49 protein-coding genes and 2 riboswitches (1 of these 51 cut by a window edge) are annotated in these 57671 nt (G+C 42.7%); of the genes, 30 read left to right on the top strand and 19 right to left on the bottom strand.

Annotation, left to right across the window (positions count from 1 at the left end; genetic code table 11):
* From JMW39_RS03290 to JMW39_RS03280, 3 genes are all read right to left on the bottom strand, one after another.
* Positions 1–286, bottom strand: the start of a protein-coding gene (locus JMW39_RS03290; RefSeq protein WP_201543770.1) for an AAA family ATPase. The gene continues 581 nt to the left of window position 1, outside the view; only the first 286 of its 867 coding nucleotides appear in the window; its start codon is at positions 284–286; its stop codon lies off the left edge, out of view.
* A 200-nt stretch (positions 287–486) separates the two neighbouring features.
* Complete coding sequence (locus JMW39_RS03285; RefSeq protein ID WP_201543769.1) at positions 487–1161, bottom strand: hypothetical protein; 675 nt, start codon at positions 1159–1161, stop codon at positions 487–489.
* A gap of 288 nt (positions 1162–1449) precedes the next feature.
* On the bottom strand, positions 1450–1770 hold the full coding sequence (locus JMW39_RS03280; protein WP_201543768.1) for a YcgL domain-containing protein: 321 nt from the start codon (positions 1768–1770) through the stop codon (positions 1450–1452).
* Between the two features lie 331 nt (positions 1771–2101).
* Positions 2102–2237: riboswitch (glycine riboswitch) on the top strand.
* Between the two features lie 54 nt (positions 2238–2291).
* Positions 2292–2445: riboswitch (glycine riboswitch) on the top strand.
* A 168-nt stretch (positions 2446–2613) separates the two neighbouring features.
* Between JMW39_RS03280 and gcvT the strand changes: the two genes are divergently transcribed.
* The 4 genes from gcvT (at position 2614) to gcvP (ending at position 8247) form a co-directional block, all read left to right on the top strand.
* A complete protein-coding gene (gene gcvT / locus JMW39_RS03275; RefSeq protein WP_201543767.1) occupies positions 2614–3786 on the top strand; it encodes a glycine cleavage system aminomethyltransferase GcvT in 1173 nt (390 codons plus the stop codon).
* Between the two features lie 69 nt (positions 3787–3855).
* Positions 3856–4236 carry a glycine cleavage system protein GcvH gene (gcvH, locus tag JMW39_RS03270; RefSeq protein WP_011280078.1) on the top strand — a complete coding sequence of 127 codons (381 nt, stop codon included), beginning with the start codon at positions 3856–3858 and terminating at the stop codon, positions 4234–4236.
* A 280-nt stretch (positions 4237–4516) separates the two neighbouring features.
* Positions 4517–5275 (top strand): nitroreductase family protein, encoded by a 759-nt coding sequence (locus JMW39_RS03265; protein ID WP_201543766.1) that lies wholly within the window; start codon positions 4517–4519, stop codon positions 5273–5275.
* A gap of 74 nt (positions 5276–5349) precedes the next feature.
* Complete coding sequence (gcvP, locus tag JMW39_RS03260; RefSeq protein WP_201543764.1) at positions 5350–8247, top strand: aminomethyl-transferring glycine dehydrogenase; 2898 nt, start codon at positions 5350–5352, stop codon at positions 8245–8247.
* Positions 8248–8495: 248 nt separating this feature from the next.
* Here the strand turns inward: gcvP and JMW39_RS03255 are convergent, their stop codons facing one another.
* Positions 8496–8861 (bottom strand): hypothetical protein, encoded by a 366-nt coding sequence (locus JMW39_RS03255; protein WP_201543762.1) that lies wholly within the window; start codon positions 8859–8861, stop codon positions 8496–8498.
* Positions 8862–9076: 215 nt separating this feature from the next.
* Here JMW39_RS03255 and JMW39_RS03250 point away from each other — a divergent pair, with 215 nt between their 5' ends.
* Complete coding sequence (locus tag JMW39_RS03250; protein WP_201543760.1) at positions 9077–9799, top strand: esterase/lipase family protein; 723 nt, start codon at positions 9077–9079, stop codon at positions 9797–9799.
* A gap of 17 nt (positions 9800–9816) precedes the next feature.
* Here the strand turns inward: JMW39_RS03250 and JMW39_RS03245 are convergent, their stop codons facing one another.
* The 4 genes from JMW39_RS03245 to JMW39_RS03230 all read right to left on the bottom strand — a co-directional run bounded on the left by JMW39_RS03245 (position 9817) and on the right by JMW39_RS03230 (position 13787).
* On the bottom strand, positions 9817–11148 hold the full coding sequence (locus JMW39_RS03245; protein WP_201543759.1) for a ribonuclease D: 1332 nt from the start codon (positions 11146–11148) through the stop codon (positions 9817–9819).
* A gap of 148 nt (positions 11149–11296) precedes the next feature.
* Entirely contained in the window at positions 11297–11890 is a 594-nt protein-coding gene (gene recR, locus JMW39_RS03240) for a recombination mediator RecR (protein ID WP_201543755.1), read from the bottom strand.
* A 197-nt stretch (positions 11891–12087) separates the two neighbouring features.
* Positions 12088–12417, bottom strand: coding sequence for a YbaB/EbfC family nucleoid-associated protein (locus tag JMW39_RS03235; RefSeq protein ID WP_201543753.1), 330 nt, complete (start codon positions 12415–12417; stop codon positions 12088–12090).
* Positions 12418–12497: 80 nt separating this feature from the next.
* Entirely contained in the window at positions 12498–13787 is a 1290-nt protein-coding gene (locus tag JMW39_RS03230) for an O-succinylhomoserine sulfhydrylase (RefSeq protein WP_201543751.1), read from the bottom strand.
* 454 nt (positions 13788–14241) lie between these two features.
* On the opposite strand from JMW39_RS03230, the gene JMW39_RS03225 reads away from it, so the two are divergent.
* The 3 genes from JMW39_RS03225 to dusA all read left to right on the top strand — a co-directional run bounded on the left by JMW39_RS03225 (position 14242) and on the right by dusA (position 18712).
* Positions 14242–15975, top strand: a complete 1734-nt coding sequence (locus JMW39_RS03225) for a phospholipase D family protein (protein ID WP_201543749.1) — start codon at positions 14242–14244, stop codon at positions 15973–15975.
* Positions 15976–16233: 258 nt separating this feature from the next.
* Positions 16234–17535, top strand: coding sequence for an MFS transporter (locus JMW39_RS03220; protein ID WP_201543747.1), 1302 nt, complete (start codon positions 16234–16236; stop codon positions 17533–17535).
* 205 nt (positions 17536–17740) lie between these two features.
* On the top strand, positions 17741–18712 hold the full coding sequence (gene dusA, locus JMW39_RS03215) for a tRNA dihydrouridine(20/20a) synthase DusA (RefSeq protein WP_201543745.1): 972 nt from the start codon (positions 17741–17743) through the stop codon (positions 18710–18712).
* Positions 18713–18828: 116 nt separating this feature from the next.
* Here dusA and JMW39_RS03210 read toward each other — a convergent pair whose 3' ends face one another.
* The 4 genes from JMW39_RS03210 to JMW39_RS03195 form a co-directional block, all read right to left on the bottom strand.
* On the bottom strand, positions 18829–19602 hold the full coding sequence (locus JMW39_RS03210) for a CPBP family intramembrane glutamic endopeptidase (RefSeq protein ID WP_265088442.1): 774 nt from the start codon (positions 19600–19602) through the stop codon (positions 18829–18831).
* 90 nt (positions 19603–19692) lie between these two features.
* Positions 19693–20595 (bottom strand): alpha/beta fold hydrolase, encoded by a 903-nt coding sequence (locus tag JMW39_RS03205; RefSeq protein ID WP_201543743.1) that lies wholly within the window; start codon positions 20593–20595, stop codon positions 19693–19695.
* Positions 20596–20742: 147 nt separating this feature from the next.
* Positions 20743–21798, bottom strand: a complete 1056-nt coding sequence (sppA, locus tag JMW39_RS03200) for a signal peptide peptidase SppA (protein ID WP_183618759.1) — start codon at positions 21796–21798, stop codon at positions 20743–20745.
* A gap of 287 nt (positions 21799–22085) precedes the next feature.
* The gene (locus tag JMW39_RS03195; protein ID WP_201543741.1) at positions 22086–25211 is read right to left on the bottom strand and encodes a ComEC/Rec2 family competence protein; all 3126 of its coding nucleotides are present in this window, start codon (positions 25209–25211) and stop codon (positions 22086–22088) included.
* A gap of 247 nt (positions 25212–25458) precedes the next feature.
* On the opposite strand from JMW39_RS03195, the gene JMW39_RS03190 reads away from it, so the two are divergent.
* Positions 25459–26034, top strand: a complete 576-nt coding sequence (locus tag JMW39_RS03190) for a DUF2062 domain-containing protein (protein WP_227679215.1) — start codon at positions 25459–25461, stop codon at positions 26032–26034.
* A 98-nt stretch (positions 26035–26132) separates the two neighbouring features.
* Here the strand turns inward: JMW39_RS03190 and JMW39_RS03185 are convergent, their stop codons facing one another.
* The 3 genes from JMW39_RS03185 to JMW39_RS03175 all read right to left on the bottom strand — a co-directional run bounded on the left by JMW39_RS03185 (position 26133) and on the right by JMW39_RS03175 (position 28606).
* Positions 26133–26450, bottom strand: a complete 318-nt coding sequence (locus JMW39_RS03185) for a hypothetical protein (RefSeq protein WP_201543740.1) — start codon at positions 26448–26450, stop codon at positions 26133–26135.
* A gap of 195 nt (positions 26451–26645) precedes the next feature.
* Positions 26646–27326 carry a lipoprotein-releasing ABC transporter ATP-binding protein LolD gene (gene lolD, locus JMW39_RS03180; RefSeq protein WP_183618766.1) on the bottom strand — a complete coding sequence of 227 codons (681 nt, stop codon included), beginning with the start codon at positions 27324–27326 and terminating at the stop codon, positions 26646–26648.
* Positions 27327–27370: 44 nt separating this feature from the next.
* Complete coding sequence (locus tag JMW39_RS03175) at positions 27371–28606, bottom strand: lipoprotein-releasing ABC transporter permease subunit (RefSeq protein ID WP_201543739.1); 1236 nt, start codon at positions 28604–28606, stop codon at positions 27371–27373.
* 461 nt (positions 28607–29067) lie between these two features.
* On the opposite strand from JMW39_RS03175, the gene JMW39_RS03170 reads away from it, so the two are divergent.
* On the top strand, positions 29068–30051 hold the full coding sequence (locus tag JMW39_RS03170) for a hypothetical protein (RefSeq protein WP_201543738.1): 984 nt from the start codon (positions 29068–29070) through the stop codon (positions 30049–30051).
* A gap of 106 nt (positions 30052–30157) precedes the next feature.
* Here the strand turns inward: JMW39_RS03170 and JMW39_RS03165 are convergent, their stop codons facing one another.
* Entirely contained in the window at positions 30158–30547 is a 390-nt protein-coding gene (locus JMW39_RS03165) for an SCP-2 sterol transfer family protein (RefSeq protein ID WP_201543737.1), read from the bottom strand.
* 853 nt (positions 30548–31400) lie between these two features.
* On the opposite strand from JMW39_RS03165, the gene ccoN reads away from it, so the two are divergent.
* The 6 genes from ccoN (at position 31401) to JMW39_RS03135 (ending at position 37576) form a co-directional block, all read left to right on the top strand.
* The gene (ccoN, locus tag JMW39_RS03160; RefSeq protein WP_201543736.1) at positions 31401–32882 is read left to right on the top strand and encodes a cytochrome-c oxidase, cbb3-type subunit I; all 1482 of its coding nucleotides are present in this window, start codon (positions 31401–31403) and stop codon (positions 32880–32882) included.
* 9 nt (positions 32883–32891) lie between these two features.
* Positions 32892–33530: a cytochrome-c oxidase, cbb3-type subunit II gene (gene ccoO, locus JMW39_RS03155; protein ID WP_201543735.1), complete on the top strand. Its 639-nt coding sequence runs from the start codon at positions 32892–32894 to the stop codon at positions 33528–33530.
* Complete coding sequence (locus JMW39_RS03150; protein WP_191690612.1) at positions 33530–33712, top strand: cbb3-type cytochrome oxidase subunit 3; 183 nt, start codon at positions 33530–33532, stop codon at positions 33710–33712. The genes ccoO and JMW39_RS03150 overlap by 1 nt, the downstream gene beginning before the upstream one ends.
* On the top strand, positions 33709–34866 hold the full coding sequence (gene ccoP, locus JMW39_RS03145; RefSeq protein ID WP_201543734.1) for a cytochrome-c oxidase, cbb3-type subunit III: 1158 nt from the start codon (positions 33709–33711) through the stop codon (positions 34864–34866). Before JMW39_RS03150 ends, ccoP begins: the two co-directional genes overlap by 4 nt.
* Before the next feature lie 517 nt (positions 34867–35383).
* Entirely contained in the window at positions 35384–36793 is a 1410-nt protein-coding gene (gene ccoG, locus JMW39_RS03140; protein ID WP_201543731.1) for a cytochrome c oxidase accessory protein CcoG, read from the top strand.
* A 201-nt stretch (positions 36794–36994) separates the two neighbouring features.
* Positions 36995–37576, top strand: a complete 582-nt coding sequence (locus tag JMW39_RS03135) for a FixH family protein (protein ID WP_201543730.1) — start codon at positions 36995–36997, stop codon at positions 37574–37576.
* 147 nt (positions 37577–37723) lie between these two features.
* Here the strand turns inward: JMW39_RS03135 and ttcA are convergent, their stop codons facing one another.
* Positions 37724–38872 (bottom strand): tRNA 2-thiocytidine(32) synthetase TtcA, encoded by a 1149-nt coding sequence (gene ttcA, locus JMW39_RS03130; RefSeq protein ID WP_201543729.1) that lies wholly within the window; start codon positions 38870–38872, stop codon positions 37724–37726.
* 291 nt (positions 38873–39163) lie between these two features.
* Between ttcA and queC the strand changes: the two genes are divergently transcribed.
* From queC to JMW39_RS03085, 9 genes are all read left to right on the top strand, one after another.
* The gene (queC, locus tag JMW39_RS03125) at positions 39164–39880 is read left to right on the top strand and encodes a 7-cyano-7-deazaguanine synthase QueC (protein ID WP_201544277.1); all 717 of its coding nucleotides are present in this window, start codon (positions 39164–39166) and stop codon (positions 39878–39880) included.
* Positions 39881–40254: 374 nt separating this feature from the next.
* A complete protein-coding gene (locus tag JMW39_RS03120; RefSeq protein WP_201543728.1) occupies positions 40255–40584 on the top strand; it encodes a hypothetical protein in 330 nt (109 codons plus the stop codon).
* A 170-nt stretch (positions 40585–40754) separates the two neighbouring features.
* Positions 40755–41252, top strand: coding sequence for a peroxiredoxin (locus tag JMW39_RS03115; RefSeq protein WP_201543727.1), 498 nt, complete (start codon positions 40755–40757; stop codon positions 41250–41252).
* Positions 41253–41324: 72 nt separating this feature from the next.
* Positions 41325–42836 (top strand): dihydrolipoyl dehydrogenase, encoded by a 1512-nt coding sequence (locus tag JMW39_RS03110; protein ID WP_201543726.1) that lies wholly within the window; start codon positions 41325–41327, stop codon positions 42834–42836.
* A gap of 91 nt (positions 42837–42927) precedes the next feature.
* A complete protein-coding gene (locus JMW39_RS03105; RefSeq protein WP_227679210.1) occupies positions 42928–44115 on the top strand; it encodes a mechanosensitive ion channel family protein in 1188 nt (395 codons plus the stop codon).
* A 258-nt stretch (positions 44116–44373) separates the two neighbouring features.
* Positions 44374–44901 carry a peroxiredoxin gene (locus tag JMW39_RS03100; RefSeq protein ID WP_201543724.1) on the top strand — a complete coding sequence of 176 codons (528 nt, stop codon included), beginning with the start codon at positions 44374–44376 and terminating at the stop codon, positions 44899–44901.
* Positions 44902–45368: 467 nt separating this feature from the next.
* Positions 45369–47666, top strand: a complete 2298-nt coding sequence (gene rlmKL, locus JMW39_RS03095; protein ID WP_201543722.1) for a bifunctional 23S rRNA (guanine(2069)-N(7))-methyltransferase RlmK/23S rRNA (guanine(2445)-N(2))-methyltransferase RlmL — start codon at positions 45369–45371, stop codon at positions 47664–47666.
* A 331-nt stretch (positions 47667–47997) separates the two neighbouring features.
* Complete coding sequence (locus JMW39_RS03090) at positions 47998–48573, top strand: TerD family protein (protein ID WP_025650997.1); 576 nt, start codon at positions 47998–48000, stop codon at positions 48571–48573.
* A 262-nt stretch (positions 48574–48835) separates the two neighbouring features.
* Positions 48836–49903, top strand: a complete 1068-nt coding sequence (locus JMW39_RS03085) for a DUF475 domain-containing protein (RefSeq protein ID WP_201543720.1) — start codon at positions 48836–48838, stop codon at positions 49901–49903.
* A 263-nt stretch (positions 49904–50166) separates the two neighbouring features.
* Here JMW39_RS03085 and JMW39_RS03080 read toward each other — a convergent pair whose 3' ends face one another.
* On the bottom strand, positions 50167–50826 hold the full coding sequence (locus JMW39_RS03080; protein WP_201543719.1) for a 7-cyano-7-deazaguanine/7-aminomethyl-7-deazaguanine transporter: 660 nt from the start codon (positions 50824–50826) through the stop codon (positions 50167–50169).
* Positions 50827–51176: 350 nt separating this feature from the next.
* On the opposite strand from JMW39_RS03080, the gene JMW39_RS03075 reads away from it, so the two are divergent.
* From JMW39_RS03075 to JMW39_RS03065, 3 genes are all read left to right on the top strand, one after another.
* Positions 51177–51752, top strand: coding sequence for a TerD family protein (locus JMW39_RS03075; RefSeq protein ID WP_201543718.1), 576 nt, complete (start codon positions 51177–51179; stop codon positions 51750–51752).
* Between the two features lie 195 nt (positions 51753–51947).
* Positions 51948–52700, top strand: coding sequence for a TIGR00266 family protein (locus JMW39_RS03070; protein WP_201543717.1), 753 nt, complete (start codon positions 51948–51950; stop codon positions 52698–52700).
* A gap of 130 nt (positions 52701–52830) precedes the next feature.
* Positions 52831–53439, top strand: a complete 609-nt coding sequence (locus JMW39_RS03065; RefSeq protein WP_201543716.1) for a TerD family protein — start codon at positions 52831–52833, stop codon at positions 53437–53439.
* 107 nt (positions 53440–53546) lie between these two features.
* Here JMW39_RS03065 and JMW39_RS03060 read toward each other — a convergent pair whose 3' ends face one another.
* Positions 53547–54830, bottom strand: coding sequence for a TerD family protein (locus tag JMW39_RS03060; RefSeq protein ID WP_201543715.1), 1284 nt, complete (start codon positions 54828–54830; stop codon positions 53547–53549).
* Positions 54831–55143: 313 nt separating this feature from the next.
* On the opposite strand from JMW39_RS03060, the gene JMW39_RS03055 reads away from it, so the two are divergent.
* Positions 55144–56343, top strand: a complete 1200-nt coding sequence (locus tag JMW39_RS03055; RefSeq protein WP_201543714.1) for an ATP-grasp domain-containing protein — start codon at positions 55144–55146, stop codon at positions 56341–56343.
* Positions 56344–56430: 87 nt separating this feature from the next.
* Complete coding sequence (locus JMW39_RS03050) at positions 56431–57666, top strand: trypsin-like peptidase domain-containing protein (protein ID WP_201543713.1); 1236 nt, start codon at positions 56431–56433, stop codon at positions 57664–57666.
* Positions 57667–57671: the final 5 nt, after the last annotated feature.

Genomic DNA, 57671 nt, shown 5'->3' with positions numbered 1-57671 from the left:
TATCATCGCCCAATTGAGAGTCTCTTAAGCGCGATACCGCATCGTATTCGTACAGGCCTTGCTCAGCCTTGGTGGTTGATTTAATGTGCCACGTAATCAGCGGCATACCCAGACTTTCAGCAACTTCTTCAGCCAGTAAGGTTTTACCGGTACCAGGCTCACCTTTGATAAGTAGCGGCTTTTGTAGCGTCATCGCCGCGTTGACTGCCAGTTGTAAATCATCGGTGGCGATATAGCTTTGCGTGCCAGTAAAGCTTTTCTTGGTTTTATCCGTCGTGTTTGTCATAAATTAAGTCTCAGTTATTGTTATAAATTAAAAGAATTAAGAGGTATTTGATGTGTGATAAACAATGAATTAGACTAGCACAGCTACCTTGATTGCCAAAATACTCATGCGTTCGCAGTTGCTAACAAATAAAAACGGCTTGGCATAAAAAAAGACACGCAGGGTGTCTTCTATCTTAGTCAATCAAATCTAATATTATTCTAAAGCTGGTCAGATTTATCATTCTCAGCTTGTTTCGATAGCTTATCGCCTTTTGCTAAACGGACTTCAGCTTCTGTCTTACTTATTTCAGTCTTAGCCATTTCAGGTTTAGACATCAATGATGAATGATCAGATGGCTTTGCTAAATCATACGACTCGACTAAACCAGCATCGTCTACCAAATAGTTACCTGTAGTTAGCTGCATAGTCGCTTGCGTATCTTCTGCGGTACGGCTGCGTGCTTTATCTAAACTTGACTCGAACGCGCCGCGAATCAGTTGCCAAACAAAGCCAACAAACAAGCCCACGACCAATACAACGAGTATCGGCAACATATTAGCAATCGCGCCAGCCGTATCTTTCATCATAATAGCGTAGACAACACTGATACTGGCCGGTGCAATCACGCTGGGATCACCAAGCGCCGTGCCTGGGGCAAGCAAAACGGCAAATAATATCATCCAGCTCATACCGCCAAGTGGGCGCGGCAAAACGCGAGCAACCAATACCCAGAGTATCAAAACGATAATGACGCCGCCAAGATACGCATACATAGGTAAGTCTGCGGCTGGCACGTCTTTTACCAACTGCCCCCACCAAATCGTAATCTCACCGAGAATATCACTAATGGCTTCCAGCGGTAAGCTGCTTACAATACCTTTTAACCAGTCCATGCGTGTTTAGTTACCTGCGTTGATAAATCGTGCGTCACTTTTTTGTTTTTAAGCCTAGGTCTTTAAGCCAATGTATCTAAGTCTGTCTTGCCATATATTCTATTTTGTCACGTATATGGCCTGCTAGTTTATCACGACTTTCTACCAAAATGCATGCATGCAGATTTTTAGTAGATTTTTTATCGCTGACTTTTAAGCCTATCAATTTTAAAACGCTATAGTTTCAAAACCCCACTTTTTAGCAAACCATTAAAAATAGCTCAGAGCTATTTTTGTGATACCAGCGCACTAATCGTAAATATTATCTTGGGCTTCACGGGCGCGCAGCTCTGCTTGGCGACGCATGACATCTTGTGGCGGCATTTGTACAAAATACCCTTGCGATTGTAATTTCGCCAATACTTCTTCTTTATCAACGCGCGCTAATTTTGGCGTGGTTACCAAATCTAAATGCATGACAAATTTGCTACGCCCTAAGCCTGCCCGGAAGTCTTTTGGTAATACCCCAAGCCAGTCTTTAATCTCGTCGGTATCGTCAGGATAATCAGGACGCGCGATGTAAACATACATATCATCGTGCTTGGGAAACTTATAAATATCGCAATGCATAAAGACACCTATTGCATACTAAAGGTTAAAATCATCTATCAAAATCGCTATTAAATGACTGCTACTAAATAGCTTAAATTAAATGAATGAGAAAGATAGGAATAATGGCTGCTAGCCTAGCATAATTTGTCTGATTTTCAATAGTGGCTTTGCGTAGCAGGTTTTGCAGAGATAGCTAGGGATGGCTTTATGTTGCCGTATAGAGGTATAAGAAATTGGCTTTTTTAGCGGTTTATTTACCTCAATATCTCTAGACAAGCGCATTTTGGTTAAATTACTCACTTTAATGCATGTGGTGGCTTGTAAAAAAACCATTAACCTTTCATAATAAAAGCGTTTTTCAGGAGAGAGTCTTTAGCACGATATCGAGTGCACTCATTTAATGATTTGCATTGATCATTGCGACAAGACCACCGAAGGCGCATCCACCCTGCCAATCGCTCAGGTAAAAGGACTGAAAAACACATGTCACGACTGTTTCGCTGTCTACCGTCAATCGCGTAGCACACCCAAATACAAGGCATAACAAATCTGGAGAGCGGTAAGTGCGGACGACGCCTTACCCACCGAAGGGGAGAAAATGCGACATCATTGCCATTGTTCTGCAAGCAAATGCTTAGACAAAAAATGATGGTTCGTGTTGAAAATCTCAGGTTACAGGACAGATAGGGCTTCTGCTTAAATCGACGTTCAGCGTTGGTTTGGCTTACTGCTTTATCTTTTTTTTCTGTGCTACCCTTGGTTGCAATGCTTGCACCCTGCAATGTTGTTTCTCGCTACTATGATACTGCACATCACTCATTACTCTACCGAGTACGACTGATGTCCACATAAGGATTTGTTATGACCGACACTCAAAACACCAACACCTCAGCCCCTAAACGCACGCCTCTTTACCAGTCTCATGTTGATAGTGAGGGCAAACTGGTAGATTTTTCTGGTTGGGAATTACCAATCCATTATGGTTCACAAATCGAAGAGCACGAAGCGGTGCGTACCGATGCTGGTATGTTTGACGTCTCACATATGGTTGTCGCCGATGTTAAAGGTAGCGATGCCAAAGCATGGCTACAAAAACTGCTTGCCAATGATGTTGATAAATTAAAAACCGTTGGTAAAGCGCTATATTCTCCAATGCTGAATGAAGAAGGCGCCATCATCGATGACTTAATCGTCTACCTGATGAATGAAGACGCCACCGAATACCGTATCGTCTCAAACGCCGCCACTCGCGATAAAGACATGGCACAATTTGAAAAAGTCGCCAAAGGTTTCGATATCACCATCACCGAGCGCCCAGAGCTTGCTATGATTGCCGTTCAAGGCCCAAACGCCGTTGAAAAGCTGGCGCAAACCAAACCAAGTTGGGCCGATACCTTGGCTGGTCTTAAACATTTCGTTGGTGCTGACTTGACAGACATCGAAGGCACCGATTGGTTCGTTGCTCGTACCGGCTACACGGGTGAAGATGGCGTCGAAGTGATTATGCATGGCGATGAGGCACCAGCCTTCTTTGAGCAATTGAAAGCCAATGGCGTTAAACCTGCGGGTCTTGGCGCGCGTGATACCTTGCGTATGGAAGCGGGCATGAACCTCTACGGTCATGATATGAATGAAGAAACCAGTCCTTATGAATGCAACATGGGCTGGACACTGGCGCTAAAAGACGAGCGTGATTTTATCGGTCGTGAAGCCTTAGTTAGTAAACGCCAGCAAGCAAAAGACGACAACACCGCCATGAAGCAAGTAGGTCTACTACTGACAACACGCGGTGTATTGCGTGAAGGCATGACAGTAACCATCAATCAAGGCACGGATAATGAGCAAACTGGCATCATCACCAGTGGCACCTTCTCCCCTAGCCTAAAAAATTCGATTGCCATTGCCCGTGTACCTGCCAGCTTATCAGACGATGACAGCGTGCAAGTCGATTTGCGCGGCAAAGGTAAATTCGTTGATGTACGTGTACTTAAGCTACCGTTTGTCCGTAATGGTAAGCAACAGTTTGACGCGTAGGCATTATAAATTCTATTATTAGCTTCCACTATTTTTGTAAACCATCCTCTATCACTTAGGAGAGAGACCATGAGCAATATCCCAGCAGAACTAAAATACATCGCCAGCCACGAGTGGCTACGCCTAGAAGACGACGGTACTATCACTGTTGGTATCACTGACCATGCTCAAGACCTATTGGGTGACGTGGTATTTGTTGAATTGCCAGACGTGGGTGACATCATCGCGGTTGATGACGAAATCTCAGTCGTAGAATCAGTAAAAGCGGCCTCTGACGTTTACGCGCCTATCTCAGGTGAAGTCGTTGCGATCAACGAAGCACTAGAAGACGATCCGGAAATCATCAACTCTGACCCATACGGTGAAGGTTGGTTCTTTAGAATGAAGCCTGACAACATCGCTGACTACGAAGCGCTGCTGACTGCTGATGAGTACGAAAACGAGTTGTAATATCAGCAGCTTTGCTCATCCCTTTAAAAGCGGTATTTGACTGAAATAAAATATCACTATTTGCAACTTTAAAAAATGTAGCTTGAAAAATATAACTTGTTATGACAGATATTGGCGTCAGCTGATATCTGTACGCATTTATCTAAAATATTTATCGCTCAATTGACTACTGCCGACTGCTGTTCGATTTACTCATATTCATCACTTGTCAGACACTATTGAAAAGAGATACTCAATACTGACCTAAGTTGATCATTCAATTCCCAGTATGGATTCTAATATGACCTCTAGCACTGATAAGCAAGCAAGCTTTGCCACGCCTGATAATACGCCTCAGCTACAAGCGTTTCGCGAAGTGGTTGAGTCACGTCGTTCCGTTCGTCGCTTTACCGACACAAAGATACCTGATGACGTGTTAGCAGATTGTCTGCGTTTGGCCATGCTCGCGCCGAACTCGAGTAATCTACAGCCGTGGGAATTTTATGTGATTGATGATGCGGACAAGCGCAAACGCGCGGTAAAAAACTGCATGAATCAAAACGCGGCAAAAACTTCAGCTCGCTTAATCGCGGTCGTTGCGCGTACGGATATCTGGCAAGATCACGCCAAGCAAATCTTACGTGAATACCCCGATACGCCAGTGCCAAAAAAGGTCAAAGGCTACTATAACAAAGTTGTGACCATGGACTTCTTGCGAGGACCGGTCAACGTAATTTCAGCAGCTAAATGGGGCGCGACGCAGGTTGTCAGACGAGTAAAAGGTCCGATCAAATCACCCTACTATACCTTTGAAGACACCAAAAACTGGGCCACCAACAATACTGCTCTTGCAGCTGAAAACCTAATGCTTGCCCTACGCGCGCACGGTTTTGATAGCTGTCCGATGGGCGGCTTTGATGAGCCTGCTATGAAACGCTTATTAAATTTAAGTAACGATCACCATATCATTATGATGATTGGTGCTGGCGAGCGTGCTGATAATGGTGTCTACAACACCCAGTTCCGCTTTGACCAAGAACAGTTTGTTCATTACGTATAAAAACGTAAGCCGTCATTATTTATTGTCAGTTATTTTAGCCATCTCCTTTATCATCCCTTTTATCAAGGACTGTTATGACTATCTCTCAAAACCCAACGTTTGATACTTTCAAAGGTTTATTCAACGAAGCTGAATTTGTCTATCGTCATTTAGGCTCAAATGATGCCAAACAAGCTGATTTGCTCAGTGCAATTGGTTATAACGATATGGCAAGCTTTATCAATGATACCGTGCCTGAGCCAGTGCGCTTGCATAAAGAGCTAGATTTGCCAGTGGCGATGAGTGAGCATGCTGCACTTGCTAAATTGCGTACCATGGCAGACGACATCACGGTTAATAAAAGCTATATCGGTCAAGGCTATTCGCCAGTACGCATGCCAGCGGTTATTCAGCGTAACGTTCTTGAAAACCCAGGCTGGTACACCGCTTATACGCCTTATCAAGCAGAAATTGCCCAAGGTCGCCTAGAAGCCCTGCTTAATTTCCAACAAGTATGTATTGATTTGACGGGTCTTGAGCTTGCTGGCGCGTCGTTGCTTGATGAAGCAACTGCTGCTGCAGAAGCGATGGCGATGTCAAAGCGTGTGAGCAAAAGCAAATCAACGCAGTTTTTTGTTGATGACCGTATCTACCCGCAAACCTTAGATGTCATCAATACTCGTGCCAAGTATTTTGGTTGGGAAGTAATCGTTGGTGATTTCGAATTGGCTAAATCAGGCGACTATTTCGGTGCTATTTTCCAATACGTCGGTCAAGAAGGCGATGTTAAAGACTTGACCGACGTTATCGCGGCGGTGAAGAAAAATAAAACTTATGTGAGTGTCGTCAGCGACATCATGAGCTTGGTGTTATTAAAATCGCCAGCCGATATGGGCGCAGACGTGGCATTGGGTAGTACCCAGCGTTTTGGTATTCCAATGGGCTTTGGTGGTCCACATGCCGCCTATTTTGCCTTCTCTGATAAAGCCAAACGCTCAGCGCCTGGTCGTATTATTGGCGTCTCAAAAGACTCGCAAGGTAATACTGCGCTACGTATGGCGCTGCAAACTCGCGAGCAGCATATCCGCCGCGAAAAAGCCAACTCAAACATCTGTACTTCGCAAGTATTGCTTGCTAACTTAGCTGGTATGTACGCCGTTTATCATGGTCCAAATGGCGTTAAGCGTATCGCTACACGTATCCATGCGTTTGCCACTGCCTTTGCTAATGTCATTAGAGAAGCAAACGACAGCAATCTAAACGTGGTACATGATCAGTTCTTCGATACCGTCGTGGTTGATTGTGGTTCAGAAAGTCTTGCAACGCAGATTTTTGAAAATGCGGACAATGTCGGCTATAACTTATGGCGTTTGGGCGACAGTAAGCTTGGCGTTGCATTCAGTGAAATCAGTGATGAGCAAGACTTTAACGTTTTAACTCAGCTATTTGTTAGCAAATCACACGGTTTACCTGAAACAGCTAGCGTATCACTCGATAGCGCTCACTTGCGTACCGATGACATCTTGAGCCATCCAGTATTTAACTCGCATCATACCGAACATGAAATGCTGCGCTACTTAAAGTCGCTTGAAGATAAAGATTTGGCGATGAACCGTAGCATGATTTCACTTGGTAGCTGTACCATGAAATTGAACGCTACTAGTGAGATGCTACCGATTACTTGGCCTGAATTTGCCAATGTGCATCCTTTTGCACCACGCGATCAAGTCACGGGCTATATCGCTATGATTGATAGCTTGCAAGAGCAACTCAAAGCCATCACCGGTTTTGATGAAGTGTCTATGCAGCCAAACTCTGGCGCTTCAGGCGAATATGCTGGTTTATTAGCAATCCGTCGTTACCATGAATCATTGGGCGAAACTGACCGTGATGTTTGCTTGATTCCAATGTCGGCGCACGGTACCAACCCTGCTACTGCCATGATGATGGGTATGCAAGTGGTGGTGGTCAAAACTGATGACAACGGTAACGTTGATATCGACGACTTAACCGCTAAATGTGAAGAGCATAGCACCAATCTAGGTGCCTTGATGATTACTTACCCATCAACGCATGGTGTGTTTGAAGAAGGTATCCGTCATATTTGTGATTTGATTCATAAGCATGGCGGTCAAGTTTATATGGACGGTGCTAACATGAACGCGCAGGTCGGTATGATGCAGCCTGCTGATGTTGGCGCAGACGTACTACACATGAACTTGCACAAGACTTTCTGTATCCCACATGGCGGCGGCGGTCCAGGCATGGGCCCTATTGGCATGAAGTCACATTTGGCACCATTTATCGCCAGCCATACTATTAGCCCAGTACATAACGCGCAAAATGATTTTTCAGCTGTATCAGCAGCGCCTTATGGTTCGGCAAGCATCTTACCTATATCATGGATGTATATTGCCATGATGGGTTGTGATGGTTTGCTAAAAGCCACTGAGCTTGCGCTATTAAATGCCAACTATGTTGCCGCGCAGCTTAAAGATCATTACCCTGTTCTTTACACCGGTAAAAACGGCCGCGTCGCTCACGAATGTATCATCGATATTCGCCCGTTAAAAGAAGAAACTGGCATCAGTGAAAGCGATATCGCCAAGCGCTTGATGGACTATGGTTTCCACTCACCAACGATGAGCTTCCCAGTCGCGGGCACTTTGATGATTGAGCCAACTGAGTCTGAGTCGAAAGAAGAGTTAGATCGTTTTATCAGTGCGCTAAAATCCATAAAGGCCGAAGCGATGAAAGCCAAAGCTGGCGACGATGGTTGGACGTTAGAGGACAACCCATTGGTCAACGCACCGCATACTGCGGCGATGATTACCAGCAGCACATGGTCGCATCCTTACAGCCGTGATACTGCTGCATTCCCACTGCCATACATCCGCGCCAATAAGTTCTGGCCGAGTGTGGCACGTGTTGATGACGCCTATGGTGATAAAAACCTCATGTGTTCTTGCCCAAGCATTGAAAACTACATGTAGTTTTCAAACAACTATAAACATTTGATATAAAAACAAACCTCCAAATCAGCAGCTGATTTGGAGGTTTTTATTTTGCATATATAGTCAAAACATCCTAAAAACGCTACGGTATTGCTGATATCAATTTTTTGTAGCCTCTGTCTGCGCAGGCACAGCAAGCAAGGAAAATTGATATCAGCAGTGCGTGATGTATCGATATTACTTTTTACTGACTATAGATTGTCAACGTTTTTCGCTGTTGTTTAGGCTTAACCACCTAACCAACCTTTATCTAACCCACATTCTATCCAGCTCACTTTTACCTGATCTGTAATGTTAGCATTAGGATAAGTAAATGCCCCGCCACCAAGATAAAGCTCATCGCCAATTTTATATGATTTTTCTTCAAACAGTAGAATCTCTTTATCTGCATCCCACGAAAATGAAGTATCCGCTAATACCAATAAATATGTATTGTCTTTCGTCGTTGGCTCTCTACTATCCCTAGTCATAGCAAGGCAATTTTCAAATTTTGTTAAATAGCCAAACCCCATAGCGTTAAATCGACCGTTATATTTAGTTGGTGACCAAGTAGCAATTTGCAATGGCGGCTCAACTACTAACTGTCGGCTCACTATTGGTACCTTTGGGAGAACAGATACAGGCTTTTCTAACTCTTGACTAACGCATCCTGATAGCGATAGAACCGCGAATATTAAGAAAAAATACCCTAGATAATTTGACAACCTTTACCCCTAAAGAGTTAATATAAAACAACCTGTCTGTTAGCTTATTTTAATAAAAAAGCGTCGATAATAAATATTATGATATTACTCATTTGGGCACTGTGATGACACAAAAAGATATTCAACAAAAAGCACCTAAACAAAAAAGCCGCGTTATTCTGATTCATGGTCTGCATCAAACCGCTTGGATTATGCGGCCATTGGCCAAACGCTTGCAAGTAGCAGGATTTGACACCCATCAATATGGCTATCGTAGTATGCGTGATGGCATCAAAACCAATAGCGCCCGCCTAAATGACTGGCTAGAAACGCATCATCATCTTGACCAGCCCATAGATTTAGTCGGTCATAGTTTGGGTGGTTTGATTATTCGTGATTTTGTTAATGAATATCCACAATGGCAAATTGGACGCTGCGTGACACTTGGGACACCGCATTTAGGTAGTGTTTGTGCAGATTATATTTGGCGCTTGACCCCAGCTGTGGTGGGACGCTCATACATCGATGCACTAGATGGCACCGTCGCACCTTTACCGGAGGATCTTACCTTAGGCGTAATTGCCGGAAATCGTCCTTATGGTTTGGGGCAGTTGTTTCTGCAATATCATAATCGCAAACTACGTCAGGCAGACAACATGCCATCAGTAGAACATCTACTACACGATGGCACAGTATATATAGAAGAAACCAAAATAGAGGCAGCCACCGATCACATTATTTTACCAGTCTCTCATACTGGCATGCTGGTCGATAAAACAGTGGCCGCACAAACCAAACATTTTTTACAACATGGACAGTTTGACCATAAAAAACTTAAAGAGTTATAAATGCTACTCTTTATCGCTTATCGAACATTGACGCCCATACCCTGCTGCAACTCGGTTTTATGCGCTTGAATGACCGGAATCAAGGTTTGCATCACCCAGTCGTTGCGCCAGCCTTTTAGCCCCTCTGGTAATTCACTTAGGTCTTTATCAAGAGCAATCACTTCATATAATTGCCCTAGCCATTTTTTACGCATCAATACACTAGCAGGTACGCCGGTTTTTTCTGCTTGGTCGTCTATTGCTTGTTGCACCGCTTTTGACAGCATTTTGTTTTTTGAACGATACGGCGGCAATAGACAGTCTGGGTGCTCAGTAGGATGCAGATTTTTTGCTTCTTTGATTACCTTCAGCAGTTCTTCACCGTATAAACGCAGCATACTGCGATGCATCGTAGTCTTATGCGCAAGCTCGCGCATATTGCTTGGCTTTTCAGTGATAATCTCTCGTACTGCTTGTTTTTTTATCACAAAGGTACGCGGCTGATTGGTCGCACGCGCCAGTTCCTCACGCCACGTCGCAACCGCTTGTAGTATCGCCATTTGCTCCGAAGTATAACGATAATCTGCCATCGTTAGATACATCGCGTCGTCTTCAACATGCTGCGCGTCATACAAATCACTGGCATAAAGTTGGCAGTCCGCCCATACATAATCGTATAAACCTTTCTTTTTTAACTCATACTCAAGGCTCAAATAAAGCGCTGGCAAAAAGCGCACGTCATCAATCGCATACTGCTCTTGCTCATCTGATAGCGGACGTTGCAACCAGTCTGACTGACTATGTTCCTTATCAATATGCATATCTAACTGGTCATCAAGCGCCTGCTGATAGCCCATTTGTAATTGACCGGTTAAATAAGATAGGGCAATTTGCGTATCAAAGATATTGGTCAATGGCGGACAACCAGACAGTAGATAAAAAATCCCTAAATCTTCACCGCAAGCATGCCAAATAGCAACATCCACTTTCATCAGCGCCTGCCACAGCTCAGCCAATTGCAATTGCGGAGCATCCAATAAATAAACATGATTACCGGTGTTGAGCTGCACCAATGCCAAACGTGGATAATAAGTATCACGCTTGATAAATTCAGTATCTAAGGCCACTCGCCCGCAAGTCGCCAAGGCATCGATAACTTCAGCCAAACCATCTTGCTGACGCACCCAAGTGACAGTAGCTTCATCAGCAATGTCCAATAGCGCATCGATATCCGGCTCTGGCGGCAAATCTGCTGGCGCTATCTCATTATTAATTGATAGCTTTGAAGGTTCATCATCAGTAGCAGTAGAACTGTCTGAGTGGTTTGATTGGGTGGCAGCGACTGGAGCTGTTGAAGCATGGTTGGACACGGGCAGATACCTGCATAAATAGGAGAAAATAAAACGCTAAATTGCGTCTTAATAAAAATAAATAAGAAAGCAATTATAACAATTTCATCAAATAAAATGGACAAGACTTGGTTTTTATAGAGAATTTATGGAATTGCTATAAAGAATACTATAAGAAAGAACGATTTTGCATGGCTTGGCCAAGGGTCATACTATCAAGATACTCAAGCTCACCGCCCATGGGCACGCCTTGCGCCAAGCGTGTCACCTTATTGACATGACGACCGACCGCTTCACTGATAAAGTGCGCGGTGGTTTGACCTTCGACGGTAGTACCAGTTGCCAATATCAACTCTTCAACAGGCTCTTGCTTAACCCGCCAGACCAGCTGCTCAATATTTAAATCATCAGCGCTGATTCCGTCAATCGGTGATAAGTGACCGCCTAACACAAAGTAGCGTCCACGATAGCCTGCCGTTTGTTCGATAGCCATCACGTCTGCTGCGGTTTCGACCACGCATAACAAGCCATCATCACGCCTTGGGTCTTGGCATAATGGACAAACTGCCTCATCACTAAAGCTGTGGCAGCGCTGGCATTCGACGATATCACGCATCGCCTCGTCCAAAGCTTGCGCTAGCGCCATACCTTGTGGACGCTTTTTGGTCAGCAGATGTAGCGCCATACGTTGGGCACTTTTTTGCCCCACGCCTGGCAAAATACGCAGCTGTTTGACCAGCTGATCAAATTTGGCTGTCAGCAAAGTAACTTCCTTTATTTAACTTAATTTATAAATCGTAGCTATAAAAATGGGGTCGTATCATGTCGATAACAACCCCGTTTTTGTGCTCAATCCGCAGTTTTTCGCGCTTAAAAGATTAATATTTAACGGCTTTGTTTTTAAAAAATTAGTCTTTAAAAGTTTCGTCTTAAACAGTTTAGCGCTGAAAATCCAGCTACTTAGAACATACCTTGCATACCCGGTGGTAAACCCATACCTGAGGTCGCGCCAGCCATGGTTTCTTCGTATAACTCATCCGCTTGACGTACTGCATCATTGATGGCGGCAGCGATCAAGTCTTCAATCATATCCGGCTCATCTTCCAATAAACTTGGGTCGATGGTTAAACGCTTAACCACATGACGACCCGTCATAGTTACTTTTACTAGACCACTGCCCGCTTCGGCGTGTACTTCTTTATTAGCCAATTCTTTCTTAGCGTTTTCAACGTTTGCTTCAACTTTCTTTTGCATCGTTTGTGCTTGTTGCATCAATGCTTGAATATTCATAATTGCCTCTTTGGTTTTTTAATAATAAATGATTGGTATTTTACTAAAATAAAATGCTAACAGCGATTATACCGTTATCTTTACAAACTGTCTAAACCACGCGCCAAATCTTTGATGATATCTTCCACATCTTCTAATCCTACCGACAAACGGATAAGACTATCGTTGACACCTGCTTCTGCGCGCGCCTCTGGCGTTAGGCGAAAGTGGGTGGTGGTCGCTGGATGGGTAATCGTGGTCTTGGCATCGCCCAAATTATTGGTGATAGACAGCATTTGCGTTGAGTCAATCACATGCCAAGCAGCAGCTTTTGGATCAGAGCCCTTTAAATCAGAGCTAGCCGACGGTTTAACCTCAAAGCCCATGATAGCACCATAACCACCTTTCATATGATGTTGGCGCGTAGCCAATTCGTGAGCGGGATGATCACTTAAACCTGGGAAATGCACGGTACTGACATTGGGATGATTGACTAAGAATTCTGCCACTTGATTGGCATTGTGACAGTGCGCTTGCATACGCAATTTAAGCGTCTCAAGCCCTTTGGTAAAGATCCAAGCGTTAAATGGACTCATGCTTATACCACCTGAGCGCACCACGGTAAATGCCTCTTGCATCAGTTTATCACTGCCGACCAATGCGCCGCCCAATACCCGACCTTGTCCGTCTAAATATTTGGTCGCAGAATGAATGACCACATCAGCGCCTAAGTCGAGGGGACGCTGCAATGCAGGCGTAGCAAAGCAATTATCAACGACCAGTAAAATATCATTGGCTTTACACAGCTCGCTCAGATAACCGATATCGCAGATTTGTGCCAGTGGATTACTGGGGCTTTCGCAATAAATCACCTTGGTATTCGCCTGAACCGCATTTGCCCAAGCCTCATTATCGAAGCAATCGACATAGCTAACTTCAACGCCGAACTTTGCCATATAGTTATTAAACAAGCCAATCGATGAGCCAAATAATTGATTGGCAGCAAGTAAGTGGTCACCTGCTTTTAAGTAGGCTAAGCACATGGTTAAGATTGCACCCATGCCCGACGCCGTTGCCACAGCACGCTCGCCATTTTCGAGTGCTGCTAAACGCCGCTCAAAGGTACGCACACTAGGATTGGTGTGGCGCGAATAAACGTTGCCCGACTTTTCGCCATTAAAGTGGGCAGCGGCATCTGACGCCGACTCATAAACATAAGAGCTGGTGGTAAAAATTGCTTCTGAGTGCTCGCCCTCGTCAGTGCGATGTTGCCCTGCTCGTACCGCAATGGTCTGCATGCCATAATCGAGGTCTAAATTGAGCGCGTCACTGCGCCAGTTTGGATCTATTTTATTCAAATTGCTATCATCATGCGTTTGCGACTGACTCATAAATTTTCCATTGCACGGGTTATTATTAAACATACGGCTTATTTTTGATTATAAATACCATTCATTCGCGTTATCATAGCATGCCAACTTATTCCAAACAGCTGCTTTCAAAGCCATGCTAAATATTATTTTTGCATACTATTTAGTAAGAAGATTCTTAAGCATTTACAACCAAGACTGGTTAAAGCATTTGTAAGAGTGCAATGCAAGCGCAAACGATGACCGGAAGATATTTGTAGCATGGCTAATAAAGCACTGCATCTAACAAAAATAACGTATTTATAATAGGCACAGATGACGACAACTGCTAAGCTTAGCGGCGCTTTGAATATTGCTTTGAGCGATATTATCATAGGCTACATTATCAGTGCTATCATCGCTAAAAATAGCCCAAAAATTCAACCCCATTTAACAAGCGCTGCGTTATATTCAGGCTCACGAAGGTAGCTCATTTATGTCGATATTCAGTATAGAACCAAGCAACTTATCGTTGAGTCTAACGCTTGGGCTCACGTTAGGTCTTAGTGGCTGCCAAACTTTACCAAAACAGCCGCATTTGCCTGAAAGCCAAGCATTATCGGCACGCGTTGACGCTTTATACCAAAAGAATGATAGCCAGCAGGACGCTAATCAACAAACAGATAATCAGCAAACTCCTACTCTAGAAGACAGTAGTAATCAAGACAGTGCTAATAAAAATAGTAGCCAAGATAATAACGCAAATACAAATCCACAAAGCAATAGTACGGATTTGGTGGCAGCGATTAGTGAACAAAACGAGATTCACCCTGATTTATCTGGTTACCACCCGATTGTGACGGGAGCCAATGCCTTTGCGTCACGCAGTATTTTGACCAATATGGCCACCCGTAATATCGATGCGCAATATTATATCTGGCATAATGACCAAGCTGGACAGCTGATGCTAAAAGACTTGTGGGATGCGGCCGAGCGCGGGGTCATCGTGCGCCTGTTACTCGATGATTTTAATAACAGCGCCAAGTTTGATCAACATCTATTACGTTTTGCCAGCCACCCTAATATTGCGGTACGTATTATTAATCCATTGATGTACCGTAAATTTCAAACTTTAAATTTCGTAACTGGTTTACCGCGAATCAATCGCCGCATGCACAATAAAAGCATGATTTTCGATAAGCAAATTACCATTATTGGTGGGCGTAATATTGGTGATGAATACTTAAGTAACGATAAAAACAGCCAATTTGCGGATTTAGATGTTTTACTGATAGGCAAAGTCGTCGCCGATATTGACAACAGCTTTGCCAGCTACTGGTCGGCACCAATCTCATTTGATATTCAAACCTTAGCGACCCTTGATAAAGGCGAAACCACGGACTTTTTAAAAGGTTTGGATCAACTAAGAAGTGATGAGAAAAATTCCAGCAAGAGCAGCTTGGAAGTTTATAAAACCGCTATCGAAGACTCGTCTATTGATACTGATTTAATCAATAAACGTGTGCCCTTTCGCTGGACGAACATGCAGTTTTTGAGTGATGATGTCGGGAAACTGACCAAAACTGTCCCAGCGGATACCAATTTGGTGCATCAGCTGCGCACCCTATTGGGTAGCCCAAGCAAGCGCCTAACTATTATCTCATCTTATTTTGTACCGACCAAAGATGGTGTTAACACCTTGGTAGCGCTGGCAGAATCGGGTATTGAAATCAATATTTTAACCAACTCTTTTGATGCCACCGATGTGACCGCCGTGCATTCTGGCTACAGTCAATGGCGTCCTAATCTGCTACGTGCAGGAGTAAAAATCTACGAGCTAAAATCAACGGCCTCTGAAGAAAAACGCGAAAACAAGCTATGGAAGGCGCGCAGTCAGTCGTCAACCAGCTTGCATGCGAAAGCTTTTGCCGTTGATGACTATCAAGTATTCATCGGCTCATACAATGTCGACCCGCGCTCCGCTAATATCAATACCGAGATGGGTGTGATTATCAATGACGATGAGCTCGCAAAACAATTACATGATGCGCTGAGCGATGATTTATTAACCCAAGCGTACGAAGTAAAGTTATTAGAAAATGGCAATTTACAGTGGCATACGATAGAAGGTGGCAAAAAAGTGGTCTACGATTCAGAGCCGCTTGTTGATATCAGTGACCATGTTTGGCTGACCATCATGTCATGGCTACCGATTGATTGGTTGCTATAAGGGTCGAACACTTTATCGAATAAATTATATTCGATAAATCTTATTTAATTACTTTTGAATAGCTTTTCAACAAACAGAGCAAGCTTGAGCGCGCCATTTTAAATAGATGAATTGTCGCTCAGGTATTTTTTAGCGCAAAACTTTACGTCTTCAGCAAATTATTATCCAGCTATGCTGGTTTCTTGTTTTTTACTATAGTCGGTTATCTAGATAATAACCGTCTTGATAAACTCTTCTTTATGTGGTGCTTGATTTATTATGCCTTCTCGTTCTCAATATGCACTAATGTCTTCCAAAGATAGAAATGCCGTACTATTTATCTGCTTTAGCAGCGCAGTCGCGTTTTTTGATTTTTTGATTTATTTATATCTCGCAGATATCATTGCAGCCGCCTTTTTCCCTGCTAATACCAGCGCGGCGATGGCGAAAATACAAGGGCTGGGGCTGTTTGCCATTGGTTATTTGGCCCGTCCATTTGGTGGCGTTATCTTCGGGCGCTATGGGGACAGCAAAGGTCGTAAACCGATACTATTAATCAGTATCTTGGTGACCGCAGCTAGCTTACTGGCGATGGCCTGTTTGCCTGCTTATGCTCAATGGGGCTTGTTTGCGCCAGCGTTATTTATTATCTTACGCCTGATACAAGGGATGGCTTTTGGGCTTTTTGTGCCACTGGCTTGGGTTTTTGTCTCAGAACACGTGCCGCGTCAATATTTATCAATTGCCTGTAGCTATGTGACCGCCAGCTTTTTTGTCGGTGTCCTATTCTCTAACGCCTTTTTTCTTTGGCTGACCAACTCCATGACCACAGAACAATTGGCTGACTATGGCTGGCGAGTACCATTTTTTGCCGCAGCGATACTCAGCGTTTTGCCACTATTGGCATGGCGCTGGATAGACGAATCGCCTTTTTTCATTGCCATGAAAGCCTCAAAACCAAGTGATTATATTGCTAAGCCCTTTACCTTACTCTTTAAGCATTGTAAGCATTCTATTTTTATCGGCTTGCTTCTTACCCTTATTATATCGAGTGTCACAACCGTTATCGTCCTGTTATTACCTGATTTAATTGAGTTGCGCTTTACTTTAGACAATGATTTATTTCGATTTTCACACAGTCTAGGCATTGTATTTATGATTTTTGGCTGTGTATTTTATGGTCTTATCTCCAATCATCAAAACTTCGGGAAAGTGTTGGCAATTGGCTCTACTTTATTGATTGCGCAGATGTTTGCCTTCTTTTATCATCTGCAAGCAAGTGGCGATTATATTCTTATCATGTATGCGCTGTTAGGGTTTTGCTCTGGTATTGTTGGCATGGTACCGGCAATCTTGGTGCAATTATTTCCAACCAATGTGCGACTTACCGGCATGGCGCTTTGTTATAATGTCGCCTATGGTATAGTCGGAGTCTTAGTACCTTTTGGGCTTGGTTATGCGACTTTATATATCAGTTTTTCGCCCGCCCTGTATATCGCCTTTATCGGCTTTATTGGTATCATCATGGGCATTTATTTTTATAATTTGCCCGAATTCAAAAAAATTGATGAGGTAATTTAGAGAATAGCTGTTTAATGTGACCACTATTCAATTTATCTCTATTTCGCTATTGCATTGATTTTTTTACTATTTAATCTATATAGATAAAGTGATAAAAAAAAGGCGTCATGGACATATAAACCATGGCGCTTTATCTATTATCACTTTAACTGTACTTAAAAATGCACTGAAAATTATGCATGTTTAATAACGAGGCTTAACTCTAATGGTTGATATGACCAACAAACGACTCTCTGTTGCGCCCATGATCGATTGGACGACGACAGATTATCGCTACTTTGCACGGCTGTTTAATCCGTACGTTTATCTTTATACCGAGATGATTAGCACCGGTGCGCTGATACATGGCAATCGCGCGCGGCATCTGCGCTTTGATGCGCTTGAACATCCGCTGGTGCTACAACTGGGCGGCGCAGATATTAGCGAGATGACCCAATGCGCTGAATTTGCGCAGCAGCATGGTTATGATGAGGTCAATATCAACGTTGGTTGTCCCTCTGATCGCGTCCAACATAATAAGATTGGCGCTTGCCTCATGGCGGAGCCACACACGGTTGCCGATTTAGTCAAACATATGCAAGCGGCGGTCGATATTCCGGTGACCGTCAAGCATCGTATTGGAATTGATGATTTTGACAGTTACGAGTTTATGGTAGATTTCGTAGAAAAAGTAGCAGCAGCAGGTTGTACGCGCTTTATTGTTCATGCGCGTACGGCATGGCTACAGGGCTTGAGCCCGAAGCAAAATCGTGAAATACCCCCATTACGCTATGACGATGTGTATCGTTTAAAACAAGACTTCCCGGCGCTTGATATCGAAATTAATGGCGGTATCGAGACGGTTGCTGATATTAAAGCGCATTTGCAGCATATCGATGGGGTGATGATTGGACGGGCGTTTTATCATAACCCGTACTTATTGGCAGAAGCCAATAGTTTATGGGGTGCGCCGAGTCCTAAGCGCTCAGATATTTTAGCGAAGCTATATCCTTATTTAGAAGAACAAGTCGCTAAAGGTGAAGCGCTACCAACGATGACGCGGCATTATTTAGGGTTGTTCCAAGGTTTGATAGGCGCACGAAAGTGGCGACAGGCATTGAGCGGAAAACCGCAATTGACGATTGACGATATTAAACAAGCCGCTGCTGAAGTCTTAGCCTTAAATCCAGAGGCATGAAAATAAGTAACTACCCTTCTCGCATAAAGTAGCGGCTAATTGATGCAAACACTCACTAATTAGCCGTTAGCCGTTAGCCGTTAGCCGTTAGCCGTTAGCCGTTTATAGTTAAGCATTTATGCAACTTGTGCTAAATACTGCCACATGGCTGCCCCATTATTAATGATATGTAGCAACATCGGCAGCACTAGCGATCCCGACTTAATACGCGCGTAGCAAAATATTAATGCCAGCACCACAATGGTACTAATCTCATAAAGTCCATATTGCAAATGAATCACTGCAAATATCACGCTTGTCACTAAGCTAGCGATGACTGCCCCGCGATGCTCCGCATAGATTGCGTCCGAGAATTGCTCTGCGATAGCCGACCACAACAATCCACGAAATATAAGCTCTTCATAAATTGGCGCGACAATCACCATTGCAAATATCAATAGCCATACTGAGCTCACAGACTGATATAAAGGGTCGACAAAAACCAGTGGCGATTCATTAAGTAAATAAGTCAATGCCTGACTGCCAATCATAAATATAAGCAACAGTCCTAGCATGCCAACACCGACTGTCCATGAAAATGACTTTAATGCCAGATACTGCCGTACATTCCCGCCTCTCACACGAATCAACAAGACACTGATTGCTACCAATAATACACAACCAATAATGATAGAAAGACTGACCACCGTGCCATCGTTACTACCAAAAAAGAAAATATCGCCCATGGTTGCATTTTTAGCGGCGGGCAATACTAGTTTGCCGGCGATATATACACCGATTAATTGACTGATAAAAAATGTCACTACCATGCCTATGACCAACAGCAGCGCACCCAAGCGTGAAAATAGCGCTGTAGGCTTAGCTGCTGTAGTCATAAAAGATGGGGTCATAGCAGGTGCAGGGTTCGCGTCTTTTAGCATAAAGTATCACTCAAAAGGGTGTACGAGCTGTCCATATTACATTTATTATCAGCTCTAGCACTAATAAGCATCAGTTTGCTTTGGCAACTGCTGTTTGATAAGCTCAAGCGCTTGCAGCGCCACAGACTCTGGGTGCTCAAGTGGGAACATATGACCACCTGCATGGGTTTCGTAATCGATATTAAGGCGTGATTTGATTTGCTGCGGAAATCGGCGTTTAAGAAATATACTGTCTTCACCAATGATGAGTGTCACTGGCGGCTTAGGCGCACGGTTTGGGGTTAGCCAATACCATGACGGGTTGGTACGAAAAACCTCAACTTCGCTGGCTTTAGGAATGGCCAGTGTTACCTTTCCATCAGCACGCTCATGTAAACCATGCTCGATATAGCCATCAAAACTACGCTCATCGAAGTCTTTAAAAAACCCTTTATGACGCAGCTTATCATAGGCATCTTCGCGGCTATCCCAAACATCACGGCGATGCTTAGACACGCCCGCTGGCGACAGTTTATCCATCAAACGATTATTCATTAGCGGTAATCTATCTGCGGTTTTAGCCAAATGCCATAGCAAGCTGACTTTGCCATAAATCCAAGGTGGATCCATCAGCACCGCTTGCGCAAAGATTTCTGGCGCACGGTATAACGCCTGCATAGTACACATCGCACCAAGCGAATGACCGACACCCACCACCTGACTAACGCCATGCTGCTCACAGGTACGTTCCACACTATCAATAATCTGCTGCGTCAGGCTCTTCCAATGATCATCTACTGGATAATCGGGCGTATTACCCAACATTGGAATATATTCAATGGTAAAAAATTCAGTAAGCGCTGCAAAAAACGGCGCATAAACAGCACTTGGCATACCATTGGCATGAGCAAAATGAATGACCGGTTTTTGGGTTATTTTAGATTTGGGTAATGACGCAAAGGTCTGTAAATTAATGGCACTCATGACAGGCTCTCAGTAATTTAAATAGTGATTTAAACAGTTGTTTGGAATAGTTATTATAAGAATCTAAATTTATATACAATTAAGGCTGAGTATAATCCTATACTCAGCCTTAACAATCATACACATTAAATCTAAAATATAAAGGGCTTAGCGCATCTGCGCATTACCCTCTTCTTGTGGTAACACATCAAGCTTGATGCTTGAACCAAGGCCTGCACCTAACTTAACGGCGAAGCGATCCATAAATAAACTAAATGGATCAGTTGGCGTGTAATTGACCACATTTTTAAGCTTAAGCTGCTTCTCTAAACTTGAGATACTGCCCTTTTTGTCTGCTAAACCAAGCTCAATAGACTGCTCGCCGGTCCAAAACAGCCCTGAAAACAGTTTGTTTTCCTCAGGGTTTTTCAGACGATCACCGCGACCTTGTTTGACCGCATTGATAAAGTGCTTATGAGTATTATTCAACACTTTTTCGACGTGCTGCTCTTCATAAGCAGTAAGCGGACGTGACAAGCTTAAGATATCTTTATACTCGCCTGCGGTAATAGTACGGTCTTCAACACCGAATTTATCCATTAAGCCTTCGATATTATAGCTTGGCATAATCACACCAATCGAACCAACCAAGCTTGATGGATTGACATAAATCTCATCCGCTGCCGAGGCAATATAATAAGCGCCAGAAGCACCCATATCACCAATCACCGCGTAGAGTTTTTTATCAGGATATTCTTTACGTAAATCCATCATCGTCTGCCAAATTTCATCAGACTGTACCGGCGAGCCACCAGGTGAATTAATATCGAGCGCCACCGCTTTGGCATTGCTGTTTTTAAAGGCACGCGTCAAGGCTTCATTGACATCATAAGCATTGGCGGCATCACCACTACTAATCGTCCCCTGGATTTCAACCACTGCCAAATGCGGCTTGCTGGTATCTACGCCATCGAGACTGGTTGGTGTTTTAGTGCTGCAACCGCGACCAAGGGTTAAAAATATCAATAAGATATAACCAAAGGTCAATAGCTTAAAGAAAATACTCCAGCGACGGGCGCGGCGCTGCTCAACCACACTGGCCAATAACGTATTTTCAATCAGTCGCCACTCTTGTCCGCTTGGCTGATTTGACTGCTGCAGGGGCGTTGGCTGATTTGCCGAGTTGTCAGGACGTTTGTTAGGGTCTGGTGGCCAGTTGGGCATATAACTTCCTAAGTCAGAAACAATATAAAACGATAAAAGAGAGGGTCTTAAAACTCAATCGAGCAAAAACTTAATACAACCGCAATAAGCATATTTACTTATAGAAGTGTGTTTTGTAGTGCTTTCATACAAGTTAAATAAGCTACTAAGTATGGTGCCATTTCCCTCATGGTTCAATAGCAGAACTGTGAAATAGCTTGATATTATAAGGGCGACACCTTTATAAGAGCGACACCTTATAAGCAAGGCATTTTATAAGAATAACACTATTAAGGTAAAGCCTAAGGTTAATCCTTACTATCAGTATTAAAAGATAAAGTGGCATCTAGTGGCTTATTATCGTAAGTGATTATCTCATGGATTTGTTGCTCACTTATTACATCTGCAGATATATGCGAAGTGCTGCGTCCAAGCCATGTCGTGCTATTTATGGCATCATCTAAGGTATTGTTTAATGCGTTGTTTAAAGTGTCATTTTTAGCATTCGGTTCAATCGCACATAATAACGACCACATTTGCCAAACGCGCGGATGCGTATCGGCATTCAGAATCAAGCGTGATTGAGGATTTTTAGTTTGAGAAGGTGGCGCTTCTATATCGGACTGAAGCGTTTGTATATTAGCAGGTAATGATTTTAGTGGCTCAGCCGCATTATAATTTATCACTTGAATAGGCAATCCACTATCAATAGCAAGTGTACAATCCCACACACTGGCATCGTTTATTTTGCTCCAACCTGTTATGGCTTGCAAAGTTAAATCACCATTTGTAAGTTGCCAGATCTTACCTTGCTCACAACCTTGGGCGCTGATGGTTACATGAGTTTTAGCTTGACTGGTGGTTTGATAAGCGCGCTGAAGCTCAGGCCAGCGCTCACTACGCCCTGCTTGCCAATATTGAGCCGTTGGGAAACGTTGACTTAGTTGCGCTACTGTCATTGGTAGTAATTCAGCATTGCTCGGATTAGAGTTATCTGTCTTAGAAGTAGCGGTCTTAAATGTCTTGCTGTTGTTAGTCGAACCTGTCGATGATGTTGACAATTTAGCACTCAATGCAGCGCTACTACTTTGCACCACGATACCTTCTAAGCGCTTAATGGATAAGCTGTGTAGTTGCTGCTCTAGCGTCGCGGAAAGCTTATCAGCCGTTAGCGTACTTGGCATCGTACGGATACCATTAGGTCTATGATCGGCTAGAAACAACCAACTGACATTTTTCTTATTTACCCTTTTAGCGGATGCGTCTTTATTATTATCTTTATACGAATTTTCATTGGTTAGCACAGGATATTGCAGCAAAACCGCACTCATATATTGGTCACCCGTCGGTAAAATATAGAGAGTTGGTATCATAGTTAACGACTGCTGATTGGCATATACCGTCATAACCAGCAGTGTTAGCGGCGGTAGCGCGAGCCAACGACTGATAAGCCCGCGAGGCAATAACCACGGCAACATAGCCAATGAAACCATCAATAAAATAGCCGTATTGACTGGCGTATAGAGCCATGCGCCTGAGAATATAGGTAATGCTGTCAGCCACGTGATTAGCTCGTGTAAATAAGCAACGATGGCAATCACTAGCGTCCAAATAGCATCTGCTAACGTGGGCAAGATAAGATAGCAAAGCCCCGCTAGTAGATTCAGCGGTACAATCACCCAGCCAAATAAACCAATGGCAAATAGGTTGACGACAAGCCCTAACAGTGAAGCCTTGCCAAACAATAACAAGGTAATGGGCAACAGCGCGATAAATAGCCAAAACTGTAACTTAAACAGTCTTTTAAAGCCAAGCGCCATGCTTTTAAGCATATGCTTGCTTGTATTATCATCATAACTAAAAACCGTTAGCTGGGTGAATTCTGCTTGACTCGACTGTACTGAGCTATCCTCATATTTTAACAATAGCGCCACCGCTATAAAAGACAGCCAATAACCTGCCTGCCACAAGACGTACGGGTCAAGCCATGCCATCAATACTGCCAGCGCCAACAATATACGCATGGTACTAATCGGTAGTAGTGTCAGACGTATCAACCCTATCGCTAATAACATCCATGCCGTACGCGCAGCAGGCACATCAAACCCTGTAAATAAGGCATAAATAAAAGCCGCGCTAATCATGACCCACCAGCGCACTTGCCAGCGCGGAATATAACGATATAGAGATGAAAAAAAACGATTCAGCAATGAGACCGCCAATCCCGCTAACACAATCGCTAAAAATAAAACATGCGTCCCTGAGATAGCCAATAAATGAGAAATACCGGCCAGCTGATATAAATCTTTGGTATCGCGATTGATTAAACTGCGATCACCGGTCAGTAAACTCAAAGTCACTGCTTTTGCTTGCTGCTCTTCTGTGGTTTGTGCGGTCCAATCTTGATAAAAGTGTTGGCGCAGCTGCCAACGTCCTTGGTCGATAACGGTACGAAAACGTTGTAGATAAGAATCGTCAGCTTTAGATGATGTCGCTGAATAATTAAAGGGAATAGTTGCAGTACTGGTCGCTAATATATTAGCGACCCCATCGATATGCCGCCCTCGTAACCACCGATAACTATCAAATCCCGTTGGATTATTTATTGCTTGCTCAGAGTTAGCAAGTGGTGCTAGCGTCAAGGTCATCAATAACTGATCACTGGGCTGCAGATGATTTAAGTCTATAGTCTGCGATTGCTTCTCATTACTTTTTTTAGAAGGTTTTTTAGGCTTTGGCTTTTTTGGGTAGGCGTTTAGCAATACACGGTATTCAGTTTTATCAAATCCTGCAAAAGTTTCAGCACTATCTCCGCTCAAATCATCTTTATTTTCTCTATTATTGCTTAGGCTATTATCCAGAGCTTCTCTATAATTGGCAGCGTATTGTGCCGTCAACTTGTCCAAATCCTGCGCTGTCAATTCAGACAATAACGGTGATATTTGACTGATGGTGGCGACCTGTCGATAGCCACTATCGCTTGTAATATCATAGACACTATCGCTTATTCCTTCGATACTAACTAGCGCTTGTACACGCAAAGGTTGCTTTATGGCGCTATTTTGCGCCTCCTGATGGCTCATTAAAGCGAGCAGCCCACTACCTATAATCAGCACCAACGATAATCCTGCCAATAAGAAATAGCGGATACATTTAGACAGTAGTGACAAGTTATAAGATGAGGTTGTTGTAGAATTTAGAGAAGCATTTTGAGCAAGAGGTATTTTGACGTTAAAGGAATGAGGAAATGAAAAACGACGTTGACTGACGACTAATAAGACAATAGTAAGTATCGTTAATAATAGCGGCAATATCGTAGCAGCGCTGAGGTCTGCTAATAACGGACTAACAGGCAGTGTCATACTATCAGCAACGGCCAAAACGCCCATCATAACGATGATTATTAAGCTACCAAGTAACCAGTACACCAGCATTCCTTGCTTGATACTCTGTTTAGATGACGACTGACTTTAGTCTTAATAGTAGACACTAGCGTCAGGCGATGGCATTTATTCTACTATTACCCTATACTGAGCAGAAATATTGCGACGATGATTATCCAACATTATCCTCCTGCTTTTCTGATAACATTCTTATCTGTATTTTTTATTAATAATATCACTGCATAACAGCCTAGCAATATATTTGAGCGGGCTGCAGATAACGAGTAAAGGCAATTCTGTGCCAAATAAACGTCTAAAAGACCTACTTCCCACTCCTGAAAAAATCTTAGCCAGCCGCACATTAAAATGGTTTGCGCCGCAACTTGCCGACCCGCGTTTATGGCATTTTAATCGCCACAGTTTAAATAAAGCGGTTTATATAGGCGTGCTTAGCGCATTTTTTCCGCTACCAGGACAGATGTTACTGGCATTAATCGGTGCGCTCATTTTCCGTGCCAATGTACCGATGGCGCTCGGTTTAACGTGGATTACCAATCCAGTAACCAGCTTGCCAGTCTTTTATGCTGGCTATTATATTGGTGCCAAAATCCTTGATGTACCAATGATTAGCTTGCGACTTATCGGCAGGATGATTGCGGATTTTAGCCTATGGGCATTATCAGATGGTGCCAACCCCTTTATTACTTATAAAGGTACGGTATCAATCGCTGCATTTTGTTTAGGGTTGACAATTTTAGCTATTATCAGCAGCATCGTATGCGGCTTAGCATTTAAAGCAATTTGGCGCTATAAAACCGTCACCAGTTGGCAAAAACGTCAGAAAAAGCCTTCTGATAAATTAACCAAGCGTTAGTAGATTTCTATTATTAATAACTATTCGTTAAAAAGCAGTCTTATTATAAAAACAGTCTTATTGAAAAAAAACAGAAAGCGCCTATTTTTTACGCAACGTTATAGCTCATCTTCTTGCTCTTTATGCTTTTCAATAGCATTGAGAACATTATCAGTAAGATTAGTATCCATCACAAAAATATCAATCACTTTTTCATCTTTCAGCAGCGTATAGCGCTTGCCGGTTGCACTGTCCTGCGCTTTTAAATCGTAATCCGCACCCGCTAAAGTAATCGAGTCAAAAACGGGCGTGAGCAACTCTATTTGTGCCTGTTTATCAATGGTGTCAAACAGCGTCGCATCCATATAAGGCTTTAATGGCTCGTTGCCTTCTTCGATACTGCCAAACGCTTCAATTGGGTCGTCATCTTTATCCATCTTATCAATCCTTATTTATGGCTTTATTCATTAGTTAAGGCTGCTAGATGCAGCCTCTCTTTTTTCGCATTTTTTATGAGCAGCTTTTATAAAAAGTCCAACCGTATCATGCTACCGCTAAGTAACGGTAATCATGCAACTTTTAGAAGAAACGGTTAAAAATATTATTAAAAACGAAATATTAAAGATAAAGGTTTAATAATCTTCCCAATGACCATTACGCAAGAGTAGCTGACGATCAGCAAGCGCCGCTAAGCTACGGTCATGCGTCACCATTAATAGCGCTGTTTGCATGGTACTTTGTAGCTCTGATAACAGGCCAAACACGCTTTGGGCATTGTCATAATCCAAGTTACCCGTTGGCTCATCTGCCAAGATAAGCGAAGGCTTGGTCACCAGCGCACGGGCAATCGCCACACGCTGACGCTCACCACCTGATAGCTCACCCGGCCTGTGTGCCAAGCGATGCTCTAGACCAACACTGTTTAAAATATCGATAGCTTGTTGGCGCGCTTCTGTGGTCGACATTTTTGGACGCATCAATAGCGGCATAGCGACGTTTTCAACCGCAGTAAATTCCGCCAATAGATGGTGAAACTGATAAATAAATCCTAAGTGCTTATTGCGCATCGCGCCGCGCTCAGTTTCATTCATCGTATTTAGCAGCTGTCCGTGTAGCCACACCTCACCGCTGGTTGGCGTATCAAGTCCGCCGAGCAAATGCAATAAGGTGCTTTTTCCTGAACCACTGGTACCAACAATCGCAATGCGCTCACCGGCATTGACGGTCAAATCTAAACCTGTCAATACTTGGGTACTCACCGCCCCTTCATCGTAAATCTTATTAATATTGGTCGCTTTTAAAATCGCAGACATAGCGCTTCCTTTATTGTATTTATCATGGCATTAACGCCTGTAGATTACTCGTAACGTAGCGTTTGAGCGGGCTGAATTTTAGCCGCTCGGCGTGCTGGATAAATGGTCGCCAAAAAGCTCAATACAAATGACGCACTGGTAATCAGCACCACATCGGTCAAACGCAACTGTGATGGCAGATAGTTGACAAAGTAAGCATCAAATAAATTTAAACCAAAGCTATTATTGATAAAGCCCAAAATGTCACTGACGGTCAGGGCAAATATCACGCCCAGTATCGTACCCGCAATCGTACCGATAAAACCAATAACCACACCCTGTACCATAAAGACATGAGTAATCAAACGCGGTGAGGCGCCAAAGGTTTTTAAAATGGCGATATCGGCTTTTTTGTCGGTCACTAGCATGACCAGACTTGAGACAATATTAAAAGCCGCAACTAAAATAATTAAGAATAAAAGCAAGCCGACCATGGCTTTTTCCATTTGAATAGCACCAAACAGATTGCCGTGCGTTTGGGTCCAATCGCTAGGATATAATTGCTCAGGAGCAATGGCAGCAGCTCTTTGGGCGGCCATCGGTGCGTTAAAGATATCATCAAGCTTCATGCGGATACCCTGCGCGCCCTCTGGCAGACGCAGTAATTTTGCCGCATCACCCATCGGAATAAACGCCATTAGGCTATCTACTTCTGGACTGATGGTAAAGATACCTGTCAAGGTAAAACGCTTAAAGCGCGGTATCACGCCCGCTGGTGATGGCGAGGCTTCTGGTAGCACCAACGTCACTTTATCGCCTAAGCGCAGCCCCAAAGACTGTACCATCTCTTCGCCAAGCACAATACTGAATTCGCCGTTTTGCAGCGTATCAATACTGCCTTCTACCATATGCTCGTTGATGATAGAGACGTTCTTTTCGTATTCAGGATCAACACCGGTGACCATAATCCCAGCTACTTGACCGTTGGAGGTCAGCATACCTTGCAGCTGGATAAAAGGCGCAACGGCGGCGACTTCTGGGTCTTCTTTGATCTTATCTGCCACCTGCTTCCAATCACCGATAATCTCAGTCGAAGTGACAGTCGCTTGCGGCACCATACCCAAAATACGAGTCTTTAACTCACGATCAAAACCATTCATGACCGATAGCACCGTAATCAATACCGCCACGCCAAGCGTCAGACCAATCATTGAGATCAGCGATATAAAGGAGATAAAGCCATTACTACGCTCTGCTCGGGTGTACCGTAAGCCGATAAATAACGCTAAAGGACGAAACATATTCAAACTCTTTATCTTATCCACGTGCGACTTTATTTATGTTATAAAATCAGATGCAACAACCGCCTCGTAGCATTACGCTTAACAAAGCACTTGCCGCAAAAACATATCAATCGAACACAAAAACAGGGGTTATGACCAGCAAAATGCTGCTGTCAAAAGGGAGCTAGTTTGACACAATTTGACTTATATGTGCCAGTCATTAGCGCAAACTGCCGGTATTTTTTAACAAAAACTTAACTTTTAGCATTATTTTTCATGAGGGGCTTGCTATTAGTTGCGTCTATACCTATATATTGTATGCTAAGGACAATTGTCATTAACCCCTCATTGTTGTTTGTTGCCTCTTTACTGACGACATTGCTGGTTATCATAAACCAATCCGCTCATATATTGGATAATGGTCAGCAATCACAGTTTTAGACCCAAACCTCATGGCTGACTTAAGTTTGAGTATATTCATGACCATTAATTATCAATATAAAAACATCCAATCCCCTATCAAAATCACCCTAACTGACGAGCAGTCTGCCGGCCACGCCGATCATTGGCGCATTTTGACCGATGACATGAGTCAAGACGTGCCAGAATGGCTACAAAAGATGATTGAAAAAGCGGCCATGCCAAAAGGTCTCAATAGTAATGTCAGTTCTGCAAAAGACAGTTGCTTACTCTTATCTGAAGACCAGCCTTGTCATATCAATCAGGTGCTGGCGATGAAAGATGGCAAGCCTGAATGTTTTATCAATGCTTACCCTTGTGTCGATAGCCCGTATGGATTGACGTGCAAAATCGAGCGTATGATTGTCAATGACAATACCCATGATGCGGTCTTGCGCTTACGCACCGCTGATGGCAGTATCATCTATGCTTTCGACCAGCTTTATACCGCTAACCGTCATTTATATCAGCAGGATATGGCGTATTATGTGAATTTTAGTGCTTGGGCGCATGAGATTAAGCTGAGCGAACAAGACGAGGTGATTATGGTCGAAGACCAAGAGGCCATTCGCTATCATCGTGCTTTTAACGACATTGTCGCAGCCAATGATGGAAAAATGCCTGATGATTTACAAGAGCAAATCAAAGCATGGCAACCAGAGACCAAAGAGCAAATGGCACCCGTCGAGATTAATCTCGGTCATATGTGTGCTTACCTGTTTGGTGACACCTTAGGACAAGAAGATGAAGCTTGGTGCCAAGGTCAGGTGCTTGGTAAGCAAGAAACGGTATTTAATAGTCAAGCCATTATCTTATTTGATGTAGTGGTACTGCGCGAGCAAGATGCTGACCCGTTTGTGATTCGTATTGGCGCACCTAAAACCTCAACGACTGCTGCTATTCAAGTGCATGACTATGTACAAGCCAATATCTGGCTACAAGCGGCGATTTATAAAGAAAATCAAAAATCGCAAGCCAGCGCGCAACACTCAAAAGCCAGTTAATTCAGAAATTACTTTACTGTTAAATTCTTCGCCAAAAAAGCCCTTAATATGTATTAAGGGCTTTTTTGTGTTCAATGTTATTTATATAAAAATGAAAAGCAGACCATTAAGCCATCGTGGTCATTGATTTAATATTACTGTAAAGCTCTTTTTGCTCAGCACTTGGGCGCGCCGTTTGTACGGCCATTAATTGTGACATATCGCCTTCGACACGAATCTTACCACCCATAAATGCACCCATGATTTCATTGGTATCAAAATCGGTGATGATTGATTGCAAGATGCTGCGATCAAGCAACAAGGTGGTCGTCGCTGCGTCATTTAGCCCACGATGTAACAAACCATCTGCGAAACTCGCTTCAATATCTTGTTCTGTGTCAGATACCTTTAGGTTAACGATCATATTAGCCAATGCTGGTGGTAAATTTAATTCACCGGCTTCGTTGCCCATTTGTTCAACTTGCTCAAACCACTCATCTGTCAAAAAAACTGCCATATTATTATCCCTAATACTTATTATGGTAGGCTGTTGCTGTGTAGCGCTCTAGCCTAACCGCTATTTAAATGGTTAAAAGTGTCACTAACATTAATGCCAAAAGCACTTTATGACTCATCATGCTAAGTGTCATTATAAGATGCGACTTGATAATAAGTAAAACCTATTTGTAGCACTAAGGCTGCAATTGTTACAAAACCTTCGTAACAATTTGTTTTTTGAGCTTGCTAGCAGTATATTTTTTCAACCCTAGAATAGTATGAAGATTGGGTATAAAATAGAGGAACAACGCAGCAATAATAAGTTGTTTGCTAAAATTTTTACCAAAGAGTTTGTATTTTGGCGCATAGTTCTGATGATATTTGATTAGGTTTGCGTTACAATACCCTTAAACAGAGTCGGGAGTTTTAACTAAACATTACGTAAACATGTGTTTTTGTCAGCCGCCGCTAGCATACATCAATGGTGTATAAGCTTTTTATCATCCGTTGAATATTAGTATTTATCTTCGTTCATACTACTATTAGTAGTAATAATTAAGATACATACTCAGCCTCAATAGATGCTTGATGCTCAAGGAAGGCGCATTTTCTTATTAAATCTGACCGTTTATTAACAATCCTACTATCGACTAGCTGTGAGCGCAGTGCGTTTTTATCGCCGTCCTCTACTCATCAGCGACAGCTGATTACTAGCGAAAGCTTAGCTTGATAGTTAATAATGTAAGAATGATAAGAGTAGTCAAAAAACAGCATGTACCGCAATCATTATCTACTTATAGATTTCTATAGGACAGATGCCGCGGAGAGTTAGTTAATTCTGTTGATAATTCGGGCTGTAAAGGAATCATCCAATGAGTTTACAAAACACAGCAGTCGCCCCAGTTGACCGTGAATATGAAATCACTGTCGTAAGATTCTTTACGATAATGGCCGTGATATGGGGCATCGTCGGCATGAGTATTGGTGTGTTCATTGCTTCACAGTTAGCATGGCCAGCACTAAACTTTGACATTCCATGGCTGACTTTCAGTCGTCTAAGACCGCTACATACCAACGCGGTTATTTTCGCGTTTGGCGGTTGTGCCTTGTTCGCGACGTCATACTATATTGTTCAACGTACGTGTAAAACGAGGCTATTTGCCCCTTATTTAGCTTGGTTTACCTTTTGGGGTTGGCAAGCGGTTATTGTATCAGCAGTCATTACCCTTCCTTTAGGTCTGACTTCGACTAAGGAATATGCTGAGCTTGAGTGGCCAATCGATATCTTGATTGCTTTGGTGTGGATCTCTTACGCCATCGTGTTCTTTGGTACGCTCATCAAACGTAAAACCTCACATATTTATGTGGCTAACTGGTTCTTTGCTGCTTTTATTATTACGATTGCACTGCTGCATATCGTAAACAGTATGGCCATCCCTGTTAGTGCATTTAAATCTTACTCATTATTTGGCGGTGCAACCGATGCGATGGTGCAGTGGTGGTACGGGCATAATGCGGTAGGTTTCTACTTGACGGCAGCTTTCCTTGGAATGATGTATTACTTCGTTCCGGTACAGATTGGTCGTCCTATTTATTCTTACCGTTTGTCTATCGTTCACTTTTGGGCATTGATTGCTTCATATATGTGGGCTGGTGGTCACCATTTGCATTATTCAGCGCTTCCAGATTGGACGCAGTCACTTGCAATGGTGTTCTCAATCATCCTATTTGCTCCATCTTGGGGTGGTATGATTAACGGCGTCCTAACGCTATCAGGCAGTTGGGATAAGCTACGTACCGATCCAATCATTCGCTTTATGATTGTGGCATTGTCGTTCTATGCGATGTCGACGTTTGAAGGTCCGATGATGTCTATTAAGACAGTCAACGCCTTATCTCATAACACGGACTGGACAGTAGGTCACGTACACTCAGGTGCGCTTGGTTGGGTCGGTATGATTACCATTGGTTCGCTATATGTACTGTTACCACGTATTTATAACAAACCAAAAATGTATTCTATCAGCTTAATCACCACGCATTTCTGGTTAGCAACAGCGGGTACTATCTTCTATATCGTCTCTATGTGGATTTCAGGTATTGGCCAAGGCATGATGTGGCTTGCAACCAATCCAGACGGTACATTGGTATACAGCTTCGTTGATACGGTTGAGTTCTCACATTTCCCATATATTGGTCGTGCTTTTGGTGGCCTATTGTATGTATCGGGTATGTTTGTCATGGCATATAACGTTTATAAAACACTTAAGATGCCAGAAGGTAAGCCTGTCAGTATCGCAGATCCTACTGATCATGAACCTAGTGTTGATAAACCTTCGGCAGCTAACGTATAAGGAGCGATCATGTCTGGTACACCGCATGAAATTATTGAAAAAAATACAGGCTTGTTGGTTATCTTTATCGTTATCGCGATCAGCTTTGCAACACTTGTTGAAATCGTACCGCTGATTTATGATAACAAGGGTCCTGAAGAAGGTGGGGTGAACGCTCCCCTACCTGCTATGGAGCCATGGACGGCGCTTGAGTTTGAAGGTCGTGATATTTATATCCGTGAAGGTTGCCACGTTTGTCATACGCAAATGATTCGTCCGCTACGTGCTGAAGTTGAACGTTATGGACCATACTCACGCGCCGCTGAATCAACGTGGGATCACCCATTCTTATGGGGCTCAAAACGTACGGGTCCTGACCTTGCACGTGTCGGTGGACGCTATTCTGAAGATTGGCAAAAACAGCATCTGATTGCGCCACGTTCTTTAGTACCTGAGTCAGTAATGCCTGGCTTCCCTTGGCTTGCAACCAATGAAGTTAATGGTACTAACGTTCAAACCAAAATGCGTCTATTCCGCGATCGCTTCGGTGTGCCTTATACTGAAGAAGATATCGAAGGAGCGCCAGATGCTGTACTTGGTGCCACTGAGCTTGATGCTTTGGTTGCCTACTTACAGCAATTAGGTACCGCGATGGAAGGACAGCGCTAATGGGTATTGGTGAATTACAAACAATTGCGACCGTTTCTGCCTTTATTGCCTTCGTAGGCGTTGCATGGTGGGCGTATTCGCCAAAAAACAAAAAACGCTTCGAAGAAGATGCACAACTTGCGCTTGATGACGAAGATATCGAATCTTTGTCTGAAGAGCAGCGCAATAAGGATAAACGATGACATTTTTTTGGAGTTCTTGGATCACCATACTAAGTATTATGTGTTGGGCGGGTATCCTCGGTGTTTTGCTAATGGTTTTAAAGTACAAGCCAGAAGTAGAAGAAGACGGTACCACAGGCCACACCTACGATGGTATTCAGGAATACGATAAACCACTACCTAAATGGTGGTTAGTGATATTTTTTGGCTCAATCATTTGGGGTGTCGCCTATTGGGTGTTATTCCCTGCCATCTTTCCATCAAAGTGGGAAGGTATTACAACCGTAGAAGTAGATGGTAAAACTGTGCCATGGACTTCTCATAATGAGTTGAACAGCGAACTTGAAAGTAATAACAAAGTATTTACCGATAACTTTGAGCAAAACATTTTGGCCAAAGCCGATGCGAGCGGTGCAACTAAAACCTTAGCAACGCTTTCTGAGATGCAAGCAACGATGCGTCGCAGTGAAACACCGCCTGCCAATTTGCAAACTGAGATTGATGAGAAAATCGCTGAACTTGCGCCATACGTAGAAAAGCTTTCAGAAAACCCGAATGCGTTAAAAGTTGGTAGTCGTCTGTTCTTACAGAACTGTGCGGTCTGTCATGGCTCTAATGCTAAAGGTGCACTAGGCTATCCAAACTTAACGGATAATGATTGGTTATATGGTGGCGAAGCGTCAAACATCTTAACCACACTACATAATGGTCGTATCGGTGGTATGGCTGCATGGCGTGATCAAATCGGTGAAGATGGTATTCGTGCCGTGGCTGAATATGTGCTATCAATCTCTGGTAACCAACCAGGTTATGAGCTTGATAAAGCAAAAGTGACTCAAGGTAAGGCCATCTTTAATGAGCCTACTAACTGTGTGCTTTGTCATGGTCCAGATGCTAAAGGCATGACCTCTACTGGCGCGCCAAACTTAACAGATAATATCTGGTTATATGGCGGCGATCGCGAAACTATCCGCGAAACCTTGCGTTATGGTCGTGCAGGCGTAATGCCTGAATGGGAAACCAAACTGGGCAATGAGCGTATTATGCTACTTGCTGCCTATGTTTATTCACTATCAGACAAAACGGCTCAACCTGCTAAAGCGCAACCTGTTTCTGCTACTGCTCCTAAAGCAGCAACGGTAGCAGCCGCATCAGAAACTAGCGCCACTAACTAATAACTTTTAGTCAGTCGCTATATCGTAAAAGTAAGTTTAAAAAAGGGAGGGCTGTTATTGCAGTCCTCCCTTTTTAGTTATTTATAGGTTTTGCTTCTCATTTTAGGTTCTGATTTCTATTTAGAGCTTCTGCTTATTATTAACTAATGGGATTAACGTATTTATAATTTCATTAATTAATAATAAATTTTTAGGATTGATTATTCGTGACTACTGTTACCCACTTGTCTATCAATAGTTATGATATAAATGTTGCTTTTTAACATTCTCACCCCATTTATAGTAGGGAGAATGCTAAAATAGCAATCTATTAGAAACACTATTGAATCATCCATTTAAGCATATTTAACTCAATTATTTACAATCGCTCATTTGGTAGCTAAGCCCGCAGATTTTGGCTTTTATTATATTTCGCTACTTACTGACATTGATAACATCGCACACTCATATACCTAACGATTAATGGTATTTGTTCATCATGCCAGCAGACTGATTCTTTTTTTAAAGAGGCACGTTTATGTCAGCACAACCATCCAATAAAATCCCTGTCGTTGAGGTCGATCTTAACGCCAATAAAAAACGTATCCACCCTAGATTTGTTACCGGATTTTACCAAAATATCCGTGTTATTAGTATGTATGCATTTTTGGCGTTATTTTTGATTTTACCGTGGTTACGCTATAACGGTCGGCAAGCAATCTGGTTTGATGTGCCGTCACAGCACTATTATATTTTTGGCATGACCTTTTTAACGCAAGATTTTTACTTTATTGCCGCCTTTGCGCTTATTGCCGCCTTTACACTGTTTATGGTGACTGTCTACGCCGGACGAGTATGGTGCGGCTATGCTTGCCCGCAGACTATTTGGACGCATATGTTCCAATATGTCGAAAAACTGGTCATTGGCGATCGTAATAAGCGTATCAAGTTCGATAAAGAGCCGATGAGCGCACAGAAAGCGTTTAAGCGTTTTTTGGTATATTTTATTTGGTTTGTGTTCTCGATGATTACCGCCACGACTTTCGTCAGTTATGTGTCCGGTACAGAGGCGTTGTATCAAAATTGGCAGATGATAGGGTTTATCCCTTTCCCTGATTGGTCAACGTGGATTTGGGTATCAATATTTATTTTTGCTTTCTCTACCTACGTCAATGCAGGCTATATGCGTGAGCAGATGTGTGTTCAAATCTGTCCTTATGGTCGTTTTCAAAGTGTGATGTTTGATAAAGATACGTTAATCGTTTCTTACGATTATGAGCGCGGTGAGCCTCGCGGCGCCCGTAAAAAAGGCACCAACCCTGAGAATTTAGGCGACTGTATCGAATGTCAGATGTGTGTACAGGTCTGCCCGACGGGTATCGATATTCGTGATGGCTTGCAAGTCGCTTGTATCCAGTGTGCCGCCTGTGTCGATGCCTGTAATGACGTCATGGATAAAGTCGGCTACCCACGTGGCTTGATTCGTTATACCACCGAGCGTCAATTGGTAGAAAAAGAACCAAGTCGCCTATTCCGCCCCCGCTTTTTTGCTTACTTAACCTTACTGACCGTACTTTGTGGCGGTGTTATTTATGCCTTGAATGATCGTGTACCGCTAGAGATTGACATTCGCCGTGACCGTAACCAGTTGTCTTCATTGAATCAGCAAGGCATGATTGAGAACAGCTATATCGTTAAGCTAACCAATAAAACGCAAGACGCTCATACTTATAAGATAAGTCTTGAGCCGCAAGACGGTCTAAGCTTAGAGCTACGTTTTAACGACGTACCGTTAGAAGCTGGCGAAAGCTTTGATATGCCGGTCAGTATTTATGGTGACCCTGATGTGATTGAATTTGGTCAGACACCGGTTACCTTAACGGTGAAGAGTGAAGATGGTAAATACAATGTCAGCAAACAAAACATCTTTACCACGCAAGGGCAATAAGCCTTTGTGTGCTTGGTGAATATATTTTACAACTCTCATGCGTTAATTATTGATTATTAGTTAAAGCTATTTATCATTGATTAACGGGTGAATCATTTGGCAATAAACTGGCCGCATTTAGCTGTCAGCTTATCCGTTGATACGACTTATAGTTAGCCTTAACAGTTATCTATAAGCGAATATCTGATTAATAGGTATGTTATGTCTAGTCCAGCACCAAACTTTAAGCATCAAGACAGCCAACCATGGTACAAAAACTATATGGTGGTTATCTTTGTCATTGGCATGCCAGCTTTTGTGGTAATCGCTTGCATCTGGTTTGTTTATTATTCTTATCAAATCCGTGATAGTGTTGTACGTGATGACTGGTATATGGATGGCAAAACTCTCTATCACGACGTCTCACGTGACAAGCTCACTTACGATTTAGATTTACACGGTAAGATGCAGTTTACTGATAATGGTGATATCGTGTTTTATTTAAACTATCCAGAGCAAAGCTTGCGGTCTGGTAAGTTATTGAACGGCGAGCCGGTAACTTATCCTGATACCTTAGAGTTATCTATCTCACACGCCACTGATATCAAAAAAGACCGTGACGTGGTCCTAAAGCATGAAGAAGGCAATAAATATAGCGCCCAAGTAGATATCGATCCTGTTAAAGCGAAGTACTATTTGCAAGTTAGTAACGACGGCAAGGATGATTGGCGCATGCAAGATGTAGCAAAATTGCCTCGTTCAGAGGTGACTTTCAATCCATTACAAGTTTTTGCAGAAAGCTAATACTATTTAAATAGCTACTGTTAAGATTAAAAAAACCAGCCCTTAGTTATTACGGGCTGGTTTTTTATAGGGCTAACTTTTATGGATTTAACTTTATAAAATTAACTTAAGATTATCTAAGCAACATAACTTTAGACGATCAACTCATTAAATAACGGGGTTAATGGTTGGAATTTTCTGCGTCTTAGAACTATTTTTCGTTATCTCACCTGCTGCTTCTGCATGCTGGTTATGATCCTTATTACTGGCAAATTTAGGATTAAATATTTGAGTTTTTGGTGCTAAAGGTAAGCCAATTTCAGCCAGACTATCGGTCTGCCCAGCTTGGATATTATCCCCTTCAAACAAACGCTCGTTATCATCACGATCCAGACTTAATGTCTCAAAATCAAATAACTCACGATCGGCTAATTGCGACGGTGCCACGTTTTGCATCGCTTTAAAGATAGACGCTAAACGCTGCGGATGGGCATCATCCCATTCGCGTAACATGTCATTGATAATCGCCCGTTGTAGATTGGTTTGGCTACCACACAGATTACATGGAATAATTGGAAATTCTTTTAAACGCGCGTATTCAATAATGTCCTTTTCTTCAACGTACGCCAGCGGACGAATAAGCAAGTTTTGCTTATCATCGCTTAGCAGTTTTGGTGGCATCGATTTAAGCGCGCCGCCGTGGAATAAGTTTAAAAAGAAAGTCGCGAGCATATCATCGCGGTGATGACCAAGGGCAATTTTGGTCGCGCCAATTTGTTTGGCAAAACCGTATAGCGAGCCGCGACGCAAACGTGAACAGGCCGAGCAATAAGTTTTACCTTCTGGCACCACGCTTTTGACGATACTATAAGTGTCTTTTTCTAAAATATAATGGGCGATACCTTGTTCGTTCAGATAAGCTGGCAAAACATCTTCAGGATAACCGGGCTGCTTTTGGTCGAGGTTCACGGCGACGATATCAAAGCTAATCGGGGCAATGCGCTTAAGTAGCAATAAAATATCGAGCAACGTATAGCTGTCTTTGCCGCCTGACACACAAACCATGATGACGTCGCCATCTTCAATCATATTAAAATCGCGAATCGCCCATGATACTTGCCGACGAAGCTTTTTTTGTAGTTTGCGAAATTGTGCCGTTTCAGTCGGTAGCAGTTGCGTAGATGGCGATTGCTCTGCCACATCATCATCATTCGTAGCCTCGTCAGCGATATCAGCATAGCCATCCCAACCAGTATCCATAGAGGCAGCATCAAACTGAGGGGTGATTTTTGGCGTAAACAAGGTCGCTACGGTCATAAGTTACTCAATATCTTTACAAGGTTAATTTTGCTACAAAGTCGTTAGCAATATTTTTTGGCAGGCGCGCTTTAAAAGCAGCGATTATAACAAATTTTGCTAACGGATTGAAAACTAGCACAAAATTATTGGCACTTTAATCCTACTTTAATAACACCCTCAAGCTTATGTAATGATGCTATTTTTGCTAAAATAAGCATTTTTCATAGACTAATAATAGATACGAATATGACTCTCGTTACTGCGCAGACCTCCGCTACCAATCCAAAAAACGACGCTAACTCAACCGCTTTGCATAAAAGCCAAAATGCCGTCGTGCTTCTGTCGGGCGGCCTTGATTCCGTGACTTGTTTATATTGGGCAAAGGCACGCTATGCGTCTGTGACAGCAGTTAGTTTTAACTATGGTCAACGTCATAATAGTGAGCTTGTCGCTGCCAAAGCCATCGCTGAAAGCGCAGGAGTCAATCATCGTATTATTGATATCGATATCGCGCAGCTTGGCGGCTCATCACTCACTGATCACAGCATGATTATCCCTGACGGCGATACTGATAAATTCCCGAGTAAAAATCGTAATGAAGTTGATAACGATTCCATCCCAAATACATATGTGCCTGCGCGTAATACCATATTTTTATCTTATGCCTTAGCAGTCGCTGAAGTGACCGATGCCAACCATATCGTCATTGGCGTAAGTTCAGTCGATTATTCAGGCTACCCTGATTGCCGTCCAGAATATATCGCCGCTTTCGAATACATGGCAAATCTTGCCACCAAAGCTGGCGTTACCGGTCATCATTTATCGATTCAAACACCGCTGCAGCATTTAACCAAAGCAAAAACCATCGAGCTCGGTTTATCGCTAGGGGTCGATTATGGGCAGACGATTTCTTGTTATCAGGCAGATGCCAATGGTCTTGCTTGCGGTGTCTGCGACAGCTGTGTGCTACGTCGCCAAGGATTTGCTCAAGCTGGGGTTATTGACCCTACCCATTATCAGCCTTAATAGTATTAATAAATACTGTAAAAACAGGCTTATAGCTATCTTAAAGTAAGAGTATAATTGCCTTTATGCAGAAGCTCATTAAACATTTGCGCAACATTTGCTTGCATTAACACAGCACGCTGCCGTTGTATTTTAAGCGATTTCCTTGCTATGGTATGGGCGACTATATCAGTGACGACTGTTAGCTGCTCATGGTTAGGTAAATATAATGAGTAATATATACATAGAAAATTTCCTATATATTTATCTATAGACGTTATAACATGAGTGACAAAATCATTAAAAACACTATTAATTAAAAAAGTGACAAAATAAAACGACCAAGATTTTTATAAAAAAATCTGAGAAATCGACGCGACCCGTAGAGGATGTTTATGAAGTTTTTGCCCGTATTACCCCTAGCCCTAGCTGCTCTGTTTGCATTGCCACAAGCAAATGCTGCCGATATCAAACAGGCTAATATCAATACCTGTGTCAATGGCGCGGTCAAATATAAAGTCGCTGACAAAAATACGGCGACCAAACTATGCAAATGCACCATCGGTGTCCGCAGCAATATGACCATCGGTCAGATGTGGGAAATCGAAAGCTACGCACAAGATAAAAAAGACCCATCAAGCTTACCTTACGTGAAAAAAATGCAAAAAGACCTGCAACAATGCACGGTTGGCTTGGATTTAAAGCAGCCACAAAAACCCGCATAAGCTACTTAAAAAATACTTGCTACAAAATACAAAAGACTGGTCATTGCCAGTCTTTTTTGTTGCGAATGAATAAGTGAAGTGTAAAACTGGCTAGTTATTGCGATGAATCTGCCTATAATAAGACCACTGAGCATAATATACGCATAAGCGAAACTAATAAGGATTTTATAATGGCTAAGCCGACCACTGAAACTATTACCCTACCCGATTTTCCAGTCACCATCGTACGCGAGCTTGACGGTAACTTTATTCATGACGATATCAGCCTAAAAGAGCTGGTCGCTCATACCGATAAAGGGCTTATCTTATATTTTTATCCAAAAGACAATACGCCAGGCTGTACCACGCAAGCGACAGATTTTACCGCGCGGCTTAATGAGTTTGATGAATTGGGCTACGATATCATCGGTGTCTCGCGCGATAGCGTTGAATCTCACGAAAAATTCATCGCCAAGCACAATCTGCATATTCCGCTTATTAGTGATAATGACGAGAAACTGTGCCAATACTTCGATGTCATTAAAGAAAAAAACATGTATGGCAAAATCAGCTTAGGTCTTGTACGTTCTACCTTTGTCTTTGATAAAAATGGCACCCTTACCCATGCGCAGCGCAATCTGAGAGCAGCAGGCTATACTGAGCGTTTACTTACGACGCTAGCAACCTAGTTTTATTAATGATTTTTTGATAATTTTTAAAACCTATCCTCTATGATAAAATCCTCCTTATTTGAGAATAATATGAATAAACAGCCTGATAGCGCTGCTGATAATAGCAACAATAAAAAAGTGACACGCAAGGTATCGGTTGCAGTCATTGGCGCCGGTACTGCCGGTCAAAACGCCTTTCGCCAAGCCAGAAAACTAAAAGACGACGTCTTGATTATTAATGATGGGTTTTGGACGACTACCTGTATCGCTGTTGGTTGTATGCCAAGCAAATTACTGATTGCCGCCGCTGACCGCGCCCACGATGCCAATCATTCTGGCGAGTTTGGTGTGCATGCCAGCGTGCAAATAGATGGTAAACAAGTCATGGAGCGCGTACGCGCAGAGCGTGATCATTTTGCCAGCTATGTTGAGGAGCAAGTAGAAAGTTGGCCTGCAGAGACAAAAATAGCGGGTCGCGCGTATATCAATAAACAAGGCTTGATTGAGGTCAATGATGAGCTGATCGAAGCGGATAAAATCATTGTTGCCACTGGCAGCTCAACCTTTATCCCAGATGGCTGGAATGATAAGCTTGGTGATACCTTACTTACCTCCGATAGCGTCTTTGAGCTACCCGATTTACCAAAGTCATTGGCTGTGGTTGGTGCAGGCGCCATCGGCTTAGAGCTTGCGCAAGCCTTTACTCGTTTAGGCGTCGACGTTACTTTATTTAATCGTGTCAAACGCGTGGCGGGTCTAAAGGACGATGACATTAGCAATAAAGCCATTGATTGCTTAGGCCGTGAGCTGACCATGCATTTGGGTAGTAACATTACCGACGTTGGCACTCAAGAAAATTCGGCTAATGAAGACTCAAATGAAGGCTCAGTTGCCTTTATTGATTACGAAGATAGCGCAGGTCAGAAGCAGCAATGGCAAGGTCAGTACGTTTTGGTCGCCACCGGTCGGCGCAATAATATCGATACACTTGGCATTGAAAACCTAGGCGTTGAGCTTGATGATAAAAATCGCCCAAAACAGCTTGATAAAAAAACCGGTAAAATCGGTGATTTAGAAGTCTATATCGTTGGTGATGCCAATGCCAATCTCCCTTTATTACATGTTGCCAGTGATGAAGGTTTTAGCGCGGGTAGCATGGTTTGTGAAAACAACCAAGATGCTCATATCCGTCCACCTGCTACGCCATTTTCTATCGTATTTTGCTCACCGCAAATCGTTAACGTCGGCATGTCGCTACCTGATATCCAAGCAGACTCAGAACTTGAACATGTCATCGGAAGTGTGAGCTTTGACAATCAAGGACGCAGCCGCGTGATGGGTGTCAACTGCGGTTTATTGCATATTTACGGTTGCAAAAAGACAGATAGAATCTTGGGCGCAAGCATGGTCGCTCCTGATGCTGAATATATTGGGCATATATTGGCCATGGCGATTACCAATGATATGAGTATCAAAGACATGCTTGATACGCCTTTTTATCATCCGACGATATTAGAAGGCTTGCGTACCGCATTACGTGACGTGCAGCGACTGATGAAGATACCTTATCAATCGCATGATACCCAAGAGGGTAATTTTTAAACGTCTGTTTGGCTCGGTGCTTTAAGTTAATTTACAAGCAGATTTTTTATTACCCATCTTATTTAGCCCTAAACTTCGCATGGATAAAACAATGGCAATCGCTAGTATTACTGACTTCTTTCAAGAGATTGTTCGCGACCTACATACTAGCCTATACCTTGCTATTGGCGGCACTATAGATGAAGACTCCTTAGACTGGTCAGCTAAATCGGTAGAATTGGTGAGTACGGGTATCAAAATTCTCATACTGCTGGCGGTATTGGGATTTTTTTATTGGCTTGCGATTTATATTGTCAAAAAAAGCAAAACCAGAATCCGCCTAAATGAACGCCGGTCTAAAATTGTTCGCTCAGTGCTGCGCTATATTTGGATTGTGACCAGCTTGATAGCTATCATGAGCCAGCTAAACTTTGAGCCGGAGACGGTCAAAGCTACTGCCAAAGCCAGCACTTGGGCGGGTATTTATTATGTGCTGTGGACGTCATCAGGGCAAATTATTCATAAAGTCCTGCAACATTATGGTCTGAACGCTTCTATTGAGCAGCTGCTTAAAAATATTTTATCTGTGCTGTTATTGGTCTTAGGACTTGCCAGCGTCATGGCACAATTTGGCTTTGATATCGTGTCATTGGTAGCAGGTTTGGGTATCGCTGGTTTGGCGGTCGGCTTTGCTGCCCAATCGACGCTTGCCAACTTTATCGCTGGCATTACTATCTTGCTTGAGCAATCGTTTCAAGTGGGCGACTGGGTCAATATCAATGATAATGAAGGGCGCGTCGTGGTTATCGCTTTACGCACCACCCATGTCTTAACCCGTGACAATATCACCGTTATTATTCCTAATTCAAACGTTGCTTCTTCTGTGGTCACCAATTTAACCTCAAAAAACTTTATACGCTTTGATATCCGCATGCGTATTGCTTTTGAAGATGATATCGAGAAAGCGCGCGAAGTAATTTTGCAGGTATTGGCTGATAGCGAAGTGGTGCTAAAGCGCCCTGAAACGTCAGCGACCATCGATGAAATTGGCGAATATGGTGTATTTTTTATCGTGCGTTTTTGGGTCAAGCCTGCGGCGGTGGCGCGTATGCCAAAAATTAAAGAAGGCTTACGAGAGCATATAAAAAGTGCCTTTGATGCGGCAAACATCTCCACGCCCTACCCGCATATGCGCTTGCTGATGCCAAAAGATGTCGATTATCCTATCGCCACCAAACCCTTTGCCACCACTACGCAATTAGTTACAGAAGCAGTATCGTTAAAAAAGGATGATAAATAACGTCTTATTAAAGCGTGCTCCTAATCTAGAAAAGTAAGTTTAAAAACCTTAAACCACAAAGACTACTTCAAACATAGCTCTCTAGGATATGGCAAGAACAACTAGCGTAGCTTGTAAGGTCTAAAAAAAGCTCATATATTTTGATAGCTTATATCGTGAATATACTCTTAAAGATTTGCTTATGGATTGCTATAACCATTATCATATAAATGCAGCATTTTTAAAACAAAAAGATAATAGCCTAAATCGGAGTAAATAATGATTACCCATGTACCTGATATGACTTTCAAAACTCGTGTTCGCGATGACTCTATCGGAGGAGACAATCCATTCACATGGTATGACCTAACCACAGATGAGTTATTTGCCAATAAAAAAGTGGTTGTGTTCTCACTACCAGGTGCCTTTACGCCAACGTGTTCAACCAGCCATCTACCTCGCTATGAAGAGCTTTACCATGAATTTAAAGCGTTAGGCGTAGATGAAATCGTTTGCATTTCTGTCAACGATGCCTTCGTCATGTACCAATGGGGTCTAAAGCAAAACCGTGAAAACGTTTTCTTGCTTCCTGATGGCAATGGTGAGTTCACTCGTAAAATGGGCATGCTGGTTGATAAGAGTAATCTTGGCTTTGGTATGCGCTCATGGCGTTATTCGATGCTTGTAGATAATAAAGCCATCAAAAAAGTGTTTAAGGAAGCTGGTTTTGACGACAACTGCCCAACAGACCCGTTTGAAGTATCAGATGCAGACACCATGTTAGCGTATTTGAAAAGTAATGCTTAACCACGATGCTTAAGTACAATGCTTAAGCACATTGACGCTTGATTGGTATTTTCAGGCGTTGATAGATACTCAAATACTGATGCTTGAATACTGATGCTTGAATACTGTCGAACGGCGTAGTCCTTGAATATAAGGGCTGCGCCGTTTTTTTATGGTTTTTTTACAAGAATCTCTATCACTGAGCGATTTATTTTCCTCGCTGACTGCAATTTATCTCATATTTATTACCATTTTTAAAATCAGGACACGCTCTAGATCAAAAACCAATAATGAGCCATTTTTTTAATCTCACGCTAGATAGCCATGCTTTTAATAATGCCTTAAAGGCAAAATTTTAAACCCTGTCTTTTAATCAAAGCCACTTAAACCATCCATAGCGTAATTATGGTAAAATTAGCGGTTAAACATCTTATTTTATGATGTACTTTATTTATCAATATTTATCAATTTAGCCCACAGGTATCCGTATGACCGAAACAACCATGCCCAACTCCTTACCAGCCACTTCAGCAGAGTTGTCGCTTGACCTTATTATTACCTGTGCCGATGGGCTTGAGGCACCGCTACAAACTGAGCTGACCAGTTTCGGTATTGTGAGTGATATCAAGAGTACCGGTCGTTTGGCAGTCACCGGTACATTACGCGACCTATATACCATTTGCTTATGGTCGCGGGTTGCGTCACGGGTATTGATGCTGATTAAGCGCAAAAATATCAATGCCGAATACGATGTGGCAGAGCAGCTTTATGGTTTGGCAAAATCGGTCGATTGGACGCAGCAATTTAGCTTAGAGCAAACGTTCGCGATTCGTTTATCGGTTGATAAACGTGTGGCTGTCAGTCAGCAGTTTGCCATGCTGCGTATCAAAGATGCGATTGCCGATACCTTTAACGAAGTCTATGACAGCCGTCCTAACGTCGATAGTAAGAACCCAGATTTTTCTGTGTTTGCCACGGTCAATGACAAGCAAGCTGAGCTGTATTTAGATTTATCAGGCACCAGTTTGCATCGCCGTGGCTACCGCGTGGCCATGACTGAAGCGCCATTAAAAGAGAATTTAGCAGCGGCGTTGCTCTATAGCGCAGGTTGGCATAAGAAAAATGAACAAGGTGATGCGCCTTTCTATAATGCCTTAATTGACCCGATGTGTGGCTCAGGCACCTTTATAATTGAAGCATTGCTGATGCATTGCGATTATGCCGTCGGTATCGATAAAGCCGCCAATCAATTTGGTTTTTACGAGTGGCAACATCATGACGATGTGTTATGGAAACAAATGATTGATGATGCGCAAATGCGTTTTCGTGAAGCATTAGAAATCATTAACGAACAACCAGATACTTTGCCACTGATTTTAGGCTTCGATGCCGACAGCGGTGCGATTTTGGCGACAGAAAAGAACTTAATTGCCGCAGGTTTGCAGGATTTATTACCATTACTTGACCTTGAAACCCGCGCCCTTGACCGACTCAGCAGCATCTTAAAGCCATTGGCTGATGATGGTCGTTTAAGCAATCCTTTAATCATCACCAACCCACCTTATGGTGAGCGTTTGGGTGATGAAGAAATGATTAAACCGTTATACCAAGCGATTGGGCTTATTCTACAAGACAGTTTTGCGGGTAGTGATATCAACTCAATGCTCGGAATCTTGGCGGCCAATGTCGAACAAGTGGACATCTTACCGATTAAAGAGCCAAAAACCTTACGTTGTCATAATGGTGCTATCACGGTTTATTTCCGCTATGGCACCTTGATTGCTGGGCAAACGGGTAATTTGGTCAGTCGCTTTGAGAAACGTGAGATTGAAGTGGAAGAAGGACAAGACTTCATCAACCGTTTGCAAAAGAATCTTGTCAAACTGAAAAAACTGGCTAAAAAAGACACTGTTAGTAATTTACGCGTTTATAATGCGGATTTGCCCGATTTTAAAGTAGCGGTCGATTTATATGGCGATTATGTGCACGTGCAAGAATACGCACCACCAAAAACCATTCCACCTGAAACGGCGAAAAAACGCTTTAATTTGGCGTTAATGGGTATCCGTGAAGTGTTTGGGATTAACCGTGAACAAATCTTTATTAAAACCCGCGCCCGTCAATCTGGTAATGATCAATATAGCAAGCAAGGCAATACGGAAAAGCGTGGCAAGTTCTATGTCGCTCGTGAAGATGGCGCGTATTTCTATGTCAACTTTACCGATTATCTCGATACTGGTTTGTTTATTGATCACCGTAATATGCGCGCCCGTATCAAAGACAACAGTCGTAATAAATCCGTACTGAACTTATTTGCTTATACCTGTACGGCAAGTGTCCATGCGGCTTTGGCTGGCGCGAAAAAAGTCACCAGCGTTGATTTATCACAGAATTATCTCGATTGGGGCAAGCAGAACTTTGCTTTAAATGGCTTAAATGTCAGTGGCAATAAATATCAATTCGTCGCGGCTGATATTTTTGAGTGGATTAAAGACAATACTGAGCAATTTGATATTATCTTTATCGATCCACCAACCTTTTCGAACTCGAAAAAGTTCCAAGGTACCTTTGATGTCCAGCGTGATCACTCTGCCATTATTAATCGTGCAATGAATCGCTTGACCGCTGATGGTATTTTGTATTTCTCCAACAACTTTACCCGTTTTGAGCTCGATGAGCAGTTGACTGAGCGCTATGACGTTGTTGATATCACCCAAAAAACCATTGGTTTTGATTTTGATGTTAAAAAGCCAATTCATCAGAGCTTTGAGATTCGCCATCGTTAAGGCTTATAGTTTAGGTTTATAGATACTTATAAAGGTTAATCAGCGCATTTAGGCATTGTTTTGTAATGTGAACATCGTATTCGCATTTAAAAACAGTCTTTTATAGTCAGTCTTATCTTATATATAGCCGTACACATAACAATGACCCAATCAGCTTTGATTGGGTCATTTTTTGTTGCTATGATAGAGCGTCACTAAATACTAACTAGGTAATAGCTAAGCAACCGTGAAGCGTAGATTTACGAGCGCTTTAATCCCAATATTGCGATTTTTTTTATTTATATAACTTAACTATCAAACCCTTAGTCACTCTAATAACAAGGATAACCCCATGGCTTTATCACTTAATAAAGGCGGTAACTTATCGCTTACCAAAACCGACCCAAATTTGACCAAGCTACTTATCGGTCTTGGTTGGGATGAGCGCGCAACGTCTGGCGCTGAATTTGATTTGGATGCCAGTGTATTTTTACTCAGCACGGCGGGTAAAGTACGCGGCGATCATGACTTTATCTTTTACAACCAGCTAAAATCTGACAATGGCGCGGTTGAGCATACCGGCGACAACCGTACTGGTGAAGGCGATGGTGACGATGAAGTCGTTAAAGTAAACCTGACCCAAGTACCTGCTGATGTCGATAAAATCGTCGTCACGGTGACCATTCATGATGCAGCTGCTCGTAGCCAAAACTTTGGTCAAGTCGCCAACGCTTTTATCCGTGTTGTAAATGAAGAAACTGGCACGGAAGTGGTACGTTTTGACTTAGCAGAAGATTACTCTGTTGAAACCGCGATGGTATTTGGCGAAGTCTATCGTCATAACGGTGAATGGAAATTCCGCGCCGTTGGTCAAGGCTATTCAGGTGGCTTGCAAGCCATGTGTCAGCAGTATGGCGTCGATATCTAAATTGATATTTGACCCGTGTTAACAGCTTTAACTAGACAATAAACACGTCCAAAACTTAAAGTTATGCTATATCATTATGCGCTGTGATTAGAACTGTAAAATGTGGTTGCAAAATAGTCACAATTTTCAGTCGTTAAATGATTGGTAATGCTTTATGTTTCGTTTAAAATTATGCAAAAAAGCGGTTAGCGATAACCGCTTTTTTGTGGTTAGTGTCTATAATAGACCGACCTTAGCTTTATGCAACCAGACAGGATGTGTCATGAGACATTTTTATTTAGACTTTATCTTCACGGCCATTGCCCTAGCGGTCGCGGCATGGTGGGGATATTCACATGGCGGTATGGGCGGTATGATAACCACCTTATCTATTACCGCTATTTTGGCCGTCATGGAGATTTCATTATCGTTTGATAATGCGGTGGTCAACGCTTCAGTCCTTAAAGGCTGGGACGAATTTTGGAAAAAGATATTTTTAACCGTTGGTATTTTAGTCGCAGTCTTTGGTATGCGCTTGGTATTCCCTATCGTTATCGTTGCGGTCACTGCTGACTTGGGTATTATGCAAGTGGTCGACCTAGCGCTAAACGATCCTAAAGAATATTCAGCCAGATTATTGGCGCATCATGCTGAAATCTCAGCATTTGGTGGTATCTTCTTATTGCTGGTGTTCTTGAACTTTATCTTTGACGATAAAGAAGTACATTGGTTTGATTGGCTTGAGAGCCGTTTGGCAAAACTGGGTAAAGTCGATGCCATGAGCGTGTTTGTAGCGCTTATCGTGTTGATGATTGCGGTATCATTTGCCAATCCTGAACAGTCAAATGCTGTCTTAGTCGCCGGTATTTGGGGTATTTTGGTATACCTTGGCGTACAAGTGGTTTCGGGTATGCTTGAAGGCGACCTTGAAGCAGATTTAGAAAATGAAGAAAATAGCTCGGGCGCTGCAGCGACCAGCGCAATTATGAAGGGCGGTATTATCGGCTTCTTATACCTAGAAGTCCTTGATGCTTCATTCAGTTTCGATGGTGTGATTGGCGCATTTGCGATTACCAATGACGTTATCGTGATTATGCTTGGTCTTGCAATCGGTGCGATGTTTGTGCGTTCGATGACTATCTTCTTGGTCGATAAAGGCACGCTTGATGAGTTTGTTTACCTTGAACACGGCGCGCATTATGCTATTGGCGCTTTAGCTATCATCATGTTGTTATCGGTGAAATTCCATGTACCAGAGATTATCACTGGTCTGATTGGTATTGCGTTTATTGGTTGGGCGTTTATCGCTTCACTCAATTATCGTAAGCGCGAAGCGAAGTCGATTACTTAGTCTTAATTTTAGTTTAATTTTTACCACTAACTTCAAATTAAGTAAAAAGAACTTTGATAAAAGATATTAGCAATGACAGGTTATATCAAGCAATTGGTATAACCTGTTTTTGTATCTGTATTTGCATACTCTGAATAATTGAATGTTTTTGAATAATTAGCTAAATCTTCGGCGTTAATTTGAGTTTATATACACATTTGATGCATGAAAAACACCTTACCAATATATACCATCTTCAATACCCTCAACCTAGCTGTTTATTTTTACTTCCCTGCCAGCACTTTCTGCAATTTCGCCAATATCACACCATATAAAGGTAAAAAGATAAGCACGCCCATCACTATCTTAAACAAGTAGTCCATCGCGCCAATCTCAACCCAGTGCGAGGCCATAAAAGGGTCTGGGCTTTTATAAAAAGCGATGGCAAAAAAGCAAAAGCTATCGACCAGATTACCAATAAACGTCGATACTAAGGGCGCAATCCACCAAGTTTTAAGTTGGCGCAATTTATTAAAGATTTGGATATCTAAAAGCTGGCCAACGACATAAGCGCTGAAGCTTGCAAGAACAATGCGAAAGACAAATAAATTAAAATCTAGCAGATGCTCATGACCGACAAACTGTCCATCAGCAAATACGACCGAAAAATAGTACGAAATTGCTAGTGCAGGAAGCATCGCAAAAAAGATAATACGTCTAGCCAACTGCTGACCAAAAATTCGCACAGTCAAATCAGTAATCAGAAAAATAAACGGAAAGGTGACGGCGCCCCATGTGGTAATAAAACCAAATAGCCCGACAGGTATTTGCACTAAGTAATTACTGATAGCGATGATAAAGATATGCAGACTCGCAAGCCAGAATAAAGCACGGCTGTAGCGAATAGATTGAATCGGGGTGGTTAAAAGTGTACTACTGCTCATAAAGAGTCCTTTTTTTAAGTCAGGGTAGAGGGAACCTGGGCGCGCTATTATAAATCATAATAAGATAAATAGCCAAAATAGGTCTGATATCGCCATAAATCCCTTTTTTTATAAATAAAAATATAACTGTCAGATAGGCACACAAAATACGCCTTGCTTAGTAAGCAAACGCTTAGTATAGTAAAACGTAATGATAGGCAGGACATGGCGTACAGGTCGATTTATTTACCTTCTACGCTCAGATACTTTCGCTAAGTCAGTTACTTTCGCTAAAAGAGTAATCACTGCCCTATTTTTAGTTTATTTTATAAAACCAAATCCACTTAACTATTAATCCAAAGGATATTTATATGGCTATTAGCTTAACAAAAGGCGGCAACGTAAACTTATCAAAAGAAGCGCCAGGTTTAACCAATATTACTGTCGGTCTAGGCTGGGATCCACGTGCTACTGACGGTCAAGAGTTTGACTTAGATGCGATTGGCTTTTTGGTCAATGAAGCAGGCAAAGTCCGCAACGACCAAGACTTTATCTTCTTTAATAACTTAAAGTCAGACAACGGTGCGGTTGAGCACACAGGCGATAACCGTACTGGTGAAGGCGACGGCGATGATGAAAAAATTAAAATCAACTTAGCTAGTATCCCAGCTGACGTCAGCAAAGTTGCTATCTGTGCCATTATCTATGAAGGCCAAGCCCGTAACCAAAACTTTGGCCAAGTTGGCGACGCTTACATCCGTGTGGTAAATGATAATGGCGAAGCTGAAATCGCACGTTATGACTTATCAGAAGACGGTAGTACTGAAACCGCAATGATTTTTGGTGAATTATATCGCCATGCTGGTGACTGGAAATTCCGTGCAGTTGGTCAAGGCTTTAGCGGCGGTCTAGGTCCATTAGCTTCATCTTTTGGTGTTAATGTTTAAGATTACAAGCTGAATTTGTAGAATCAAAAAAAGCCATCAAGTGTGTCCAATTATCACATTTGATGGCTTTAAAAGTAATTGGCTAGCAAAAGTTTGCTTTTAGATAGAATTCTTTATACAGGCGTTTAAAAACAAAGAAATAACTTTAAAAAAATTAAATCACTATTTTAATATTGATACAAGGATTTGCACCCCATGGCCGCAACGTTTAGCTTAATTGGCACTATTGAACCTTTTTTGCATTGTAACTTAAAAAAAGGCGACTCTATTTATTGTGAAGCCAATGCTATGGTGATGATGGAGTCGAACCTTGAGCTGAAAGGTAAGCTACAAGGCGGACTCATGCAGTCACTGATGCGCCGTTTTGCTAATGATGAATCACTATTCCAACAGCAGATTGAAGCCGTCAATGGTGAAGGTGATTGTTTGCTGGCACCAACGCTAGATGGTGATATGCAAATATTGGATGTCGGCGCGCAGCAATATACGCTTAGTGACGGTGCATTTGTAGCGGCGCAAACAGGTGTCGAAGTCAAAGCTAAAATTCAGCGTAACTTAGGTGGCGCTGTCTTTGGAGATACTGGCGGCTTTATGGTGATGCAAACCCAAGGTAATGGTCAGGTAGTGGTATCAGGCTTTGGCTCGCTATTTGAGATTGATGTCGAACCTGGCAAAGATGTCATCATTGATAACGGTCATGTGGTCTGCTGGGACTCACGTTTAGAATACAAGCTATCGGTCGCCACCAGTAAGAAAAAAGGTTTTATAGGTAATATCATCAATTCGGTCACTAGCGGCGAAGGGATGGTTTTAAATTTCTCAGGAACTGGCAAAGTCATTATCTGCTCGCGCAATCGTGATAGCTATCAAGGCTGGCTACAAAGCATTTTAGGTACTAGCTCAGGTGGTCGTGGTGGCAGCAGTGGTTTTTTAGATAATATCTTATAATTTAAGTTTTATTTTATAATTAAAGTTTATAGCCGAGATTGATAGCTATAAAACAGCGTAGAGATTAATAACTAAAAAACAGTACTAAAAGATTAATTACTCCACTCACAATTATTATAAGGATTTTCCCATGGCAGTTAGTCTACAAAAGGGTCAAAAAATCTCCCTCAGCAAAGAAGCTGGCGGTGAGCTTACTCAAGTAAAACTGGGTTTAGGTTGGGACGTATTTCAAGGAGCGCAAGAGAAAAAAGGCGGCTTCCTAGGCAAGTTATTTGGCGGCGGTAGCGGCGGCGACTCTATCGATTTAGACGCTTCATGCATTATGTTTGATGCCAATAAACAAGCGGTCGATGCGATTTGGTTCAACCAGCTACAATCAAAAGATGGCAGCATCCTGCATACTGGCGATAATCGCACTGGTGATGGCGACGGTGATGATGAAGTCATCAACGTTGATTTATCGAAAGTTCCAGCTAATGTAGTTTCACTGGTCTTTACGGTCAATAGCTTCACTGGTCAGACGTTTGAAACGGTAGAAAACGCCTTTTGCCGTATCGTCAATGCCAATAACAATACTGAAGTGGCGCGCTATAACTTATCGTCGCAAGGTACTCATACGGCAATGATTATGGCAAAAGTGTATCGTCATAATAATGAGTGGAAAATGCATGCGATTGGTGAAACGGCTTCTGGTCGTACTTTCCATGATTTGATGCCGGCTATCACACCGCATGCTTAATTCATTCCAGCATAACTTGTAAGACTGTTAGCAATCTATAAGCAATCAGCCCGTCTATTTATAATAGACGGGCTGATTTTTTGTATTAAATAATACTATTAAAGCGCTTACTTGCTACCACGCTTCCAGCTAAAGCCCCAATTAAAGGCTTTATCCATCTCTTGATGGCCTTTAAAATACTCATTAATACGTTCAACATTGATACTGCCATTTTGATTGACCAAACGTGCGATGGCGCACATTGGTAAATTACCAGCACCTTCTGTCAAACGGGTTTCAATCGGCGGCTGTTCGGGTGCATGAATGGTCACCACGCCATCGGTTTGTGCCCAGTTTGGTGCGCCTTCATAAATGAAAGCAAAGATAAAGACTTCTTCAATCTGCGACCACTGTTGCCCATTGATATCGAGCCACTCACCGCCGCTGACTTGTCCGGTTCTATCATCGGCACGCAACAAGACATAAGGCGCTGATTGTAAGTTACCAAAGCGATTCCCTAAAGCTTGAATCAGCGTTTTTTCACCGTTTTTCAGATGAATCATCGCTCCAACATCAAGGTCAATACCAGCGGCTTTATGCTGCTTAAATAGGTCGCCGAGCAAGCCTTTTTTAGGCGCTTGCATACTGCTATCTGGGCGTTGATTCCAATTAAGATTGACAGAAATTTTACCAAAATCATCACGTTTTTTTAGATTGATGCTAGATTGGTTTTTGGTTAAGGTAATTTTGCTTAGGTTAATTGACGGATTTGGAGAAGCTGTAGGAATTGGCGGTGGCGTAGTTGTTTGAGGCACACTACCAGCTTTTTGCGTATTGATAGGTCTTTGCGTATTAATAGATTGAGACTGGCTTGGTGCTTGATTTTGTGACTGGCTTTGAGCTGGCGCTTCATCGGCAATCTCAACACCGAAATGCTCAGACAAAGGTTTTAAACCACCCTCAAAACCTTGGGCGATAAAACGGAACTTCCAGCTACCTTGGCGGCGGTAGCATTCCGCTAAGATAATCGCTTTTTCACTACGTCCAGCAGCGCTTAGTTGGCAAGTCATCAGCACTTGGCTGCCTTGTAAGACTTGAATATCCACATCACCAACTTGAGCAAGCGTTTGCGCACTAGAAAACGCGAGGGCTATCTTCTCAATACTTGCTGGCTGCGTAGGTAAATTAATATCAAAAAATCCATCGCTATCATGACCACGGAAGCTTACGCTACCATCATCGCTACGCGTCTGACCATAAAATATCATGTCACCATCGCCGCGTACTTTGCCATCAGTGGTCAAACGATAAGCGGCACAATCGATAGCACTTTGGCTTAAAATACGGATGCTGATATTATCCGTTGGTAGCGGCGCATTGGCGCCAGCAATCAGTTTTTGAGGTTGACTCATCATTTATCCTTTAGGTTATTTATTATTTGTTGATATGGGTGCTGTTGGCTATCGCTATATAGTAGCATGGATAACGGCTGATTTTTAAAGCGCACGCCTGTTCAACAAAGCGTTAACAACCCTGCAAAAATATTTTTACAAATACTTAATGCTATTTTGTCAGCCGCATTTATAACGCTTAGCATTTGTATATAATAGACCCTGCTATAACCAACGCTGTTGACCAACTCCGTATTGCGCCTTTGGTTATCGCCTTATTAAATGCCAGTCCCAGTTATTCCCTTCTAAAATTTATGATAACGCTGAGAGAATTATGAAAACCCCTGCTAACGAAAGCCTTCATACAACGTCGACTGCCGCGCCATCTGCCGTTTGGTTAGCTGAAGGTCAGTCAAGCCAGCGTGATATGTTAGCCAGCCTGCAAGCATTAAAAACCCAATCTGATAAACCATTTAACATTATCGCGTCACACCGTCATAATAGACCTGAGATTTTTGAGTTTGCCGATAGTGTTTACCGTGAGCCATCTACAAGCGCCACAGACAGCGATGAGCAAGCAATGCCCGAATCTGTTGAGCCATTGATGCCGCGTTGGGAGTTTGTCTTAGAGCAAGCTCAGAAAAACAACGTGAAAGTATTACTCACTGGACGCAATGGTATTGATTATGAAACTCATCGCGAAAAATTTGCGTCAGCAGGTATTCGTTTATTAACTGGCGCGACAAGTGTGGCGGCGTTAGAAGCAATAGATGATAAATTTGCCTTTATGCAGCAATGCTACGGGCATAATATTCCCGTTGCCGATGCATGGCGCTTTGATACTCTCGCAGAGCTTGAGGCATTACTTGCTACGCACGGTCATCAGCCTTTATGCGTCAAACCGGTTACGGGTATTTTTGCGCAAGGATTTTGGCGTTTAGGCAAAGTTAAAGAAGCGGATAAAGAGGCTGGTAAAAATGCGGGCAAAGAAGCAAGCGAGCCTTACGATAGCTTTGAGCATTTATACTTTACCGAAGAGAAAAAAATCAATACCATGCAGTTTATCAATGCCTATGCAAACAGCCTAATGGTGCATGAGCGCCCTATTCCTATGTTACTGATGCCTTATTTATCAGGGCAAGAATATTCTATCGATGTCGTTTGCGAATATGGCGAAGTATTGGCGGCCGTCACCCGTTATAAAACGGGGAAAATTCAGCATATCAGCTACGAGCAATCGGTCATGGATGTGGTTATTCCTTTGATTAAAGCCTTTGGCTGCGATGGTATCGTTAGCGTACAAACCAAAGCCGACGATGACGGTCAGCATCGAGTGCTTGAAATTAACAGCCGCCCCTCTGGTGGCATTGATTACACCACCCATAGCGGGGTCGATTTAACCCAAGTTGGATTCGGCTATTGGCTGGGCTTAACTGATAAGCCAAAACTGGCTGATATCTCTCAGCAAATCATTCCCTGCCAAGTCCGCTCAATCATGGTCAGCGTAAAGATTGAAGAAGATGCTAGCGAGTAAGTAAAAACAATGAAATAAAAAATCGGCGGTAATAAATTGACGGTAATAAATTGATAGCAACCGAATATATTCAATAAGAGGCAAACGATGACAGCACAAACCACGTTAGTGTTAGGGGCAAATACGGTTATCGCGCAACCCAATTGTTCGGTCGCTTTTGCGACGACAAATCAGCTAAAGTTTGGCGAGCAGCTTGGGCTATTATGGCTGCCTTTGAATGAGCATCGTAAAGCTGCCTGTAGTCCGGCTTATCTGCATGAACCAAAAGAGTGGGCGCAGCTCAATAGTAAGGATAATCCAAACGCATGGCAACTGGATTTGCCTGCATTGTTTGATAAACAAGGCGCAAGCTTTTTACAACTGATTGCTTACGTTTATCATGAGCCAAGCCTAAACTTACCCGCTATCGAATTAAGCAAGGTAAATTTAACACTAAACAATGGCGATATTCGTTATGAATTTATCGCAAGTGAGCGCCATGTTAAAGCAGCGATCATATTAGAGATATACCGGCGTAATGGACAGTTTAAATGCCGCGCCCTTGGTGAAATCTCTACCCAAGGTTTGGCAAGCCTTGAGCATCGAGTGCAAGTCAGCCTTGATATTCGTCCACCAGATACGCATGCGCTGATTCAAGAAAACCAACGCCAACAAAATATATCAGGAACTAATAACGAATCGCGCCCACCACGCCAAGTTCAGTCTGGTGAAACTTGGACAGGGACGGCCTTTGCTATTGATCCTTATCATCTACTGACTTGCTATCATGTCATTGAGTCGGCGGCGATGATTGGAATTCGCCAACAAGGACAGCCTGATCGTGAAGCACAAGTAGTATTAAGCGATATCGGCAGTGACTCAGCCATTATTAGAGTAAGCGAGCCGCTGCCCAGTTATTTACCCTTAGCACAGCGTTGTACTGATAATTTGGGTGAAACTATTACGACTTTAGGGTTTCCATTATCAGGATTGAGCAGCCAATTACAAGTGACTCAAGGCTGTATCTCAGGACTGACAGGACTTAGCGATGATATTCGTTATATGCAATTTACCGCACCGATTCAGCCCGGCTCTAGTGGCAGCCCTTTATTACTGCCGACTGGCGAAGTTATCGGCATGGTAACGTCTAGCCTCGTGCATGAACATGCACAAAATATGAACTATGCGGTGAAATTTCAGTTATTATCCGCCCTACTCGCGAGCGCTGGAATCAGCTTGGCTGATTTGTCCGATACTTCACACGCTAACACTGGCGCTCTAACGACACCACAGCTCAGTAAAAAAAGTCGCGGTGCTTTGTGGTTGGTAGGATGTCAAGGTTAAGCAAT

The sequence above is a fragment of the Psychrobacter immobilis genome (assembly GCF_904846175.1).
Lineage (GTDB): Bacteria > Pseudomonadota > Gammaproteobacteria > Pseudomonadales > Moraxellaceae > Psychrobacter > Psychrobacter immobilis_E.
This window is presented reverse-complemented; position numbering and strand designations above follow the sequence as displayed.

Coding starts and splice junctions, on each gene's coding strand:
- JMW39_RS03285 (WP_201543769.1), bottom strand. CDS start 1,161: ATGGACTGGTTAAAAGGTATTGTAAGCAGCTTACCGCTGGAAGCCATT.
- JMW39_RS03280 (WP_201543768.1), bottom strand. CDS start 1,770: ATGCATTGCGATATTTATAAGTTTCCCAAGCACGATGATATGTATGTT.
- gcvT (WP_201543767.1), top strand. CDS start 2,614: ATGACCGACACTCAAAACACCAACACCTCAGCCCCTAAACGCACGCCT.
- gcvH (WP_011280078.1), top strand. CDS start 3,856: ATGAGCAATATCCCAGCAGAACTAAAATACATCGCCAGCCACGAGTGG.
- JMW39_RS03265 (WP_201543766.1), top strand. CDS start 4,517: ATGACCTCTAGCACTGATAAGCAAGCAAGCTTTGCCACGCCTGATAAT.
- gcvP (WP_201543764.1), top strand. CDS start 5,350: ATGACTATCTCTCAAAACCCAACGTTTGATACTTTCAAAGGTTTATTC.
- JMW39_RS03250 (WP_201543760.1), top strand. CDS start 9,077: ATGACACAAAAAGATATTCAACAAAAAGCACCTAAACAAAAAAGCCGC.
- JMW39_RS03235 (WP_201543753.1), bottom strand. CDS start 12,417: ATGAATATTCAAGCATTGATGCAACAAGCACAAACGATGCAAAAGAAA.
- JMW39_RS03230 (WP_201543751.1), bottom strand. CDS start 13,787: ATGAGTCAGTCGCAAACGCATGATGATAGCAATTTGAATAAAATAGAT.
- JMW39_RS03225 (WP_201543749.1), top strand. CDS start 14,242: ATGTCGATATTCAGTATAGAACCAAGCAACTTATCGTTGAGTCTAACG.
- JMW39_RS03220 (WP_201543747.1), top strand. CDS start 16,234: ATGCCTTCTCGTTCTCAATATGCACTAATGTCTTCCAAAGATAGAAAT.
- dusA (WP_201543745.1), top strand. CDS start 17,741: ATGGTTGATATGACCAACAAACGACTCTCTGTTGCGCCCATGATCGAT.
- JMW39_RS03210 (WP_265088442.1), bottom strand. CDS start 19,602: ATGACCCCATCTTTTATGACTACAGCAGCTAAGCCTACAGCGCTATTT.
- JMW39_RS03205 (WP_201543743.1), bottom strand. CDS start 20,595: ATGAGTGCCATTAATTTACAGACCTTTGCGTCATTACCCAAATCTAAA.
- sppA (WP_183618759.1), bottom strand. CDS start 21,798: ATGCCCAACTGGCCACCAGACCCTAACAAACGTCCTGACAACTCGGCA.
- JMW39_RS03195 (WP_201543741.1), bottom strand. CDS start 25,211: ATGCTGGTGTACTGGTTACTTGGTAGCTTAATAATCATCGTTATGATG.
- JMW39_RS03185 (WP_201543740.1), bottom strand. CDS start 26,450: ATGGATAAAGATGACGACCCAATTGAAGCGTTTGGCAGTATCGAAGAA.
- lolD (WP_183618766.1), bottom strand. CDS start 27,326: ATGTCTGCGATTTTAAAAGCGACCAATATTAATAAGATTTACGATGAA.
- JMW39_RS03175 (WP_201543739.1), bottom strand. CDS start 28,606: ATGTTTCGTCCTTTAGCGTTATTTATCGGCTTACGGTACACCCGAGCA.
- JMW39_RS03170 (WP_201543738.1), top strand. CDS start 29,068: ATGACCATTAATTATCAATATAAAAACATCCAATCCCCTATCAAAATC.
- JMW39_RS03165 (WP_201543737.1), bottom strand. CDS start 30,547: ATGGCAGTTTTTTTGACAGATGAGTGGTTTGAGCAAGTTGAACAAATG.
- ccoN (WP_201543736.1), top strand. CDS start 31,401: ATGAGTTTACAAAACACAGCAGTCGCCCCAGTTGACCGTGAATATGAA.
- ccoO (WP_201543735.1), top strand. CDS start 32,892: ATGTCTGGTACACCGCATGAAATTATTGAAAAAAATACAGGCTTGTTG.
- JMW39_RS03150 (WP_191690612.1), top strand. CDS start 33,530: ATGGGTATTGGTGAATTACAAACAATTGCGACCGTTTCTGCCTTTATT.
- ccoP (WP_201543734.1), top strand. CDS start 33,709: ATGACATTTTTTTGGAGTTCTTGGATCACCATACTAAGTATTATGTGT.
- ccoG (WP_201543731.1), top strand. CDS start 35,384: ATGTCAGCACAACCATCCAATAAAATCCCTGTCGTTGAGGTCGATCTT.
- JMW39_RS03135 (WP_201543730.1), top strand. CDS start 36,995: ATGTCTAGTCCAGCACCAAACTTTAAGCATCAAGACAGCCAACCATGG.
- ttcA (WP_201543729.1), bottom strand. CDS start 38,872: ATGACCGTAGCGACCTTGTTTACGCCAAAAATCACCCCTCAGTTTGAT.
- JMW39_RS03120 (WP_201543728.1), top strand. CDS start 40,255: ATGAAGTTTTTGCCCGTATTACCCCTAGCCCTAGCTGCTCTGTTTGCA.
- JMW39_RS03115 (WP_201543727.1), top strand. CDS start 40,755: ATGGCTAAGCCGACCACTGAAACTATTACCCTACCCGATTTTCCAGTC.
- JMW39_RS03110 (WP_201543726.1), top strand. CDS start 41,325: ATGAATAAACAGCCTGATAGCGCTGCTGATAATAGCAACAATAAAAAA.
- JMW39_RS03105 (WP_227679210.1), top strand. CDS start 42,928: ATGGCAATCGCTAGTATTACTGACTTCTTTCAAGAGATTGTTCGCGAC.
- JMW39_RS03100 (WP_201543724.1), top strand. CDS start 44,374: ATGATTACCCATGTACCTGATATGACTTTCAAAACTCGTGTTCGCGAT.
- rlmKL (WP_201543722.1), top strand. CDS start 45,369: ATGACCGAAACAACCATGCCCAACTCCTTACCAGCCACTTCAGCAGAG.
- JMW39_RS03090 (WP_025650997.1), top strand. CDS start 47,998: ATGGCTTTATCACTTAATAAAGGCGGTAACTTATCGCTTACCAAAACC.
- JMW39_RS03085 (WP_201543720.1), top strand. CDS start 48,836: ATGAGACATTTTTATTTAGACTTTATCTTCACGGCCATTGCCCTAGCG.
- JMW39_RS03080 (WP_201543719.1), bottom strand. CDS start 50,826: ATGAGCAGTAGTACACTTTTAACCACCCCGATTCAATCTATTCGCTAC.
- JMW39_RS03075 (WP_201543718.1), top strand. CDS start 51,177: ATGGCTATTAGCTTAACAAAAGGCGGCAACGTAAACTTATCAAAAGAA.
- JMW39_RS03070 (WP_201543717.1), top strand. CDS start 51,948: ATGGCCGCAACGTTTAGCTTAATTGGCACTATTGAACCTTTTTTGCAT.
- JMW39_RS03065 (WP_201543716.1), top strand. CDS start 52,831: ATGGCAGTTAGTCTACAAAAGGGTCAAAAAATCTCCCTCAGCAAAGAA.
- JMW39_RS03060 (WP_201543715.1), bottom strand. CDS start 54,830: ATGAGTCAACCTCAAAAACTGATTGCTGGCGCCAATGCGCCGCTACCA.
- JMW39_RS03055 (WP_201543714.1), top strand. CDS start 55,144: ATGAAAACCCCTGCTAACGAAAGCCTTCATACAACGTCGACTGCCGCG.
- JMW39_RS03050 (WP_201543713.1), top strand. CDS start 56,431: ATGACAGCACAAACCACGTTAGTGTTAGGGGCAAATACGGTTATCGCG.